This is a genomic window from Ramlibacter sp. P4_H7, assembly GCF_056400765.1.
In genome coordinates, this window is record NZ_JBFUKP010000029.1 from 1 (window position 1) to 44,016 (window position 44,016).

Annotated in this window: 40 protein-coding genes; 32 read left to right on the plus strand and 8 right to left on the minus strand. The window is 68.8% G+C overall.

Features of this window, described 5'->3' with window-relative positions; all coding sequences use genetic code 11:
* Window position 1: 1 nt before the first annotated feature.
* Window positions 2-520 (minus strand): phasin family protein, encoded by a 519-nt coding sequence (locus AC1DSA_RS24695; RefSeq protein WP_477893640.1) that lies wholly within the window; start codon window positions 518-520, stop codon window positions 2-4.
* Between the two features lie 130 nt (window positions 521-650).
* Between AC1DSA_RS24695 and AC1DSA_RS24700 the strand changes: the two genes are divergently transcribed.
* The 25 genes from AC1DSA_RS24700 (at window position 651) to AC1DSA_RS24820 (ending at window position 27,934) form a co-directional block, all read left to right on the plus strand.
* Window positions 651-2,636, plus strand: a complete 1,986-nt coding sequence (locus AC1DSA_RS24700) for an SDR family oxidoreductase (RefSeq protein WP_477893642.1) — start codon at window positions 651-653, stop codon at window positions 2,634-2,636.
* A 336-nt stretch (window positions 2,637-2,972) separates the two neighbouring features.
* On the plus strand, window positions 2,973-3,596 hold the full coding sequence (locus tag AC1DSA_RS24705) for an FkbM family methyltransferase (RefSeq protein WP_477893644.1): 624 nt from the start codon (window positions 2,973-2,975) through the stop codon (window positions 3,594-3,596).
* A gap of 106 nt (window positions 3,597-3,702) precedes the next feature.
* A complete protein-coding gene (gene rfbB, locus AC1DSA_RS24710) occupies window positions 3,703-4,767 on the plus strand; it encodes a dTDP-glucose 4,6-dehydratase (RefSeq protein ID WP_477893646.1) in 1,065 nt (354 codons plus the stop codon).
* 7 nt (window positions 4,768-4,774) lie between these two features.
* On the plus strand, window positions 4,775-5,668 hold the full coding sequence (gene rfbD / locus AC1DSA_RS24715) for a dTDP-4-dehydrorhamnose reductase (protein ID WP_477893648.1): 894 nt from the start codon (window positions 4,775-4,777) through the stop codon (window positions 5,666-5,668).
* A gap of 5 nt (window positions 5,669-5,673) precedes the next feature.
* Window positions 5,674-6,564 (plus strand): glucose-1-phosphate thymidylyltransferase RfbA, encoded by an 891-nt coding sequence (gene rfbA / locus AC1DSA_RS24720; RefSeq protein WP_477893650.1) that lies wholly within the window; start codon window positions 5,674-5,676, stop codon window positions 6,562-6,564.
* Entirely contained in the window at window positions 6,561-7,118 is a 558-nt protein-coding gene (rfbC, locus tag AC1DSA_RS24725; RefSeq protein WP_477893652.1) for a dTDP-4-dehydrorhamnose 3,5-epimerase, read from the plus strand. The genes rfbA and rfbC overlap by 4 nt, the downstream gene beginning before the upstream one ends.
* 575 nt (window positions 7,119-7,693) lie before the next feature.
* Window positions 7,694-8,527 carry an ABC transporter permease gene (locus AC1DSA_RS24730; RefSeq protein WP_477893654.1) on the plus strand — a complete coding sequence of 278 codons (834 nt, stop codon included), beginning with the start codon at window positions 7,694-7,696 and terminating at the stop codon, window positions 8,525-8,527.
* Between the two features lie 7 nt (window positions 8,528-8,534).
* Entirely contained in the window at window positions 8,535-9,917 is a 1,383-nt protein-coding gene (locus tag AC1DSA_RS24735; RefSeq protein WP_477893656.1) for an ABC transporter ATP-binding protein, read from the plus strand.
* Window positions 9,914-10,762 carry a hypothetical protein gene (locus AC1DSA_RS24740; protein ID WP_477893658.1) on the plus strand — a complete coding sequence of 283 codons (849 nt, stop codon included), beginning with the start codon at window positions 9,914-9,916 and terminating at the stop codon, window positions 10,760-10,762. Before AC1DSA_RS24735 ends, AC1DSA_RS24740 begins: the two co-directional genes overlap by 4 nt.
* Before the next feature lie 14 nt (window positions 10,763-10,776).
* The gene (locus AC1DSA_RS24745; protein ID WP_477893660.1) at window positions 10,777-11,874 is read left to right on the plus strand and encodes a hypothetical protein; all 1,098 of its coding nucleotides are present in this window, start codon (window positions 10,777-10,779) and stop codon (window positions 11,872-11,874) included.
* Window positions 11,875-11,950: 76 nt separating this feature from the next.
* Window positions 11,951-12,838 (plus strand): alpha-1,2-fucosyltransferase, encoded by an 888-nt coding sequence (locus tag AC1DSA_RS24750; RefSeq protein WP_477893662.1) that lies wholly within the window; start codon window positions 11,951-11,953, stop codon window positions 12,836-12,838.
* 15 nt (window positions 12,839-12,853) lie between these two features.
* Complete coding sequence (locus AC1DSA_RS24755) at window positions 12,854-14,830, plus strand: glycosyltransferase family 2 protein (RefSeq protein WP_477893664.1); 1,977 nt, start codon at window positions 12,854-12,856, stop codon at window positions 14,828-14,830.
* 2 nt (window positions 14,831-14,832) lie between these two features.
* Window positions 14,833-16,449, plus strand: coding sequence for a glycosyltransferase family 4 protein (locus AC1DSA_RS24760; protein WP_477893666.1), 1,617 nt, complete (start codon window positions 14,833-14,835; stop codon window positions 16,447-16,449).
* The gene (locus AC1DSA_RS24765) at window positions 16,446-17,384 is read left to right on the plus strand and encodes an NAD-dependent epimerase/dehydratase family protein (RefSeq protein ID WP_477893668.1); all 939 of its coding nucleotides are present in this window, start codon (window positions 16,446-16,448) and stop codon (window positions 17,382-17,384) included. Before AC1DSA_RS24760 ends, AC1DSA_RS24765 begins: the two co-directional genes overlap by 4 nt.
* A complete protein-coding gene (locus AC1DSA_RS24770; protein ID WP_477893670.1) occupies window positions 17,385-18,251 on the plus strand; it encodes a glycosyltransferase family 2 protein in 867 nt (288 codons plus the stop codon).
* 136 nt (window positions 18,252-18,387) lie between these two features.
* Window positions 18,388-19,365, plus strand: coding sequence for a GDP-L-fucose synthase (gene fcl / locus AC1DSA_RS24775; protein ID WP_477893672.1), 978 nt, complete (start codon window positions 18,388-18,390; stop codon window positions 19,363-19,365).
* The gene (gene gmd / locus AC1DSA_RS24780) at window positions 19,362-20,492 is read left to right on the plus strand and encodes a GDP-mannose 4,6-dehydratase (RefSeq protein ID WP_477893674.1); all 1,131 of its coding nucleotides are present in this window, start codon (window positions 19,362-19,364) and stop codon (window positions 20,490-20,492) included. The genes fcl and gmd overlap by 4 nt, the downstream gene beginning before the upstream one ends.
* 63 nt (window positions 20,493-20,555) lie before the next feature.
* Window positions 20,556-21,737 (plus strand): glycosyltransferase family 4 protein, encoded by a 1,182-nt coding sequence (locus AC1DSA_RS24785; RefSeq protein ID WP_477893676.1) that lies wholly within the window; start codon window positions 20,556-20,558, stop codon window positions 21,735-21,737.
* Complete coding sequence (locus AC1DSA_RS24790; protein WP_477893678.1) at window positions 21,734-22,849, plus strand: glycosyltransferase family 4 protein; 1,116 nt, start codon at window positions 21,734-21,736, stop codon at window positions 22,847-22,849. Before AC1DSA_RS24785 ends, AC1DSA_RS24790 begins: the two co-directional genes overlap by 4 nt.
* 53 nt (window positions 22,850-22,902) lie before the next feature.
* Window positions 22,903-23,793 (plus strand): acetylglutamate kinase, encoded by an 891-nt coding sequence (gene argB, locus AC1DSA_RS24795; RefSeq protein WP_477893680.1) that lies wholly within the window; start codon window positions 22,903-22,905, stop codon window positions 23,791-23,793.
* A 7-nt stretch (window positions 23,794-23,800) separates the two neighbouring features.
* Window positions 23,801-24,502 carry a response regulator gene (locus AC1DSA_RS24800; protein WP_477893682.1) on the plus strand — a complete coding sequence of 234 codons (702 nt, stop codon included), beginning with the start codon at window positions 23,801-23,803 and terminating at the stop codon, window positions 24,500-24,502.
* A gap of 2 nt (window positions 24,503-24,504) precedes the next feature.
* Entirely contained in the window at window positions 24,505-25,923 is a 1,419-nt protein-coding gene (locus AC1DSA_RS24805; RefSeq protein ID WP_477893716.1) for an ATP-binding protein, read from the plus strand.
* Between the two features lie 96 nt (window positions 25,924-26,019).
* Window positions 26,020-26,652: a nucleoid occlusion factor SlmA gene (gene slmA / locus AC1DSA_RS24810; RefSeq protein WP_477893684.1), complete on the plus strand. Its 633-nt coding sequence runs from the start codon at window positions 26,020-26,022 to the stop codon at window positions 26,650-26,652.
* Between the two features lie 115 nt (window positions 26,653-26,767).
* Window positions 26,768-27,454, plus strand: a complete 687-nt coding sequence (gene pdeM, locus AC1DSA_RS24815) for a ligase-associated DNA damage response endonuclease PdeM (protein ID WP_477893686.1) — start codon at window positions 26,768-26,770, stop codon at window positions 27,452-27,454.
* A gap of 105 nt (window positions 27,455-27,559) precedes the next feature.
* The gene (locus tag AC1DSA_RS24820; protein ID WP_477893688.1) at window positions 27,560-27,934 is read left to right on the plus strand and encodes a hypothetical protein; all 375 of its coding nucleotides are present in this window, start codon (window positions 27,560-27,562) and stop codon (window positions 27,932-27,934) included.
* On the opposite strand, the gene AC1DSA_RS24825 is transcribed toward AC1DSA_RS24820, so the two are convergent.
* The 6 genes from AC1DSA_RS24825 to AC1DSA_RS24850 form a co-directional block, all read right to left on the minus strand.
* Window positions 27,935-28,993 carry a malate/lactate/ureidoglycolate dehydrogenase gene (locus AC1DSA_RS24825; protein ID WP_477893690.1) on the minus strand — a complete coding sequence of 353 codons (1,059 nt, stop codon included), beginning with the start codon at window positions 28,991-28,993 and terminating at the stop codon, window positions 27,935-27,937. It lies immediately after the preceding gene.
* A gap of 190 nt (window positions 28,994-29,183) precedes the next feature.
* Window positions 29,184-30,710 (minus strand): UxaA family hydrolase, encoded by a 1,527-nt coding sequence (locus AC1DSA_RS24830; protein WP_477893692.1) that lies wholly within the window; start codon window positions 30,708-30,710, stop codon window positions 29,184-29,186.
* A gap of 105 nt (window positions 30,711-30,815) precedes the next feature.
* The gene (locus AC1DSA_RS24835) at window positions 30,816-32,210 is read right to left on the minus strand and encodes a TRAP transporter large permease (protein ID WP_477893694.1); all 1,395 of its coding nucleotides are present in this window, start codon (window positions 32,208-32,210) and stop codon (window positions 30,816-30,818) included.
* Between the two features lie 10 nt (window positions 32,211-32,220).
* On the minus strand, window positions 32,221-32,769 hold the full coding sequence (locus AC1DSA_RS24840; RefSeq protein ID WP_477893718.1) for a TRAP transporter small permease: 549 nt from the start codon (window positions 32,767-32,769) through the stop codon (window positions 32,221-32,223).
* An 83-nt stretch (window positions 32,770-32,852) separates the two neighbouring features.
* The gene (locus tag AC1DSA_RS24845; RefSeq protein WP_477893696.1) at window positions 32,853-33,830 is read right to left on the minus strand and encodes a sialic acid TRAP transporter substrate-binding protein SiaP; all 978 of its coding nucleotides are present in this window, start codon (window positions 33,828-33,830) and stop codon (window positions 32,853-32,855) included.
* A gap of 33 nt (window positions 33,831-33,863) precedes the next feature.
* Window positions 33,864-34,589, minus strand: coding sequence for a FadR/GntR family transcriptional regulator (locus AC1DSA_RS24850; protein WP_477893698.1), 726 nt, complete (start codon window positions 34,587-34,589; stop codon window positions 33,864-33,866).
* A 132-nt stretch (window positions 34,590-34,721) separates the two neighbouring features.
* Here AC1DSA_RS24850 and AC1DSA_RS24855 point away from each other — a divergent pair, with 132 nt between their 5' ends.
* From AC1DSA_RS24855 to AC1DSA_RS24870, 4 genes are read left to right on the plus strand one after another with little or no spacing between them, the layout of a single operon-like run.
* On the plus strand, window positions 34,722-35,468 hold the full coding sequence (locus AC1DSA_RS24855; RefSeq protein ID WP_477893700.1) for an SDR family oxidoreductase: 747 nt from the start codon (window positions 34,722-34,724) through the stop codon (window positions 35,466-35,468).
* A complete protein-coding gene (locus tag AC1DSA_RS24860; protein ID WP_477893702.1) occupies window positions 35,465-36,211 on the plus strand; it encodes an SDR family NAD(P)-dependent oxidoreductase in 747 nt (248 codons plus the stop codon). Before AC1DSA_RS24855 ends, AC1DSA_RS24860 begins: the two co-directional genes overlap by 4 nt.
* Before the next feature lie 25 nt (window positions 36,212-36,236).
* Window positions 36,237-37,085, plus strand: a complete 849-nt coding sequence (locus AC1DSA_RS24865) for a fumarylacetoacetate hydrolase family protein (protein WP_477893704.1) — start codon at window positions 36,237-36,239, stop codon at window positions 37,083-37,085.
* A 41-nt stretch (window positions 37,086-37,126) separates the two neighbouring features.
* Entirely contained in the window at window positions 37,127-39,481 is a 2,355-nt protein-coding gene (locus tag AC1DSA_RS24870; protein ID WP_477893706.1) for a hybrid sensor histidine kinase/response regulator, read from the plus strand.
* A 59-nt stretch (window positions 39,482-39,540) separates the two neighbouring features.
* On the opposite strand, the gene AC1DSA_RS24875 is transcribed toward AC1DSA_RS24870, so the two are convergent.
* Complete coding sequence (locus AC1DSA_RS24875) at window positions 39,541-40,602, minus strand: cyclase family protein (RefSeq protein ID WP_477893708.1); 1,062 nt, start codon at window positions 40,600-40,602, stop codon at window positions 39,541-39,543.
* 210 nt (window positions 40,603-40,812) lie between these two features.
* Here AC1DSA_RS24875 and AC1DSA_RS24880 point away from each other — a divergent pair, with 210 nt between their 5' ends.
* Genes AC1DSA_RS24880 through AC1DSA_RS24890 form a run of 3 tightly spaced genes read left to right on the plus strand, consistent with a single transcriptional unit; the run spans window position 40,813 to window position 43,900 of the window.
* Entirely contained in the window at window positions 40,813-41,994 is a 1,182-nt protein-coding gene (locus tag AC1DSA_RS24880; RefSeq protein ID WP_477893710.1) for an ABC transporter substrate-binding protein, read from the plus strand.
* A 24-nt stretch (window positions 41,995-42,018) separates the two neighbouring features.
* Window positions 42,019-42,879 carry a branched-chain amino acid ABC transporter permease gene (locus AC1DSA_RS24885; RefSeq protein WP_477893712.1) on the plus strand — a complete coding sequence of 287 codons (861 nt, stop codon included), beginning with the start codon at window positions 42,019-42,021 and terminating at the stop codon, window positions 42,877-42,879.
* 13 nt (window positions 42,880-42,892) lie between these two features.
* Complete coding sequence (locus AC1DSA_RS24890) at window positions 42,893-43,900, plus strand: branched-chain amino acid ABC transporter permease (RefSeq protein WP_477893714.1); 1,008 nt, start codon at window positions 42,893-42,895, stop codon at window positions 43,898-43,900.
* Window positions 43,901-44,016: the final 116 nt, after the last annotated feature.

A 44,016-nucleotide genomic window follows, 5' to 3' on the forward strand; every position in this document is an offset into this window, starting at 1 on the left:
CTCACCCGGCAGCCTTGCGCGCCGGTGCGCGCCGGCGGACGCCGGCCTTCGCGGCGGCCGACTTCGCCGCCGGACGCTTGGCCGCAGTCGGCTTGCGGGCGGTGCCGCCCTGCAGGCTGGCCACAGTCCGCTGGAGTTCCTCGATGCGGTCGACCAGCGCGTCGATGTCGCGCGATGACGGCACGCCGAGCTTCTTCATCGCGCGGGAGACGCGGTCCTCGAAGATGCCTTCCAGCTTGTCCCACTGCCCCGAAGCCTTGTTGGACAGGTCGGTGGCCATCGACGCCATGCGGGTGGTGGCTTCGGAGAGCCTTTCCTCGGCGACGTTCTGGGTGCGCTTCTGCAGCGTCTGGCCTTCCCTGACGAGCGCATCGAACACCTTGCTGCCTTCCTCCTGCGCCTTGGAGAAGGCGCCCAGGCCCGCGAGCCAGATCTGCTGCGCCGATTCCTTCACCGTGCTGGCCAGCTGCGCGGTCGAGGCCTTGCCGTCGCCGCCGGTCTTCTTGAGTTTCGTCACCATCGTGCTTCTCCTGTTGGAACGGAATTCCGCGCCCTGCACGGGGAATGTAGCGCGTGCGCGGGGGATGTGTAGGTGGGTCTTCCTAATGCAGAATGCCCGCGAGCGGCCCGAGCGGGCTTGAGGAGGATCAATGCACTACTTCGTCACCGGCGCCACCGGCTTCATCGGCAAGAGGCTCGTGAAGAAACTGCTGGCGCGCAAGGGCGCCACCGTGTCCTTCCTGATCCGCCCCGGCAGCGAAGGCAAGGTGCCGCAACTGCGCGAGTACTGGGGGGTGGGCGCCGCGCGCGCCATGCCGGTGGTCGGGGACCTCACCCGCAAGAAGCTCGGCGTCTCCGCCGAGGACGTGAAGAAGCTGAAGGGGCAGATCGACCACCTGTTCCACCTGGCCGCCGTCTACGACCTGTCCGCCGACGAGGAAAGCCAGGTGGAAGTGAACGTGGCGGGCACGCAGCACGCGGTGGAATTCGCCCGCGCGATCGACGCCGGCCACTTCCACCACGTGTCCTCCATCGCCGCAGCCGGCCTGTACGAGGGCGTCTTCCGCGAGGACATGTTCGCGGAGGCCGAGAACTTCGAGCACCCCTACTTCCTCACCAAGCACGAGAGCGAGAAGATCGTGCGCGAGGAATGCAAGGGCCCCTGGACGGTGTACCGCCCCGCGATGGTGGTGGGCGACAGCCAGACCGGGGAGATGGACAAGATCGACGGCCCCTACTATTTCTTCAAGCTGATCCAGCGCATGCGGCAGCTGCTGCCGCCCTGGATGCCGGCGGTGGGGCTGGAGGGCGGGCGCATCAACATCGTGCCGGTCGACTACGTGGTGGATGCGCTGGACCACATCAGCCACCAGCCCGAGATCGCCAAGCGCTGCTTCCACCTGGTGGACCCGGTGGGCTACCGGGTGGGCGACGTGCTGGACATCTTCAGCCGGGCGGCTCATGCGCCGCGCATGAACGTGTTCGTCAATGCGGCGCTGCTCGGATTCATTCCCCGCAGCGTCAAGAAGGGGCTGCTGGCGATCGCGCCCATCCGCCGCGTGCGCAACGCGGTGATGAAGGACCTCGGGCTGCCGGAGGACATCCTGCAGTTCGTGAACTACCCGACGCGCTTCGACAGCCGCGAGGCACAGGCGCTGCTCAAGGGGACGGGCATCGCCTGCCCCAACCTGAAGGACTATGCGTGGCGCCTGTGGGACTATTGGGAGCGGCACCTGGACCCGGACCTGCACATCGACCGGTCGCTGCGCGGCACAGTCGGAGGCAAGGTGGTGCTGGTCACGGGCGGCTCCTCCGGCATCGGCCTGGCGAGCGCGCACAAGTTCGCCGAGGCCGGCGCCACCACCATCATCTGCGGGCGCGACCAGGACAAGCTGGACGAGGCCTGCGCGGAGGCCCGGGCGCGCGGCTACGAATTCGTCGCCTACCCGGCGGACCTGGCCGACATGGCGGACATCGACCGCTTCGTGCAGCTGCTGATCGAAAAGCACGGCGGCGTCGACTTCCTGATCAACAACGCCGGCCGCTCCATCCGGCGCGCCATCGAGGCCAGCTACGACCGCTTCCACGACTTCGAGCGGACGATGCAGCTGAACTACTTCGGCGCACTGCGCGTCACGATGGGCCTGCTGCCCTCGATGGTGGCCAAGCGGCACGGGCACGTGGTGAACATCAGCTCGATCGGCGTGCTCACCAACGCGCCGCGCTTCTCGGCCTACGTCGCCTCCAAGGCGGCGCTGGACTCCTGGACGCGCTGCGCTTCCAGCGAATTCCAGGACCAGGGCATCACCTTCACCACCATCAACATGCCGCTGGTGCGCACGCCCATGATCGCGCCGACCAAGATCTACAACAACGTGCCGACGCTGGCGCCCGAGGAGGCGGCGGACCTGGTGGCTGAAGCGTGCGTGGCCAAGCCGGTGCGCATCGCCACGCGGCTGGGCATTGCGGGCCAGGTGCTGCATGCCCTGACGCCGCGCGTGGCCCAGATCGCCATGAACACCAGCTTCCGCATGTTCCCGGACTCGGGGGCGGCCAAGGGCGACAAGGGGGCGAAACCGCAGTTGTCGGCGGAAGCGATGGCGCTGCAGCAGATGATGCGGGGGATCCACTTCTGAGGCGTGTTGCCCATGCGCGCCGCGGTGGCGTCCGCTTTTGCCGCAGAAAGGGCGGGGGCCTAGGGATCCCCTGAGGGGAAGCACCGCTCTGCCGGGAGGCGGACCGTACAATCGTCCAAAGATTGAACGGATGTACTTGGAATGCTGCAGAGGTTTTGGCGAAAACTCGGTCGGAATGCGCCTGTCCAGGCTCCAGCGTCGACCGATCCAGGCGCGCCTGCGGCGCCGGCTCAGGACGCTCCTGCCCCGCCAGCCGTTACGCGGGATGCCTACATCCAGTCACCGCTGCCCATCGCCGGCGAATTGCGCACTCTCTTCGATTCCCAGGATGCACTGGTGATCTTCGACATCGGGGCGTGCGAAGGCGAGGACTCCATCCGCTATGCCCGCGAGTTTCCGAATGCGCGCATCTATGCGTTCGAGCCGCTGCCGTCCAACATGAGCACCTTGCACCGGCAGGTCGCCGCCTATGGTGCGACCCAGGTCGAGGCCTTCCCGATTGCGTTGTCCGACGAGCGCGGAACGGCGACGTTCCATGTTTCTTCCGGTTCTCCCGAGAATCTGCCGAGCACGGCGGACTGGGAGTACGGTAACAAGTCCAGTTCGCTGTTGCCGCCGGGTGAGCTTCGCGAACACTATCCCTGGCTCCGATTCGAGCAGTCCATCGAAGTGGCGACGGACACGCTGGCGAGCTTCTGCGCCGAGCGAGGCATCGAGCGCATCGATTTCATCCACATGGATGTGCAGGGCGCCGAACTCAAGGTGCTGCAAGGCGCCGGCGACCTGCTAAGTTGCGTGCGGGCGATCTGGCTGGAAGTGGAGAGGGTGCCCCTTTACGCGGGCCAGCCATTGGCGGAGCAGATCCAGGGCTTCATGGTCGCGAACGGCTTCGTCAAGCTCAAGGATACGGTCGGCGAAGTCACCGGGGATCACCTGTACGTCCGGCAGGAGCTTTCATGACTTCGCTGCAGCACCCAACCGGCCGTTCCGGGCGGGTGACTTTGGCTCGGATAGGATAAATTCGCACGGGCTCGGCTTCCCTGGCCGACATTTTGGAGCATTCCTCGTGATTCTCGTGACCGGAGGGGCCGGCTTCATCGGCTCCAACTTCGTGCTGGACTGGATCGCCGAGACGGGTGAGCCGGTCCTGAACCTGGACAAACTGACTTACGCAGGCAACCGGGAGAACCTGCGCTCGCTGGACGGCGACGCCCGGCACGTGTTCGTGCAGGGCGACATCGGCGATCGCAAGCTGGTGGACGAACTGCTCGCCAGGCACCGGCCCCGCGCGGTCGTGAATTTCGCGGCGGAATCGCACGTGGACCGGTCGATCCATTCCCCGGGCACTTTCATCGAGACCAACGTGGTCGGCACCTTCCACCTGCTGGAAGCGGTTCGGGGCTACTGGGAGGCCCTGCAGGGCGCGAACAAGGAGTCGTTCCGCTTCCTGCACGTGTCGACGGACGAGGTCTATGGTTCGCTGGCCGCCACGGATCCCGCCTTCAGCGAACAGAACCGCTACGAGCCCAACAGCCCCTACTCTGCGAGCAAGGCCGCGAGCGACCACCTGGTGCGCGCTTACCACCACACCTACGGGCTGCCGGTGCTGACCACCAACTGCTCGAACAACTACGGCCCCTACCATTTTCCCGAGAAGCTGATCCCGCTGATGATCGTCAACGCCCTCGCGGGCAAGCCGCTGCCGGTGTACGGCGACGGCCGCCAGATCCGCGACTGGCTCTACGTCGGCGACCACTGCAGCGCGATCCGGCGGGTGTTGCAGGGCGGGCGCCTGGGGGAGACCTACAACGTGGGCGGCTGGAACGAGAAGCCCAACATCGAGATCGTGCACACCGTGTGCGCCTTGCTCGACGAACTGCGGCCCAAGGCCGGCGGCGCGAGCTACCGGGAGCAGATCACCTACGTGAAGGACCGCCCCGGCCACGATCGCCGCTACGCGATCGACGCCCGCAAGATCGAGCGCGAACTGGGATGGAAGCCGGCGGAGACCTTCGATACCGGCATTCGCAAGACGGTGGCGTGGTACCTGGCGAACGGCGAATGGGTGCAGCGTGTCCAGAGCGGTGCCTACCGCGAATGGATCGCCACGCAGTACGCCGCGGCGGCCTGAGCGTCCCGTGAAGATCCTGCTGTTCGGGCGCAATGGGCAGGTGGGTTGGGAACTCCAGCGCAGCCTGGCGCCGCTGGGCGAACTCGTCGCGCTCGATCGCGCCGGGGACCAAGCGCTGTGCGGCGACCTGGCCGACGCCCAAGGTGTGGCGCAAACGGTGCGCACCGTCCGCCCGGACGTGATCGTCAATGCCGCGGCCTACACCGCGGTCGACAAGGCCGAGTCGGATGCGCAGGCTGCCCGCGCGGTCAATGCGCTGGCCCCCGCGGCCCTGGCCCAGGCGGCGCGCGAAGTGGATGCGCTCCTGGTCCACTATTCCACCGACTATGTCTTCGATGGCAGCGGCACGCGCCCCTGGACCGAGACCGATCCGACCGGTCCCCTGGGGGTGTACGGGCGCACCAAGCTCGAAGGCGAGCAGGGCATTGCCGCGGTGCTGCCGCGGCACCTGGTGTTGCGTACCAGCTGGGTGTACGGCGCCCGCGGCGGCAACTTCGCCAAGACCATGCTGCGGCTGGCGCGCGAGCGCGACGAGCTGAAGGTGGTGGCCGACCAGGTGGGCGCGCCGACCGGCGCGGACCTGCTGGCGGACGTGACGGCCCACGCGGTGCGCTCCTTGCTGGCCGGACAGGGCGCACCCGGGATCTACCACGTGGCGGCGGCCGGCGAGACCAGCTGGCATGGCTACGCACGCTTCGTCGTGACGCACGCGCAACGGGCCGGGCAAGCATTGAAGGCCGGGCCCGACCGGGTGCTGCCCATTCCCAGCAGCGCGTTCCCCACGCCCGCGCAGCGGCCCCATAATTCCCGGCTGGACACCCACCGGTTCCGCACCACGTTCGGCCTCGCGCTGCCTTCGTGGGAACACGGCGTCACGCGCATGCTGCAGGAAATCCTCTGACACCCATGACCCGACGCAAAGGCATCATCCTCGCCGGCGGCTCCGGCACGCGGCTGCACCCGGCGACGCTGGCCATCAGCAAGCAGCTGCTGCCGGTGTACGACAAGCCGATGATCTACTACCCGCTCAGCACGCTGTTGCTGGGAGGCATGCGGGACATCCTCGTCATCAGCACGCCGCAGGACACTCCACGCTTCGAGCAGCTGCTGGGCGACGGCTCGCAGTGGGGGCTGAACATCCAGTACGCCGTGCAGCCCAGCCCGGACGGCCTGGCGCAGGCCTTCATCATCGGCGAGAAGTTCGTGGGCAACGCGCCGAGCGCCCTGGTCCTGGGCGACAACATCTTCTACGGGCACGACTTCCAGCCCATGCTGCAGGCCGCCGACCGCCAGCAGGAAGGCGCGACGGTGTTCGCCTACCACGTGCAGGACCCGGAACGCTACGGCGTGGTCGCGTTCGACGCCGCCGGCAAGGCCAGCAGCATCGAGGAAAAGCCGGCCCAGCCCAAGAGCCAGTTCGCGGTGACGGGCCTGTACTTCTACGACCAGCAGGTGGTGGACATCGCGAAAGCGGTCAAACCCAGCGCGCGCGGCGAATTGGAGATCACGGCGGTGAACGACGCCTACCTGCAGAAGCAGCAGCTGAGCGTGCAGATCATGCGGCGCGGCTACGCCTGGCTGGACACCGGCACGCACGAGAGCCTGCTGGAGGCGGGCCAGTTCATCGCCACGCTGGAAAACCGGCAGGGCCTGAAGATCGCCTGCCCCGAGGAGATCGCCTGGCGCAGCGGCTTCATCGACGACGCGCAGCTGGAAAAGCTCGCCGAGCCGCTGAAGAAGAACGGGTATGGCAAGTACCTGCTGCACATCCTGCGCGAAAGGAGCAGCACCCAATGAACGTCACCCGGACCGCGATCCCGGACGTGCTGGTGATGGAGCCGAAGGTTTTCGGCGACGCCCGCGGCTTCTTCTTCGAGAGCTTCAACGAACGGGCCTTCCGGGACGCCACCGGGCTGGATACGCACTTCGTGCAGGACAACCACTCGCGCTCGGCCAAGGGCGTGCTGCGCGGCCTGCATTACCAACTCCAGCAGCCGCAAGGCAAGCTGGTGCGGGTGGCGCGCGGCGCCGTGTTCGACGTGGCCGTCGACATCCGGCGCTCCTCTCCCACCTTCGGCAAGTGGGTGGGCACCGAGCTGTCCGAGGAAAACCACCGGCAACTGTGGGTGCCGCCGGGTTTCGCGCACGGATTCCTGGTGCTCAGCGAGTTCGCGGATTTCCTTTACAAGACGACGGACTACTACGCGCCCCAGCACGAGCGCTGCATCGCCTGGAACGATCCGCGCCTGGGCGTGGGCTGGCCGCTGGCGCAGGCCGGCATAGCGCAGCCCGTGATGTCGGCCAAGGACCAGGCCGGCGTCGCCCTGGACGCGGCGGACCTGTTCGACTGAGCCTGCAGGGGCGCGCAGCCCGTGGGCGTGGGCGACGGCCCTGTGAGAATCGTAAGGGGATGTCCGGGCAATGGGGTCCGCGGCGTACCGTTCGGTCCCGCCCCGGTTGGGCCAACGGATCGGACCCGTGCGTGGGGCGCACATGCAACTTTTTCATTCGCGCCCGTGCCGCCTTTGTAAGCGGGGCCGATTCCCCGTGGAGCGATCTGCCGCCATTGGCGGCGGGACCGCGCGCGCGATGAGATAATCCCATCCTGGTGGGCCAGGTGCCTGCCACCACGGCCTTGCGCCGCGTGTCCGCTTTGCGGGCCGGGCGCCGAGGCGGGATGCCGTATCGAAGGAAGGGAGCGGGCGGGCCAACGGGGCACCGGAACCTGGCATGCCTCTTCGATGGGCAGTCCAGGGACGACCAATCGCAATGAACGAGTTCGGGTGCGCGCCGCCGATGCGCGGCTGACGGCAGAGCAATGCCGGAATGCGCACCCGCTGAAACCAAAGGGATGCGGACAACGTGATTTGCATTTTGCCGGCACGGGAGACCCGGCGCGCCATTCGCCCTTGCATGAAAGCCCCGGATGCGTGAGGCCCTCCAGAACGAGGTGGTGATCCGCCAGGGCATCGGCGAACGCCACTACTGGCGCGATCTCTGGGCCAAGCGGGAGTTGATCTACTTCCTCGCGTGGCGCGACGTCATCGTCAAGTACAAGCAGACGATGGTCGGCATCCTGTGGGTGCTGATCCGGCCGATCTTCACCCTGATGGTGTTCACCCTGGTGTTCGGCAGGATCGCGGCGCTGCCTTCGAGCAACGTTCCGTACCCCCTGCTGGTGTTTTCGGGCCTGATGCCCTGGCTCTTCTTCGCGGCTGCGGTCACCGAGGTGAGCAGCAGCGTGCAGTCGAACGCGGCGCTGGTCGGCAAGATCTACTTCCCCCGCCTCATCATCACGATCTCGGTGCTGATGGTCTGCCTCGTGGACTATGCGGTCTCCTGCCTGCTGATCGTGGTGGTGGCCCTGTGGACGGGGTACCCGCCGGACTGGCGCATCCTGTACCTGCCGGTGCTCACCCTGTGGGTGGCGGCGCTGGCGTACGGGCTGGGCTTGTGCGGCGCCGCGCTGAACGTGCGCTACCGCGACTTCCGCCACCTGATCCCGTTCGCGCTGCAGCTGGGCGTGTACGTGTCGCCGGTGGGTTACAGCGCCAACCTGGTTCCGGGCAAGTGGCGCTGGGTCTACTCCCTCAATCCCATGACCGGCATCATCGACGGGTTCCGCTGGGCCATCCTGGGGGAGCGCTTCGACGTCTACATCCCCGGGATGATCTTCTCGATCGTGGCAACGGTCGTGGTCCTCATCGTCGGGCTGTACTGGTTCCGCCACGTCGAACGGCAGTTCGTGGATTTCCTCTGAGCAACGCATGAAGGTCGTCGTCAAGGCGGAGAACCTGGGCAAGGTCTACGCCATCAATCACGAAGCCAACGTTTCGCGCTCGCTGGGCGCGACGCTGGAAAGCGGGCTGCGCAAGCTGGTCTCGCTCGGGCGGGCCGGCCACGGCCGGGAGCGCGCGCCCGAGGCGCTGGAGCAGCGCCGCACCGTCGAACAGTTCCGTGCGCTGGACGACATCTCCTTCGAGATCCGGCAGGGCGACCGCGTGGGCGTGCTGGGCCGCAACGGCGCCGGCAAGTCCACGCTGCTCAAGATCATCAGCCGCGTGGTGGAGCCGACCTCCGGCAGCCTGACGCTGCGGGGCCGGATCGCCAGCCTGCTGGAGGTGGGCACGGGTTTCCATCCGGAACTCACCGGGCGCGAGAACGTCTTCCTCAACGGCGCCATCCTGGGCATGAGCCGCGGCGAGATCGCCCGCAAGTTCGACGAGATCGTCGACTTCGCCGAGATCGAACGCTTCATCGACACGCCGGTGAAGTTCTATTCGAGCGGCATGTACGTGCGGCTGGCCTTCTCCGTGTCGGCGCACCTGGAGCCCGACATCCTGATCCTGGACGAGGTGCTGGCCGTGGGCGACATGCGCTTCCAGCGCAAGTGCATCGACAAGATGCAGTTGGCGGGGCGCGAGGGTCGCACGCTCATGTTCGTCAGCCACAGCACGCAGGCGATCATCCAGACCTGCAAGACCGCCCTGTACCTGAAGGACGGACGGCTGCACACCTACGGGATGGTCGATGCAGCGGTCAGTGCCTACACGCTGGACAACGTGGCCGCCGTCCCGCCGCCACCGGCGCCGGCAGCCGACGCACCGGCCGTGGAGGAGGATGACGAAGAGGAGGAACGCGACGAGTTCCTGCAGGGCGAGTACACGTACCGCGAAGGCGACGAACTGTACCGGGAGGTCGGCGATTTCGCCGAATTCATCGGTGCCCGGCTGCTCGATGCGTCGGGTGGCGTGTCGGCCCGCTTGCCGATCCACCAGCCGATCCGCTGCGTGCTGCGCTACCGGATGCGGCGCGACGTCCCCTTCCGGATGGTTCCGAACTTCCACTTCTACCTTGAAGACGGCCGGCGCTTCTTCATCGCGTTTCCGGAGCATGTCGCCCCTTCCAAGGCCGGCGAGTACGAGGCCACCTGCATCGTGCCGCCTTTCCTGATCAACACGGGCCGCTACACGATCACCCTGGGCCTCAGCAGCTATGAGCTGCCCAACCCCGTCCACTTTGCCGCCGACCGGGCGCTGCGCTTCGAGGTGTTCGAGCCGCAGGACAGCGACCCGCGCCGCCATGGCTGGACGGGCAGCCTGCCCGGCGTGAACCGGCCCCACCTGGACTGGGAGATCAGCAAGTTATGAATTTGAAGCTCATGCCCGGAATTCCGGCGCCTGCCTATGCCGGGCGCCTGCGCAACGTGCACTCGCAGTACGGCGAGGACGGCCTCCTCGAATACGTGCTGGAACGCCTGCCCGACTGCCCCCGCTACTTCGTCGAATTCGGCGCCTGGGACGGACTTCACCTGTCCAACTCCGCGCACCTTGCGGAGCAGGGCTGGGCCGGCTGCTTCATCGAAGGCGAACCGGACCGCGCGAAGGATGCCGTGCGCAACTACGCGAACGTGCCCGGCATCACCGTCAAGACGGGGTACGTCATGCCGACCGGGGAGCATTCGCTCGACCGCATGCTGCGCGACACCGCCTGCCCCCGGGAGTTCGGCGTGCTGTCCATCGACATCGACGGCAACGACTTCCATATCTGGGAGCACCTGAGCGACTACCGGCCGCTCGTGTGCATCGTCGAATTCAATCCGACGATCCCGGTGCAGGTCGACTTCGTCCAGGCCATGGATCCCCAGGTCCACCAGGGCTGCTCGCTGACGGCGCTGCACCGCCTGGGCGCCGCGAAGGGCTATGTGCTGGCGGGCGCGACCGACATCAATGCCGTGTTCGTGCGCGCGGACGCGGCCGCGGCCGCCCGGCTGCCCCATTACGCGCCCATCCAGGTGAAGACCGTCGATCTCGAAACGCAGGTGTTCCACGGTTATGACGGCAGCGTGCACGTGGCCGGTTATCCGGAACTGGTGTGGCATGGCGTCAAGATCGATCCCGAGGCCTGGCAACTGCTGCCCCCGGAACTGCGGCGCTTCCCCGTGGGCCAAAGCGACCAGTACTACTGGGCGCTGTCGAAACTGAAGGGCCAATGATGTCGACTACCGGCATGGACCTGCCCCTGTCGCTGGTGAAGGACGCCTCCGGGGCGCTGGACAGCGCATGGGTCGGCCGGCTCGCGCAGGTGTTCGGGCTGCGCGGCTTCATCGAGACCGGCACCTACCTGGGCCAAAGCCTGGAGAACGTCTGCGGTTCGTTCGAGCGCGCGGTGTCGATCGAACTTTCCACCGAGTTGCATGAGGCCGCGCTCCAGAAATTCGCGGACCGGCCCAATGTCACCCTGCTGCAGGGCGATTCGGCGCGCCGGATCGTCGATGCCGCCGCACTGTGCGCCGGCCTGCCCACGCTGTACTGGCTGGATGCGCACTGGAGCGCCGGCAACACCGCGCGGGGCGACGAGAACACGCCGATCCTCACGGAACTGGCGCTGATCGCGCAGCGGGTGTCGCCCGACGACGTGGTGCTCATCGACGACATGCGCCAGTTCATCTCGGTTCCCGAGGGCTTCGCCAAGCACGATGCCCACGCCGGTTATCCGCTGATCGACGAGGTGCTGCAGGTGCTGGCAGGGTTTCCGGCGGGCGGCTTCGATGCCGTCCTGTCGGGGGACATCCTCGTCTGCATGTCCCGCCAGCGCATGAACATGCTGCATGTGAGCCCGGTGGTCCGGGCGATCACGGCACTGAGGACGGATCCGCGCATGTCGGCGCAGCAGCGGCGGCTGTGCGAACGGGAGATCGGGCGCGCGCGCGGAGCGGAGCGCGACGTGCTCCTGGGCCTGCCGAAGCACTACGAGCACGCGCAGCAGTTCGGCATCGGCGGCGATTTCTGCTATTGGCGCGCCCTGGTGAAGGAGTCGGAGTGGGACTTCGATGCCGCCCGCGCCGACCTGGAGATGGCGCGCCGTTGCAACGTGCACGTGCCGGCCCGGTCCTGGGAGGGAAACAGCTTGCGGTCCCGGCTCCAGCGGTCCGTTGGCGGGCTGGTCGTGTCGGCCCGTGCCGCCCGCGAGCGGAGGCGGGAAGCTGCTGCCTTGGCGGCGGCGCCCAAGCCAGGCGCTCCCGGTGGCGAGGCCTCGCCATCCCCCCCGCAGGACGCGAGCGACGGTGCACCGCATGCAGGCGGCTCTTCGGGAGCGGCAAGGTGAGGACATCCGCAAGACGACGACGGATGACGCAGCCGTGCGAACAGCTGCCTTGCGCTCGGCCAAAGGAGGTGGCCGCGTGAACGCCGTCACCACCAGGCTCCTGGGCGGCCTCGGGAACCAGATGTTCCAGTACGCCGCCGCCCGGGCACTTGCCGACCGTTCCGGCAGCGAACTCCTGCTGGACGTCAGCGAGTTCGCGACCTACCACCTGCGTCGCTACGAGCTCGACACGCTGCGCGTGCGCGCCCGCGTGCTGCCGTCTGCGTCCGAGCAGACCGCGACGCTCGCGACGCCGCTGGTGCGCAAGGGCAGGGCGGTCTGGCGCAAGCTGTTCCCCGCGCGCGTCGAACAGGGCGTGCCGGTGTACCGCGAAAGATCCTTCGCCTTCGATCGCGGCCTGCTCGAACAGCGGCCGCCGGTGCTGCTGGAAGGCTACTGGCAGAGCGAGAAGTACTTCCTCGACGCCGCCGCCGCGATCCGCCGCGATTTCAGCGTGATCGACGAGCCGGACGCGGCCAACCGCGCGGTGCTGCAGCGCATGCAGGGCACCACCGCGGTGTCGCTGCACGTGCGCCGCGGCGACTACGTCAGCAATCCCACCGCCGCGGCCTACCACGGCACCTGCTCCCCCGAGTACTACCGGCAGGCGGTGGACCACATCGCGCAGCGTTGCGGGCCGCTGACGCTGTTCGTCTTCTCGGACGACCAGGACTGGGTGCGCGCGCACATGCCGTTCGCCCATCCCACGGTGCACGTCGACGCGAATTCGCCGGACCGCGGCGTGTGGGACATGCACCTGATGAAGCAGTGCCGGCACCACATCGTCGCCAACAGCTCGTTCAGCTGGTGGGGCGCCTGGCTCAATCCCGCGCCGGACAAGATCGTGGCCGCGCCGCGGCGCTGGTTCACCGATCCGGCCATCGACACTTCCGACCTGATTCCCGCTGCCTGGGTCAGGTTCTGAACCTCACCGTCGCCCATGTCATCCCCACCCCTGCTCACCGTGCTGATGCCCGTGTACAACGGCGCGGATTACCTGGCGGAGTCGATCGAGACGATTCTCGGCCAGACGCTGCAGTCCTTCGAGTTCCTGATCCTCAACGACGGATCGAAGGACGGCTCGCAGGCGATCCTGGACGACTACGCCGCCCGTGACCCGCGCATCCGCGTGGTGCAGCAGGCGAACATGGGACTGGCGGCCACCCTCAACAAGGGCATGGCGATGGCGCAGGGCGAATTCATCGCGCGCCAGGACCAGGACGACCTGTCCGCACCCGAGCGCCTGGAAAAGCAGCTGGCCTACATGCAGGCGCACCCGAAGTGCGCGCTGCTCGGCACCCGCGCGAGCATCTGGGCCGACCGCACGCCGACCGATCGCGCCCATGACCACCCGGTGTTGAACACCGTGCTCAAGCTCGACTTGCTGTTCAACAACCCTTTCGTGCACAGCTCCGTGATGCTGCGCCGCCAGGCGGTGCTGGACCTGGGTGGCTACACCACGGACCGCGAACGCCAGCCGCCGGAGGACTACGAGCTGTGGGCCCGCATCGGCCGTGCGGCGCGCGTGGCGAACCTGCCGGAGCGGCTGCTCGTCTACCGCGAAGCGCCGCAGAGCATGTCGCGCACCGGCGAGAACCCGTTCCAGTCCAAGCTGGTGCTGCTGTCGGCCGAAAACGTCGCGCTGACGTCAGGGCTCGCTGAACCGGACCAGCACTGCCGCAACATTGCGGCGCTGATGCACCGGTCCACGGAGGGGCGCTCCCGCCGGCAGGACCTCGCGGCGATGGAGGCGGTCCTGCAGCGCTGCTTCGACCGCATAGGCGCGGAGGTGGACTCCGAAGACGAACGGCGCCAGTTCCAGGCGCGCTGCGCCTACTGGCTCGACAACCTGCGCCACCACCAGGCCACGCAGCCCGAGGCACCGTTAGGCCCCGAGCCGACGCTCACGGTGCTGATGCCGGTCTACAACGGCGAAGACCACGTGGCGGAAGCGATCGAAAGCGTCATGGCGCAGAGCGTGCACAACTTCGAGTTCCTGATCGTCAACGACGGTTCGACCGACCGCAGCCAGTCCATCCTCGAAAACTATGCGGCGCGCGACTCGCGCATCCGCATCATCCAGCAGCCAAACATGGGACTGGCGGCGGCGCTCAACGTCGGGCTGCGCGCGGCCACGGGAGAACTGGTGGCGCGACAGGATCACGATGATCTCTCGTCGCCCGACCGCCTGGAAAAGCAGCTGGCGTACATGCGGGCGCATCCGGAATGCGTGCTGCTCGGCACGCGTGCCACCATCTGGTCCGCCGGCGTGCCGACGGACCGCGCCCATGACCACCCGGAGTGGAACGCGGAGCTCAAGCTGGACCTGCTGTTCGACAACCCGTTCGTGCACAGCTCCGTCGTGATGCGCCGCCGCGAAGTGCTGGACCTGGGCGGCTATTGCACGGATGCGCGCCGGCAGCCCCCCGAGGACTACGAACTCTGGTGCCGCCTTGCGCGTACCGGCCGCGTGGCCAACCTGCCGGAGCGCCTCCTGGCCTACCGCGAAGTGCCGAGCAGCCTGTCGCGCACGGGCCCCCACCCGTTCCAGGCGAAGCTGGTGCTCCTGTCGGCTGAGAACCTGGCGCTGACGGCCGGACTGCCGGAAGGCGACCCGCACTGCCGCGACATCGCGGCGCTGGTGCACCGCTGGGCGCAGGCGCGCAACGCGAGGCCGGATGTGGCGGCGATGAGGGCGGTGCTCGAGCGCTGTTTCGAGCGCATCGCCACCGAAGTGGAGTCCCCGCAGGAGCGCCGTGCCTTCCAGGCGCGCTGCGCCTACTGGAGGCGCAACCTGCGCAGCCACTACCTGCGCCAGGTCGTGCAGCCTGCATGGGCCCGGCCGATCACCGACACGGTGGGCCGCGGCGCCCGTACCGTCCTCCGAAAACTTTCCTCCTTCGTCCGGGGAGCCTGACGATGCGCCTGTTGTTCGCCTGCGAGTTCTACTCTCCCAGTGTCGGGGGCGTGCAGGAAGTGATGAAGCAGCTGGCCGAGCGCATGGTGCAGCGCGGCCACCAGGTGACGGTGGCCACCACCCGGCTGGGCGAGCGGGACTTCAGTTCCCTCAACGGCGTGGAGATCGTCGGCTTCGACATCGTCGGCAACCTGGTGCGCGGAATGAGCGGGGAGATCGAGCGCTACCGCGAGTTCGTGCGCACCTTCCCCTGCGATGCGCTGATGGTGAAGGCCGCGCAGCAATGGACTTTCGACGCGCTGTGGCCGGTGCTGGATGACCTCACCTGCCGCAAGGTGTTCATCCCCTGCGGCTTCTCCGGCCTGTACGAGCCGACGTACCAGGAGTACTTCCAGCAGCTCCCCGACGTCATGCGCAAGTGGGACCACCTGATCTTCTACGCGGAGCAGTACCGCGACGTCGATTTCGCGCGCGCGCACGGGCTCGATCGCTTCACCATCCTGCCCAACGGCGCCAGCGAGGCCGAGTTCGACGTCCAGCCCGATCCCGCGTTCCGCAGGCGGCACGGCATCCCCGAGGACAGCTTCGTGCTGCTCACCGTCGGCAGCATGACCGGCGTGAAGGGCCACCGCGAAGTCGCCGAAGCGTTCGCGCGGCTGAAGCTGCGGATCGGCCGCCACGCGACCTTGCTGCTCAATGGCAACGAGCCGCCCAGGCCGCCCATCGCTCCGCCGCCGGCGCCGTCCGCCCAGCCACCGCAACCCGCTCCGGCGACCGCGCTCACGCCGCTCTCCTGTTCCTCGCCGGAGCTGCTGTCTCCGGTCGCGCAGGCCGCCGCGGCGCCCGCCCTCTCGCCCCCGCCGGGCGTGCTGGCGCGGGCGACGCGCGTCTATCGCAACGAGGGCCTGGAGGGCGTGGCCAACCGGGTGTCCCTCTACCTGCAGCGGCCGCTGCGCGTGGTCGCGCGGACCGCACGCGGCCCGATCAAGGTGATGCGGGTCTCGATGCAGATCGCGAACTCCCTGCGGCGCGACGGCCTGGCGGTCACCACCGAGAAGGTGCACCGCGGGGTCTACGACCGAACGCGCCACCGCGCGATCTGGAAGGTGCTGCCGGACCGCTGGAAACCCGGCCACGTGTATGGCGTGGCGCAGTGGCTGGCGGCCGCCAACCGCAGCCCGCTGGGCACCAAGCTCGCGCTGCACACCAACTTCCCGCGCGACGAACTGGTGCAGGCCTACATGGCGGCCGACCTGTTCGTCTTCGCCTCCAACATCGAATACTCGCCGCTGGTCCTGTACGAGGCCGCCGCTGCGGGAACGCCCTTCCTCACCGTCCCCGTGGGCAACGCGGAGGAGATCGCACGCTGGACCGGCGCAGGCGTGCTGTGCCCGGCAGCCAAGGACGAGCGCGGCTACACCCGGGCCGACCCGGCGGTGCTCGCCAGCGCCATCGCGGAGCTGGCGGCGGACCCGGCGCGGCTGCGCGCCCTGGGCCGCACCGGCCGCCAGCGCTGGCAGGCCAATTTCACCTGGCAGGTGATCGCCGGGCGCTACGAAGCGATCCTGGCCGGCCAGGCGCAGCCCTGCGGGACCATGGTGCTCAAGGAGACGTCATGACGTGCTGCCTGGTAGGAGGCGCCGGTTTCATCGGCAGGTCGCTGGCGCGCCAGCTGGCCGACAGCGGGCGCGAGCTCGTGGTGCTGGGTCGCTCGCCGCAGCCGGCCGTGCCGCTGGATCCGCGGGTGCGCTACGTGCCCTGCGACGCGCGCGACGGCGCCGCGCTGGGGCTCGCATTGGCCGGCGCCACCGAGATCGTCGACCTGTCGTACGCGTCGGCGGCACGGGCCACCTTCTCCGATCCGCTGGCCGAACTGCTGGTCAACGTGCCGGTGTCGCTGGCGGTGATGCAGGCCGCGCTGGCGCTGGGCCTGCGCCGCTACGTCTACGTGTCTTCCGGCGGCACGGTGTACGGTGAACAGCCGGTGCAGCCGATCACCGAGGACGCGGTGCCCGCGCCCGTCTCGCCCTACGGCATCACCAAGCTGACCATCGAGCGCTACGCCTTGCTGGAGCAACACCACCACCGCCTGCCGGCCGTGCTGCTGCGACCGGGCAATGCCTACGGGCCGGGGCAGAAGCCGTTCACCGGCCAGGGCTTCGTCGCCACGGCGGTGGGCTCGGTGCTGGCGCGCAAGCCGATCACGGTGTTCGGGGCCCGCGGCACGGTGCGCGACTACATCCATGTCGAGGACGTCGCCGGCGCCATCGTCGCCGCGCTGGACCACGGCGTGCCCGGCAGCGTCTACAACGTGGGCACCGGCATCGGCCTGGACAACATGGACATCCTGGACCTGATCCGCCATGAAGCGGAGCCGGCCGGCTTCCCGGTGCGCTGCGAGTTCGCGCCCGCGCGGCCGGCGGACGTCTCGGCCAACGTGCTGGACGCGTCGGCCCTGCAGCGGGTGTCCGGCTGGCGCCCGCGCATCGCCTGCCCCGACGGCATCGCCGAGGTCTGGCGCGCCCAGCGCGCATTGCTGGAGGCCGGGGCCTGAATGGCCGATCCGCTGGTGTCCGTGCTGCTGCCGGTGCACAACGGCGCCCGCACGCTGCCGGCGGCGCTGGCATCGCTGCGCGGCCAGACCTTCGCGGACTTCGAGGTGCTGCTGCTCGACGACGGCTCCGACGACGGCTCGCCCGCGCTGGCGAGCGCCCTGGGCGACCCGCGCATCCGCGTGCTGTCGGACGGCGTGCGGCGTGGGCTCGCGGCCCGGCTGAACGAAGGCGTCCGCCACGCCCGCGGCAGCTTGGTCGCGCGCATGGACGCGGATGATCTGTGCTTCCCCGAACGGTTCGAACGCCAGGTGCGCTTCCTGCAGCTGCACCCGGAGGTCGACCTCGCAGGCTGCCGCGCGGTCGTGTTCCGGGACGGCGATGGCGGGCTGATCGGCCTGCTGCAGCCCCCGGCCAGCCACGAGGCACTGACGCGCCGACCCTGGAACAGCATCCCGCTGCCGCATCCTTCGTGGATGGGCCGCCGGTCCTGGTTCGAACGCAACCCCTACCGCCACCCCGAGGTCCTGCGGGCCGAGGACCAGGAACTGCTGCTGCGCGCCCTGCCGTCCAGCCGTTACGCGTGCCTGCCGGACGTGCTGCTGGGCTATCGCCAAGGCCCATTCCAGCTCGGTCGCACCCTGCGGGCGCGCCGGTCGCTGCTGACGGCGCAGGTTGGCCAGTTCGCGCGCCGGCGCCAGTGGGCCTGGCTGGGACTCGCCGCCGCGGTCACCCTGGCCAAGGTTGCGGTCGACCTGGTGGCGGCGCTGCCGGGGGCGCAGCAGGCCTTCTTCCTGCGCATGCGCGGCGATGTGCCCGCGGAGGTGGAGCGCCAACTGCGGGCCGGCCTCGCGGGTGGACCGGCGTGAGCCCGTGCATGGGCGCCCCGTCGTGCTCTCATCTCTGCGGTGCCGTGGCCCCTGGAAACTCCCTCGCCCGCGCGGCCCGGCCGCGCGAGGTGCTCTGCGATAATCGCGCGCCTGCAGCGCGACGCTGCATCCAGCCATGAACACCACTCCCAAGATCTACGTCGCCGGCCACCGAGGCATGGTGGGTTCGGCCATCGTCCGCCGGCTGCTGGCCGATGGCGTGTCCCGTGACGCCCTGGTCACCCGCACGCACGCCGAACTCGACCTGACCGACCAGGCCGCGGTGCGAGCGTTCTTCGATCGCGAGCAGCCGGACCAGGTGTACCTGGCCGCCGCGCGCGTGGGCGGCATCCACGCCAACAACACTTATCCCGCGGACTTCATCTACGACAACCTGATGATGGAGGCCAACGTCATCGACGCGGCCTTCCGCCACGGCGTGCGCAAGCTGCTGTTCCTGGGCTCCAGCTGCATCTATCCGAAACTCGCCGCGCAACCGATGGCCGAGGACGCGCTGCTGACCGGGGTGCTCGAGTCCACCAACGAGCCCTATGCGGTCGCCAAGATCGCCGGCATCAAGCTGTGCGAGAGCTACAACCGCCAGCACGGCGCCAGCCAGGGCGTGGACTACCGCAGCGTGATGCCCACCAACCTGTACGGCCCGGGCGACAACTACCATCCCGAGAACTCGCACGTGATCCCGGCGCTCCTGCGCCGCTTCCACGAAGCGAAGCAACAGGCTGCGGCCCGCGTGGTGATCTGGGGATCGGGCACGCCCCGGCGCGAATTCCTCTATGTCGACGACATGGCGGCGGCGAGCGTCCACGTGATGAACCTCGACGCGGCCGAATACCAGCGGCACACGCAGCCGATGCTCAGCCACATCAACGTGGGCTACGGCGACGACCTCACCATCCTGGAGCTCGCGCAGCAGGTCGCGCGCACGGTCGGCTATGCCGGCCGGATCGAGCTCGATCCCACCAAACCCGACGGCACGCCGCGCAAGCTGATGGACAGCACGCGCCTGCGATCCCTGGGCTGGCAGCCGCGCGTCGACCTGGCGCAAGGCCTGCGGCTGGCCTACGACGATTTCATGAAGGCAGAACGCAAGTGAGCGACAGCAAGCAAAAAACAGCCCTGATCACCGGCGTCACCGGCCAGGACGGTTCCTACCTGGCCGAGTTCCTGCTGGCCAAGGGCTATGTGGTCCACGGCATCAAGCGGCGCGCGAGCCTGTTCAACACGGCGCGAGTGGACCACATCTACCAGGACCCACACCTGAGCCACCGCAACTTCGTGCTGCACTACGGCGACCTGACCGACAGCACGAACCTGATCCGCATCGTCCAGCAGACCCAGCCCGACGAGGTCTACAACCTCGGCGCGCAGAGCCACGTGGCGGTGAGCTTCGAGTCCCCGGAGTACACCGCGGACGTCGATGCGATGGGAACGCTGCGGCTGCTGGAGGCGATCCGCATCCTGGGGCTGGAGAAGAAGACGCGCTTCTACCAGGCCTCGACATCCGAGCTGTACGGCCTGGTGCAGGAGACGCCGCAGAAGGAGACGACGCCTTTCTATCCGCGCAGCCCCTATGCGGTGGCGAAGATGTACGCGTACTGGATCACGGTGAACTACCGCGAGGCCTACGGCATGTACGCCTGCAACGGCATCCTGTTCAACCACGAGAGCCCGCGCCGCGGCGAAACCTTCGTCACCCGCAAGGTGACCCGCGGCCTCGCCAACATCGCGCAGGGACTGGACAACTGCCTGTACATGGGCAACATCGATTCGCTGCGCGACTGGGGCCATGCGCACGACTACGTGCGCATGCAGTGGATGATGCTGCAGCAGGACCGGCCCGAGGACTTCGTCATCGCCACCGGCGTGCAGGTCAGCGTGCGCGAGTTCATCACCATGAGCGCCGCGCGCCTGGGGATCACGCTGCGCTTCGAAGGCCACGGGGTGGACGAGACCGGAACCGTCGCCGCCGTCACCGGCGACGCGGCACCGGCGGTCAAGCCCGGCGACGTGATCGTGCGCATCGACCCGCGCTACTTCCGGCCCGCGGAGGTCGAGACCCTGCTGGGCGATCCGACCAAGGCCAAGGAGAAGCTGGGCTGGACCCCGCAGATCACGCTGGCGCAGATGATCGACGAGATGGTGGCGAGCGACCTGGAGGCCGCCCGGCAGCACGCGCTGCTCAAGCAGCATGGCTTCAAGGTGGCGGTCAGCCAGGAGTGATTCGCTTGGCGCTCCGCGGACCGGCGGCGTGCCGGGTGGCTTGCCCGGCAGGAGGGCACTGACGTGCGCGTCTGCTTCGTGGCGGCCAATTCGTTCGCGCTGAATGCCTTCCTCGCGACGCCGATCGAGGCGCTCGTGGCAGCCGGGTGGAAGGTCACCGTGGCGCTCAACACGCAGGACGGCGAGGTGAGCGAGGCGGTGCGCCGGCACGCGCAGGTGATGCCCCTGCCGCTCAACCGGAACATCTCGCCCCTGGCCGACCTGCCCGTCCTGCGCGAACTCGTGCGCCTGTGCCGGCGCGAACGCTTCGACGTGATCCACAGCATCACGCCCAAGGCCGGCGTGCTGGCGATGACGGCGGGCCTGCTCGCCGGTGTGCCGGTGCGCATGCACACCTTCACGGGCCAGGTCTGGGCCACGCGGCGCGGCGCCCTGCGCCTGTTCCTGAAGCTCATGGAGCGGTACGTTGCGCGCTGCGCCACCCACGTGCTGGCCGACAGCCGCTCGCAGGCCGACTTCATGGTTGCGCACGGCACCGCTTCGGCGCAACGCATGGAAGTATTGGGCGCGGGCTCGATCTGCGGCGTGGACACGCAGCGCTTCCGGCCGCGGCCGGAAGCGATCGCCGCCGTGCGCGGCCGCCTCGGCATTCCGCTGGACGCCACGGTGGTGCTCTTCGTCGGCCGGCTCCATCCCGACAAGGGCCTCGCGGAACTCGGTCGCGCCTTCGAGGACGTGGCCTCGCGCCGGCCCGGCGTGCACCTGGTGCTGGTCGGCCCGGACGAGGGCGGGCTTGCGCGCCTGCACGAAGGCGTCATGCAAGCGCGCGACCGCTTGCACGCCGTCGGCCGCAGCGCGGAGCCGGAGCTGTACATGGCCGCGGCGGACCTGCTGTGCCTGCCCAGCTACCGCGAAGGCTTCGGCCTGTCGCTGCTGGAAGCCTCGGCCGCCGGCCTGCCGGTGCTCGCGTCGCGCATCTACGGCATCGTCGATGCGGTGGAGGACCAGCAGACCGGCCTGCTGGTTCCCGCACGCGACAGCGCCGCGCTGGCGCAGGCCCTGGACCGGCTGGTGGGCGACCCGGCGCTGCGCACGCGCCTCGGCCGGGCCGGCCGCGAGCGCGCCGAGCGCGTGTTCTCCAAGGAAGTGATGCAGGACGCCTGGCGCGGCCTCTATGAGCGGCAGCTGCGGCAGGTGCCGGCCGGCAAGAGGAACGCCGGCAAGGCGGAGGCCGGAACCCGATGATGGCGCTCCTGGTCCTCTGCGCGTTCATCTCCTTCGTGAGCTGCGCGCTGCTGCTGCGCCTCGGCCAGGAAAGCGCACGCCGCTACGGCTGGTCGGTGCCGCAGCGCTTCCACCTCGGCGACGTGCCGCGGCTGGGCGGCGCCGCCATGTTCGTGGCCTGCAGCATCGGCTGGGCGACCATGGCGTTCGCCCCGCGGATGCTCGGCCTGGACTACGCGATCCCCTTCGACGGCAAGCAGGCGCTGACCTGGTGGGTGGTCACGCTGGCGGCGGTGGTCTCCGGGGTGATCGAGGACGTGACGCACCGCCTGCGAGCGCGCTGGCGCTTCCTCAGCACCGGCTGCGCCGCCGTGCTGGCCGTCGCCCTGTTCGGCCTGACTGTGCCCCGTACCGGCGTGCCCCCGGTGGACATGGTCTGGGCCATGACGCCCTGGTTCGGCATCGCGCTGGCGGTGTTCGCGCTGGCGGGCCTGCCGCACGCGTTCAACATCATCGACGGCTACAACGGGCTGGCCGGCATCGTCAGCCTGATCTGCTGCCTGGCGATCGCCTCGGTCGCGCTGCGGCTGGGCGACCGGCAACTGGCGGCGCTGATGATCGTGCTCGCGGGCGCGACCGCGGGCTTCCTGCTCTGGAACTTCCCGCACGGACTGATCTTCGCCGGCGACGGCGGCGCCTACCTGTGGGGCGTGGTCATCGCCATCTGCGGGACGCAGCTGGTGCAGCGGCATCCCCAGGTGTCGCCCTGGTTCCCCGTGCTGCTGCTGATCTACCCGGTGTGGGAGACGCTGTTCTCGATGTACCGCAAGCGGGTACGGGGGCTCTCGCCCAGCGTCGCGGACGCGCTGCACTTCCACCAGCTGATCTTCCGCCGCATCGTGCGCCAGGTGTTCCACGACGACGAGAAGCGGCGCATGCTGATCCGCAACAACCGCACCTCGCCCTACCTGTGGGGGTTCACGCTGCTCACCGTGATTCCGGCCGCGCTGTTCTGGAACAACACACCGGTGCTGATCGTCTTCACCCTGCTGTTCATCGTCAGCTACGTGTGGTGTTACACCAGTATCGTGCGCTTCAGGGCGCAACGCTGGATGCGCCGGTTCCGCCGCTGAGGAAGCCCCGGGTCCGCTTGCGGCACAATTTGCAGGATCCCCTCCCGCCCGCCATGAACGACGTCACCCACATCGCCCCCCGCGACAAGGCCGAGATCCTCGCCCAGGCGCTGCCCTACATCCGCCGCTTCCATGGCAAGACCATGGTGATCAAGTACGGCGGCAACGCGATGACCGATCCCGAGCTGCAGGCCGACTTCGCCGAGGACGTCGTGCTGCTCAAGCTGGTGGGCATCAACCCGGTGGTGGTGCACGGCGGCGGCCCGCAGATCGAGCAGGCGCTCAACCGACTGGGCAAGAAGGGCGAGTTCATCCAGGGCATGCGCGTCACCGATGCCGAGACCATGGAAGTGGTCGAATGGGTGCTGGCCGGCGAGGTGCAGCAGGACATCGTGGGCTTCATCCACAAGGCCGGCGGCCAGGCCGTGGGCCTCACCGGCCGCGACGGCGGCATGATCCGCGCCCGCAAGCTCAAGATGATCGACGCCAAGGACCCGAACAAGGAACACGACGTGGGCCAGGTGGGCGACATCGTCGAGATCAATCCCGGCGTGGTGCGGGCGCTGCTGGAGGACAACTTCATCCCGGTGATCAGCCCGATCGGATTCGGCGACGAGAACGAGAGCTACAACATCAACGCCGACGTGGTGGCGAGCAAGCTGGCCGAGGTGCTGAAGGCCGAGAAGCTGGTGCTGCTGACCAACACGCCGGGCGTGCTGGACAAGCAGGGCAAGCTGCTCACCGACCTCACGGCCCAGGCGATCGACGGCCTGTTCGCCGACGGCACGATCTCCGGCGGCATGCTGCCCAAGATCAGCGGCGCGCTCGATGCCGCCAAGGCCGGCGTCAATGCCGTGCACATCATCGACGGCCGGGTGCCCCATGCGATGCTGCTGGAAATCCTCACGGACCAGGCCTACGGGACCATGATCCGTTCCCACTGAGCTCACCATGCGCCTGCTGCTGGTCGAAGACGACGTGATGGTGGCCAGCGGCATCAAGCTGGGGCTGGCCAATGCCGGCTACGCGGTCGACTGGGTCGGCACCGGCGAGCGGGCGGAAGAGGTGCTGCGCACCGAGGTGTTCGACGCCGCGATCATCGACATCGGCCTGCCCAACATGGACGGCCTGGAGCTCACCCGCCGCCTGCGCCGCCCCGAGATGGCGAGCCAGAACATGCCGGTGCTGATCCTCACCGCGCGCGACGCGCTGCACGACCGCGTGCAGGGCCTGGACCTCGGCGCGGACGACTACATGATCAAGCCCTTCGAGCTGCCCGAACTGCTGGCACGCCTGCGCGCGCTGCTGCGCCGTTCGCAGGCGGCCACGTCGGCGGTGCTCAGCTTCGGGCCGATCGAACTCGATACCGCCAACCGGCGCGCCAGTGCCCAGCGCAACGGCACGGCCGTGCCGATCGAGCTGGGCCCGCGCGAGTGGACGGTGATGGAGTACCTGCTGATCAACGCGCCCAAGCCGGCCAGCAAGGACAAGCTGCTGCAGGCGCTGACCGGCTGGGACAAGGAGATCACGCCCAACGCGGTCGAGGTCTACATCTCCCGCCTGCGCAGCAAGCTGGAACCCTACGGTGTCGCGCTGCGGTCGATCCGCGGCTTCGGTTACCGGCTCGAACTGCGCCCGGTCGAGGGCGAGTGAAGCTGTCCTTCCTGCCCGGCTCGCGGGGGCAGGACTCGCCCCGGGTGCGAGGCGTCACCTCGGGACTGCGGCGCCGCCTGCTGGTGACGCTGATCGTGCCCCTGGTGCTGCTGGCGCTGGCCAACGCCTGGCTCGAATTCCGCTCCGCCGACGACGTGGCCGCGCAGCAGGACCGGCGCCTGCTCGCGCTGGTGCCCCTGGTCGCGGACTCCGTGATCGGCGAAGTGGGTGACCGGCCGCTGATCATGCTGGCGCCGCCGGTGGAGGAGTTCCTCAAGGAGCGCGCGGGGTCCGCCACCTATGCCATCCTGGACGTCGACGGCAAGGTGCTGCAGGGTGAAGCCTGGCTGGCCGGCCTGCCGCCGTCCGACCAGGCGCCGGAGGTGCACAGCGAGGAACACGGCGGCGCCACCTGGCGCATCGTGCGCCAGCGCCAGCCCACCGTGCAGGGCGAGCTGGTGGTCGCGGTGGCCGATGGCTCCGATCCGCGCCAGCAGTGGGCGCGCTCCATCCTGTTCCGCGTGCTGCTGCCCAACCTCGTGCTGATCGCCGCCGCCGCCTTCGCCGTGCGCTGGGCGGTGCAGCAGGCGCTGCGGCCGCTGCTGGAGCTGAAGGAGGCGGTGGAGCACCGATCACCGCGCGACCTGAGCGCCATCGACGACACCACCTCGCCCGAGGAAGTCCGGCCGCTGGTGGACTCGCTCAACCGGTTGTTCGGCCTGGTCAACGCGCAGGCCGAGGGCCAGCGCCGGTTCGTGGCCGACGCCGCCCACCAGCTGCGCACCCCCATCGCCGGCCTGCAGGCCCAGGTCGAGGCCTGGGCGCAGGCGGCCAGCGCCAAGCCGGCCCAGGGCATGCTGGCGCTGCCCACCGAGCAGGTCTACAAGCTGCGCAGCGCCACCCGCCGCACCTCGCAGCTGGCCAACCAGCTGCTGGCGCTGTCGCGGGCCGATGCCCGCGCCATGCACGCGCAGCCGCAGCAGCGGGTCGACTTGAAGGCGCTGTGCGAGGACGCGCTGGAGATGCACCTGGACGCCGCCACCGTCCGCGGCATGGACCTGGGCCTTGACGCGCAGCCGGTGCAGGCGATGGGGCACGAGTGGCTGCTGCGCGAGCTGCTGTCCAACCTGGTGGACAACGCGGTGAAGTACAGCCACGAGGGCGGCACCGTCACCATCCGCTGCGGCCGGCGCGGCAGCGAAGCCTTCCTGGAGGTCGAGGACGACGGACCCGGCGTCGCGCAGGCCGAGCTGCCGCGGATCCGGGAGCGCTTCTACCGGGTGCAGGGCACGCAGGGCGAGGGCAACGGCCTGGGCCTGGCCATCGCCGACGAGATCGCGCGGCTGCACCACAGCCAGCTGCAATTGCAAGCGGGCGCAGGCGGCCGTGGCTTGAAAGTCACACTGGCTTTCCCGGCCTGAGAACCTGCTGGCGGACGGCGGTTCCGATGGATGGGCTGGGGGGAAAAGCCATGGTTGGGTATGCGAGAATGAATTGGAAACGCAGACCCAGACCCCATGTCCCACGCCGAGCTCGATGCACCCGAACCCACCCCTGGCGGCGAGGCCCCGGTCCCGGTGCGCAAGCGTCCGAAGCCGGGCGAGCGGCGGGTGCAGATCCTGCAGGCCCTGGCCACGATGCTGGAGCAGCCCGGCGCCGAGCGAATCACCACGGCGGCCCTGGCGGCGCGGCTGGAAGTGAGCGAGGCGGCCCTGTACCGCCACTTCGCCAGCAAGGCGCAGATGTTCGAAGGCCTGATCGAATTCATCGAGCAGAGCGTCTTCACCCTGGTCAACCAGATCACCGACCGCGAGCCCGCCGGGCAGGCGCAGGCCGGCCGCATCGTCACCATGCTCATCCAGTTCGCCGAGAAGAACCCGGGCATGACCCGGGTGATGGTCGGCGACGCGCTGGTGTTCGAGAACGAACGCCTGCAGCAGCGCATGAACCAGTTCTTCGACAAGATCGAGTCGTCGCTGAAGCAGTGCATGCGCGGCAACGGCGACGCCGCCACCCCGACGGTCGACGCGCAGGTGCGCGCCTCCGTGCTCACCGCCTTCATCGTCGGCCGCCTGCAGCGCTTCGCCCGCTCGGGCTTCAAGCGCCAGCCCTCGGAGCACCTGGACGCCGCGCTCGCGCGCATCCTGTAGGCTGGGGTGACGCCGGGAACCCCAGCGATGCGCGAAGCGCTGGGGTTCGCCTTCGGTCTCACCGCCAGCCTACGCATACGGTTCACCGCCTCCTCCGAAATCCGTCCCCAGTCCCGTGCTGAGAATCCGCCTGGCCGGCCAGGATGCGCTGCTGCATCCCAGCGGCTCCCTCTACCTCACCGCGCAGCGCGCGCTGCTGGTCGCCGACGCGCACTTCGGCAAGGCCGTGAGCTTCCGAAAGCTGGGGGTGCCCGTTCCCAGCGGCACCACCAGCGACAACCTGGCGCGGCTCGATGCGGCGGTCGCGGACACGCAGGCGCGGCACGTGGTGTTCCTGGGCGACTTCCTCCATTCCGCGCGCTCGCATGCGCCGGGCACGCTGCGGGTGCTGCAGGACTGGCGCGACGCCCATGCGGACCTCGCGCTAACCCTGATCCGCGGCAACCATGACGACCGCGCCGGCGATCCGCCCGCCAGCCTGAACTTCACGGTGGTCGACGAGCCGCTGGCGATGGGCCCGTTCGCCCTGTGCCACCACCCGCGGCCGGTGGCGGGCGCGTACGTGCTGGCGGGGCACTGGCACCCCTGCATCAGCGTGGCGGGCCGGGCCTTCGAACGGCTGAGGCTGCCCTGCTTCTGGCTGGGCGACGACAGCGGCCAGTTGCCGCAGCAGGCGGTGGGCGTGCTGCCGGCCTTCGGAGGGTTCACCGGCATGCACCGCATCGAGCCGCGCGCGGGCGACCGCATCTTCCCGGTTGCCGGAGAGGTGGTGCGGGCGCTGCCGCCGCTGCCTGTGCCGTAAAGGCGGCGTCGGTGCACGGCTGACACAGGTCATCAACGGGGACTGTCGCCCCGGCTCGGCGGCTGCGCGTGCAATGGCACGACGCAACCTGCAAAAGGAGTCTCCATGAAGCGCATCGCCCTCATCGCCGCCGCCGTCCTGGCCGCGCCCGCCGTCTTCGCCCAGTCCTACGGCAGCACCACCACGACCACCACCACGACCGCACCCGCCGGCGCGGTGACTTCGTCCACCGGCGCCGGCGTCAGCTCCGGAACCGGCGGCGTCGTGGCGCCGGCCTCTGCCAACACCTCCGTGGCGACCGTCCCGATGCGCAGCCCGCACCTGTTGCCCGGCGGCTCGATGGTGCAGCACTCGTCCAACACGACCACGATGGGATCGGGCCCCGGCTCGACGCAGACCGTCACGACCACCTACTGGGCCAACGTGCCGTCCGGCGTCGAGCGCCGGCACGACTTCCAGCGCTGGATGTCGCTGAAGTGATCAGCCCACGCGGGCGCCGACCTTGGCGCCCGCGCTGACGACCTCGGCCCAGGTCTGGTCGTCCAGCACGATGCCGTCGACTTCGCGTTGGCGGCGCGCCTTGCGCTCCGGCTCGCCCGCCAGCAGCACACCGTCGCTGCCCGGCGCCGGTGGGCTTTGCCGCAGCCAATCCACGAAGGCGAGTGCCTCGCGCGCGAAGCCTTCCTGCGTGCCCAATTTGCGCGGGTCGACCACGATGGTGAACATGCCGTTGATCACGGCCCGCAAGTTGTCGGCGGGACGGTGCCAAGTGCCGCTGCCGGTGAGCGCGCCGCCCAGCAGTTCGCAGGCCACGGCCATGCCGTAGCCCTTGTGCTCGCCGAAAGCGAGCAGGGCGCCGAACATGCCGCCCGGCTGCGGCACCACCACGACACCCGGGTCGGTCGTGGGCCGGCCCTGTTCGTCGATCAGGTAACCCGGCTCGACCCGGCGGCCTTCGTTGTGCGCGACGCGCATCTTGCCCTGCGCCACCCGGCTGGTCGCGAAGTCGAGGACGAAGGGCGGCTGGCCCGCCAGCGGAATGCCGACGCAGAACGGGTTGGTCCCGTAGCGCCCATCGCCGCCGCCGAACGGGGCCACGACGGGTCGCGACTGCACGTTGACGAAGTGGATGGACACGAGGCCCTGCGCTACCGCCATCTCCGCGAAGTGGCCGATACGTCCCAGGTGGTGCGCGTTGGCCAGCGCCATCACGCAGCTGCCGGTGTCCTGCGCGCGCTGCATCGCCAGCGCCATCGCCTGCTCGCCCACCACCTGCCCGTAGCCGCGCTGTCCATCCAGCGCCAGCAGGCTGCCGCCATCGAGCTTCACGGCCACGCCGGTGTTGGGCTTCAGCCCGCCTTCCAGCACCGCCTCGATGTAGCGCGGCACCATGCCCACGCCATGCGAATCGTGCCCGCTCAGGTTGGCCAGCACCAGGTTGTCGGCAACGGTCTTCGCCTCCTGCGGCGAACTGCCGGCCGCCGCGATGATGGCCGAGACGGTGGTGCGCAGTTGCGCGGCTTGAAAGGTCTTGCTCATGTCTTTTGAAGGAAGGATCGATCAACGAAGTGCGGCCGTGTGCGACGGTTCCCTTTCCGCACCGAGGCCCGTGGAGCGCGCGCAATAGCATGCAGCGCGCTCTCCCTTGTGAAGGAGATCCGGCTTTGCCGGGCTCCTTCACACCGATCAGGCCACTTGGAAAAGTCGCGCAGCGACTTTTCCAAGTGAATCACATTACGGCCCCCACCTGCCACGGCACGAACTCGTTCTGCCCGTAGCCGTGCTGCTCGCTCTTGCTGTGCTCGCCCGAAGCGGTCGCCAGCACCAGCCGGAAGATGCGCTCGCCCATCTCCTGGATCGAGGCCTTGCCGTCGATGATCTCGCCGCAGTTGATGTCCATGTCCTCTTCCTGCCGCTGCCACAGCGCCGTGTTGGTGGCGATCTTCAGCGAAGGCGAGGGCGCGCAGCCGTAGGCCGAGCCGCGGCCGGTGGTGAAGCAGATCATGTTGGCGCCGCCGGCCACCTGGCCCGTGGCGCTCACCGGGTCGTAGCCGGGGGTGTCCATGTAGACGAAGCCGTGCGCCGACACCGGCTGGGCGTACTCGTAGACCGCCTGCAGGTTGGTGGTGCCGCCCTTGGCCACCGCGCCCAGCGACTTCTCCAGGATGGTGGTGAGGCCGCCGGCCTTGTTGCCCGGCGAGGGGTTGTTGTTCATCTCGCCCTCGTTGACCTCGGTGTAGTGCTCCCACCAGTGGATGCGCTCGATCAGCTTGTCGCCCACCTCGCGCTTGACGGCGCGGCGCGTGAGCAGGTGCTCGGCGCCGTAGATCTCGGGTGTCTCCGACAGGATCGCCGTGCCGCCATGGGCCACCAGCAGGTCCACCGCCGCGCCCAGCGCCGGGTTGGCGCTGATGCCGGAGTAGCCGTCCGAGCCGCCGCACTGCAGGCCGATGGTGATGTGCGCGGCGCTGCAGGGTTCACGCTTCACGCGGTTGGCCGCCGGCAGCATCTGCTGGACCAGCGACACGCCTTTCTCCACGGTCTTGCGCGTGCCGCCGGTGTCCTGGATGTTGAACACCTGCAGCGTCTCGCCTTCGCGCAGGCTGCTGTGCGCGAGCCAGGCGTTGATCTGGTTGGCCTCGCAACCCAGGCCGACGACGATCACGGCGGCGAAGTTCGCGTGCGTCGCGTAGCCGGCCAGCGTGCGTTCCAGGATCTGCATGCCCAGGCCTTCGGTGTCCATGCCGCAGCCCGTGCCGTGCGTGAGCGCCACCACGCCGTCGACGTTGGGGTAGGGCTCCAGCGCCTTCGGGTTGGACTGGCGCGAGAAGTGGTCCGCGATCGCGCGCGCCGCCGTCGCCGAGCAGTTCACGCTGGACAGCACGCCGATGTAGTTGCGCGTCGCCACGCGGCCATCGGGCCGCTTGATGCCCATGAAGGTGGCCTCGCGCCGGGCGGGTTCCGGCTTCACGTCGGCACCGAAGGCGTAGTCGCGCGCGAACGCGCCGTGCTCGGGGCCCATGTCGAGGTTGTGCGTGTGCACGTGCTCGCCGGCCGCGATCGGCTTGCTGGCGAAGCCGATGATCTGGTTGTAGCGCCGCACCGGCTGGCCGGCCGCGATGTCGCGCGCGGCGACCTTGTGGCCCGGTGGAATCAATCCCTTGGCCGTGACGTTCTCGACGCTCGTGCCGCCCACGAGCTGGGCGCGCGCGATCAGGACGTCGTCGGCGGGGTGGAGGCGGATGAAGGGGGTCATGGTGGGGTCCATTTGCTGGGGTTCGCTTTGCTCGCCGCCAGCCTACGAAACGTGCCGTAGGCTGGTGGTGAGGCAGCGCCGAACCCCAGCTTGCATGTCAATCGATCAATAAAACATCTTGGGCAGCCACATGACTGCCTTGGGCACATAGGTGATGAAGATCAGCGAGGCCAGCAGCGGCACCAGCCAGGGCAGGATGGCGACGGTCGTCCGCTCCACCGAGAGCTTGGCGACGCGGGCCAGCACGAACAGCACCATGCCCATCGGCGGGTGGAGCAGGCCGATCATGAGGTTCAGCACCATCACCAGACCGAAGTGCACGAGGTCGATGCCCAGCTGCTGGCAGATCGGCACCAGGATGGGCACCAGGATCGTGATCGCCGCGGTCGGTTCCAGGAAGCAGCCCACGAACAGCATCAGCACGTTGGCCAGCAGCAGGAAGACCCAGGGCTCCTTGGTGAAGGCCAGCACCCAGGAAGAGATCGCCGCGGTCACGCCGGTGGCCGTCAGCATCCAGCCGAAGATGCTGGCCGCCGCGACGATGAACAGCACCGTCGAGGTCGTCTCGACGGTGTCGAGGCAGACCTTCACGAACATCTTCCAGGACAGCGTGCGATACCACGCGAAGCCCAGCAGCATCGCCCACAGGCAGGCGGCGATGGCGCCTTCTGTGGGCGTGAACACGCCCGTGGTCATGCCGCCGATCAGCAGCACCGGCGTCATGATGGGCAGCACCGCCTGGAAGCGGAAGATGCGGTCGGCGGCGAACAGCACGATGCCGCACAGCAGCACCGTGAGCTGCGCGTTCATCCCGAACTTCACCACCAGCAGCCACACGGCCACGGGCCAGCCGATCACGATGGCCGTCTCGATGATGGCCTTGGAGACGCGGTGCCACTCGAACTTGACGTCGCCGCCCCAGCCGTTCTTGTGGGCGAAGTAGGCCACCGTGAGCATCATCAGCACCGCCATGATCGCGCCCGGCAGGATGCCGGCGAGGAACAGCGAGCCGACGCTGACGTTGGCCATCATTCCGTAGATCACGAAGGGCAGGCTGGGCGGGATGATCGGGCCCAGCGTCGCGGAGGCTGCGGTCACGCCGACGGCGAACTCGGTCTCGTAGCCGTGGTCCTTCATCGCCTTGATCTCGATCGTGCCCAGGCCCGCGGCATCGGCGATCGCCGTGCCGCTCATGCCGGCGAACACCACCGAGCCCACCACGTTGACGTGGCCCAGGCCGCCTTTGAGCCAGCCCACCAGCGCCAGTGCGTAGTTGTAGATGCGGTTGGTGATCCCGGCGTTGTTCATCAGGTTGCCGGCCAGGATGAAGAAGGGCACGGCCAGCAGCGGGAAGCTGTCGATGCCGCTCACCATCCGGTGGATCACCACGAAGGGCGGCAGGTTGCCGGTGGCCAGGATGTAGATCAGAGAGGAACCCGCCATCGCGACTGCGACGGGGATGCCGCCGCTCATGAGCAGCAGGAAGAGGACCTTGAGCATGGTGTGGGTTCTAGTTGTCCGTCAGTTCGGTCATCGGGCGCTCCAGCACGCTGTAGCCGCGCTGCCAGTGGCGGCGCGCGACCATCACGGAGCGCAGGGTCATCAGCGCGAAGCCCAGGGCGCAGACGCCGTACACGTAGTTCATGGGGAGGTCCACCATCGTCATGCGCGAGTTGCCCAGCTTCATCATCATCAGGATGGTCAGCACCACGGCCGCCGCGAAGAAGGCGGTGCGCACCACGTCGACGACGATGGCCATCACGCGCGCCATGCGCGCCGGCATGAATCGGTAGAAGAAGTCCACCTGGATGTGGTTGTTCTTGGTGACGCCGATGGTGGCGCCGGTGAACACCACCGCGATCAGCAGGTAGCGGGCGATCTCCTCGGTCCAGGCGGCCGAGTCGTTCATCACGTAGCGCGTGAAGAACTGGTAGAAGACCACCGCCCCCAGGATCCAGAAGATGCCGAGCGCGAGCCAGGCCTCGGGCGTGGTGCCGGAGAGATCCACTTCCTCGTCCTGGGCGTGGAACTCCCCGTCCTCGCCCATGACGTGGGGCATCTCGTCGATGATCGAGCGCTCGGACGGGGGCGGGACCAGGCCCGCCCCGCCGCCCGGGACCTCGTCGGTGCGGGCGGCGTGCATCACTTCAGGTTGACCACGCGGTCCCAGTCCTTCTTGTCCAGCTTCATGGACTCGAAGGAGATCGCCTTCAGCACGTGCTGGCGGAAGTCGTCGCGGTTGACGGTCACCACGTTGACGCCCTTCTTCTTGAACTCCTCGACCAGCTCGCCTTCGCGCTTGCGGATGTCGTTGGTCGCCTTCTCGGCGGCTTCCTGCGTCACGTCGGACAGGATCTTCTGTTCGGCCGGCGTCAGCTTGCCCATCAGGCTGGGGGACACCACGGTCAGCAGCGAGTCGGAGATGTGGCCGGTCAGGATGATGTTCTTCTGCACTTCGTAGAACTTCTTGGCCTCGATGGTGGGCAGCGGGTTCTCCTGCGCGTCCACGGTGCCGTTCTGCAGCGCCAGGTAGACCTCGGCGAAGGCGATCGGCGTCGGGTTGGCGCCGCAGGCGCGCGGCAGTGCGGTGTAGGCCGGCGCGTCGGGCACGCGCATCTTCAGGCCCTTCATCTGCTCGCAGGTGGTGAACAGCTTGTTGCTGGTGGCGTGGCGCGCGCCGTAGTAGGTCAGGGCGGTGACGGTGTTGCCGGTGGCCTTCTTGTAGCCCTCGGTCAGCTCCTTGAACACGTCGCTCTTGCTGTACAGGATGACGTGGTCGGCGTCGCGGAAGGTGAAGGGGTAGTAGCTGACGGCCAGGCGCGGGTAGGAGTTGGCCGCGAACGAGGCGCCGGTCAGGATGATGTCCACCGTGCCCAGCTGCAGGCCCTGGTTGATGTCGCTTTCCTTGCCCAGGCTGGAGGCGGGGAACACCTGGATCTCGTACTTGCCGTTGGTGCGCTTCTTGAATTCGTCGGCCGCCCACACCGACCACTTGTGGTACGGCTCGGAGGTCTCGTACACGTGCGCCCACTTCAGCTTGGTCTGCGCGAAGGCCGGCGCCGCCACGGCGGTGGCCAGCGCGCAGGCCGCGATCAGTTGCAGGGTGAGTCGTTTGCTCATGCTCTTTGTCTCCTAGGGTGGTTTCTTCTGGCGTCAGGAATGGTTGGCGCGGCGCCAGCTCGCGCTGTATCGACCGGTGGCCTTCTTCAGGTGCTGCTGCATGGCCTCGCGCGCCGCCTGGGCGTCCCGCGCGCGGATCGCCTCCAGCACGGCGGCGTGCTCGACCAGCGCGGCGCTCCAGGAGGCCGGGTTCTCGAAGTAGTCGCCCAGCCGGCTGAACAGCGGGCCGTGGCGCGCGCTCCAGTAGCTGCGCACCGTGTCCGACAGCACCTCGTTGCCGCACGCTTCGGCGATCGCGGTGTGGAAGGCCTCGTCGCCGGCGCGCGGCTCGACGCCGGCGGCGGCGTCCTCGCGCATCTGCTGCAGCGCGCCGGCCATGGCGGCGATGTTCGCCTTGCGCGCATTGCGCGCGGCGAGCGCGGCCACCTCGGATTCGACCAGTTCGCGCGCCTGCATCACCTTCAACGGGCCCCATTCGGCGCCGGCGTCGTGGCCGTTCTTGCCGGCGCGCGCGCCATGGCGCTGGCGCGGCGGCTGCACGTAGATGCCCGAGCCCGTGCGCACCTCGACCCAGCCTTCCACCTCCAGCGCGATCAGCGCCTCGCGCACCGAGGGACGGCTCACGCCCAGCTGCTTGGCGAGGTCGCGCTCGGCCGGCAGGCGCGTGCCCGCCTCGAATTCGCCGCCGGTGATCAGCCCACGCAGCTGCTCCGCGATCTGGCGGTACAGGCGGCTGGATTCGACGGCTTGCAGGGGCATGGAGGGAGCGCGAAACGCTGCTTAGGGTTGGTGCTGACTGGCCAAGTGGTCAGGCCAATTAATATCGGCGTCACCCCGGCCCCCGCGCATCCGGCAAAACCCGGACGGCTGCCGGAAAAGGAGAACCAGGACATGCGACTCAAGGGCAAGACGGCGCTCGTCACCGCCGCGGGGCAGGGCATCGGCCGCGCCAGCGCCATGGCGCTCGCCGCCGAAGGCGCGCAGGTGTGGGCCACCGACGTGAACCCCAAGGTGCTCGACAGCTACGAAGGCGTGTCGGGCATCCGCTGCGTGCAGCTGGACGTGCTGGACAAGGATGCGATCACGAAGGTCGTGAACGCCATGCCGGCCATCGACGTGCTGTTCAACTGCGCCGGCTTCGTGCACAGCGGCACGGTGCTGCAGGCGAGCGACGAGGAGTGGAATTTCGCGCTGAACCTCAATGTGCGCGCGCAGTTCTGGGCGATCCAGGCGGCGCTGCCGCGCATGCTCCAGAACGATGGCGGCCAGGGCAAGGGCAGCATCATCAACATGGCCAGCGTCTGCAGCAGCATCAAGGGCCTGCCCAACCGCTTCATCTACGGCACCACCAAGGCGGCCGTGATCGGCCTGACCAAGAGCGTCGCGGCCGACTACGTGGCCAACGGCATCCGCTGCAATGCGATCTGCCCCGGCACGGTGGATACTCCGTCGCTGCAGGACCGCATCAACGCCAACGCCGATCCCGTGGCCGCGCGCAAGGCCTTCGTCGCGCGCCAGCCCATGGGCCGGCTCGCCACCGCGGAGGAGATCGCGCCGCTGGTGGTGTACCTGGCCAGCGAAGAGGCGGTGTTCGTCACCGGCCAGGCCTACGCGGTCGATGGAGGCATCACGCTATGAACCAGCTCGACTTCCAGGGACGGCATGCCGTCGTCACCGGCGGCGCCGCCGGCCTCGGCTTCGCCATCGCCCAGCGCCTGCTCGCCTCCGGCGGCACCGTGAGCCTGTGGGACCGCGACCTGGCCCAGGGGCGGCAGGCCGCCGAGAAGCTGGGCGCGGGCAGCACCTTCGTGCAGGTGGACGTGACCGACGTCACCTCGGTGCGCGAGGCGTTGCAGTCCACCGTACGCCGCGCATCCCGCATCGACGCGCTGGTCAACAGCGCCGGCATCACGGGGCCGAACACCAAGGTGTGGGAGTACCCGGTCGACGACTGGAAGCAGGTGATCGACGTCAACTTGAATGGCCTGTTCCTGTGCTGCCGTGAAGTGGTGCCCGTGATGCGGCAGGCGAACTACGGCCGCATCGTCAACATCGCGTCGGTCGCCGGCAAAGACGGCAACCCCAACGCCAGCGCCTACAGCGCCAGCAAGGCGGCGGTGATCGCGCTGACCAAGTCGCTCGGCAAGGAACTCGCCGACGGCGGCGTGCGCGTCAACTGCGTGACTCCGGCCGCGGTGAAGACGGCGATCTTCGACCAGATGACCGAGGCGCACATCCAGTTCATGCTCTCCAAGATTCCGATGGGCCGCTTCGGCACGCCCGAGGAGATCGCGGCGATGGTGGGCTGGCTGTGCACCGAGGACTGCTCGTTCTCCACCGGCGCGGTGTTCGACCTCTCTGGCGGCCGCTCCACCTACTGACAACAACAACCAAGGAAACCCTCGAATGAAACTCGTGCGCTATGGCAACCCCGGCAAGGAAAAGCCCGGACTGATCGATGCCGACGGCAAGCTGCGCGACCTGAGCGGCGTGGTGCCGGACATCGGCCCCGAGCAGCTGGGTCAGGTCGGCCTGGCCCGCATCCGCAAGGCCAATCCCGCCAAGCTGCCGGCGGTGCGCGGCAACCCGCGTTTCGGCTGCCCGGTGGCGCACGTGCCCAAGTTCATCGCCATCGGCCTGAACTACTCGGACCACGCCGCGGAATCGAACATGCCGATCCCGGCCGAACCCATCGTCTTCATGAAGGCGACCAGCTGCATCCAGGGCGCCAACGATCCCGTGATGCTGCCGCGCGGCTCGGTCAAGACCGACTGGGAAGTGGAGCTGGGCATCGTGATCGGCACCCGCGCGCGCTACGTGCCGATGAGCAAGGCGCTGTCGTATGTGGCCGGCTACAGCATCGTCAACGACGTGAGCGAGCGGGAGTACCAACTCGAGCGCGGTTCGCAGTGGGACAAGGGCAAGGGCTGCGACACCTTCGGCCCGATCGGCCCCTGGCTGGTCACCACGGACGAGATCGACAACGTGCAGCGCCTGGGCATGTGGCTGGACGTGAACGGCAAGCGCATGCAGACCGGCAACACGCGCACCATGATCTTCAACTGCGCCAAGCTGGTCAGTTACTGCAGCCACTTCATGACGCTGGAGCCGGGCGACGTCATCACCACCGGCACGCCGCCCGGGGTCGGGCTGGGCATGAAGCCGCCGTTGTACCTGAAGAAGGGCGACGTGATGACGCTGGGCATCGATGGGCTGGGCGAGCAGCGCCAGCTGGTCGTTCCTTTCAAGAGCTGACCGGGCCCGCGCGGAGCACCGCGCTTCTCTACACTCGCGGCATGCCCACCGAGCCGCAGCCCGCCTTCCTGGCGGGCGACTCCAGGATGGCGCGCCTGATGCGCGCCCACGACTGGTCGCGCAGCGAAGTCGGCCCGCCGCAAGGCTGGCCGCAGTCGCTGCGTTCGGTCGTGAACCTGATGCTGGGCTCGGGCTTCCCGATGTTCGTGGCCTGGGGCCCGAACCTGGAGATGCTCTACAACGACGCCTACGCGGAGATCCTGGGGCGCAAGCACCCGGCGAGCCTCGGCACGGCTTTCCGCACGGTCTGGTACGACATCCTCGACGACATCATGCCGTTCGTGAACCGGGCGCTGGCGGGCGAGACCTTCTTCATGGAGAACCTGCCGCTGCGCATGCAGCGCAAGGGCGAGGAAGAGGACACCTGGTTCACCTTCTCCTATTCGCCGGTGATCGACGAGCAGGGCCGCACGGCCGGCTTCTACTGCGCCTGCGCGGAGACAACCGCGACCGTCCTGGCCGAGCAGCGCCACCGCCTGCAGCAGGAGCGGCTGCAGGCCCTGTTCGAACAGGCCCCGGGCTTCCTCGCGGTGGTGCGCGGGCCCGACCACGTGTTCGAGGTCGTGAATCCCGGCTACCTCCAGCTCGTCGGCCGGCGGCAGGTCGTCGGCCGCGCCGTGCGCGACGCGCTGCCCGAGGTCGTGGCCCAGGGCTACATCGACCTGCTGGACCGCGTGTACCGCACCGGCCAGGCCTACGTGGCAAGCAGTGCGCAGGCGACACTGGACCGCGAGGCCGGCGGTCCGCCCTCGGAGGTTATCCTGGACTTCGTGTACCAGCCGCTGCTGGACCCGGCCGGCAAGGTCGACGGCATCTTCGTCTACGGCCACGAGGTCACCGAGCAGCACCGCGCGCAGCAGGCCTTGCTGGCGTTTTCCAACAGCATCCCCGCCATCGCCTGGGAAGCGTCGCCCGCCGGCAAGCTGGAACGCTTCAATTCGCAGTGGGAGGCCTACACCGGGCAAGCGGAGGCACGGGCCCTGGTGCACGGCTGGGTCGAGGCGCTGCATCCGCAGGACGCGCAGGGCCTGTGGGACACGTGGAGGGCAGCGAAGGCCGCGGGCACCGAATGGCACGCCGAGCACCGGCTGCGCAGCGCCGGCGGCGAGTGGCGCTGGTTCCTCACCCGCGCCGTGCCGCAGCGCGACAGCACCGGCCGCGTGCTGCGCTGGTTCGGCACCACCAGCGACATCGAGGAAGCGCGCCGCACTTCGCTGGCGCTGCAGGCCGCGGACCGGCAGAAGGACGAGTTCCTCGCCACGCTGGCGCACGAGCTGCGCAATCCCCTGGCCCCGATCCGCACCGCCGTGCACCTGCTGTCGCTGCCGACGGCGCCCGACACGGTGCGCGCGCGCGCCGTGGAGATCGTGGGCCGGCAGGTGTCGCACATGTCGCGGCTGCTCGACGACCTGATCGACATCGCCCGCATCACCCAGCGCCGGCTGGTGCTCAAGCCGGAATGGGTTTCGGTGCAGCAGCTGGTCGACACCGCGATGGAAGCCGCGGCGCCGATGGCGGAGGCCAAGCGCCACGCGCTCACGGCGCAGGTGGAAGAGCCGCAGCGCCGTGTCCACGCGGACCCGGTCCGGCTGGCACAGGTGCTCTCCAACCTGCTGAACAACGCCGTGAAGTACACCGACCCGGGCGGGCGCATCGCGTTGGACGTGCGCCACCAGGGTCCGTGGCTGGTCTTCTCCGTGACGGACACCGGCATCGGCATGTCCGCCGCGGCGCTGGGCAACGTGTTCGCGATGTTCGCGCAGGAGCAGTCCGCCATCGATCGTTCCGAGGGCGGGCTGGGCATCGGCCTGGCGCTGGCCAAGGGGCTGGTCGAACTGCATGGCGGCACCATCCACGCGTACAGCGCGGGGCCCGGCGCGGGCAGCCGCTTCGAAGTGCGCCTGCCCGACGAGAAGCGGCCCGAGGGCGGGCCACCGGTGGAGTCCGGCCAGGCGCAGCCGGCCGCCGGCGCGCAACGGGTGATCGTGCTGGCCGACGACAACGCCGATGCGGCCGAGGTGCTGGCCGAACTCCTGGGCATCGAGGGCCACCAGGTGCGCGTGGCGCACGACGGCCAGGCCGCCGCGGACCTGGCCATGCGGCTGCGCCCGGACGTGCTGGTGCTGGACATCGGCATGCCGGGGCTCAATGGCTACGAGGTGGCGCGCCAGGTGCGCGCGCAGGACTGGGGCGCGCGCACGCTGCTCATCGCCGCGACCGGCTGGGGCCAGGAAGAGGACCGGCGCAAGGCCATGGCCGCGGGCTTCGACCTGCACTTCACCAAGCCGTTCGCGCCCGAGCAGCTGCTGGCGGCGATCGCTTCGCTGAAGCGCTGAGCCGCTGCCGCCGCGGCACGGTGCGCAGGGCCGGAAAGGGAATCCCTAGAGCCCGCGGCTCAGACCGTGGCCACCGGCGTCGCCGGTGAACCGACCGCCCCCGGCAGGCGCAGCGGCGGTGCCGTCAGCAGGAAGCGGTTGCGCCCATGCGCTCGCAGCCAGTCGGCCAGCGGCGTCAGGTGCCAGATCTCGCCGAGGTGCACGCCCAGCTTGAACAGGCAGTGCTCGTGCAGCGGCAGGGCCGCGCAGGTGTCGGGATGGCTGGATGCCGGGTGCGCCTCCACGGCGTAGTTGTCCGCGATGAGGGCCGCCAGACCGCTGTCGGTGATCCACTGCAGCAGGCGCGGGTCGCGGCCTTCCAGCACCGCGCAGCTGTGCTCCAGCTGGTGTCCATCGGGCTTGCGGTCCATCTCCAGGATCATCTGCGCGAAGCCGGTGTGCAGGCACACCATGTCGCCGGCCTCCACGGTGACCTGGTCCTTCTTCAGGATGTCCTGCAGCCGGTCGTGGTCCACCAGCACGCGCTCGCGGCCGACGTGGGCATGCAGGTCGATCATCACCGCGCGTCCCTGCACGCAGCGTTCGGACATGTTCTCGATGCCCAGCTTCCTCGCGCCCGAGGTCGACTCGCGCGGGACCTTGGCGAAGTCGAAGATGCCGGCGCCCGCCGCCGACTCCGGCCCCACCACGTCCTCGCCGGCGCGAAAGCCGTTGTAGTACAGCGCCTGCGGCTCGCCCGTGCCCTGCGCGTCGAACATCGATCCCACGTGCGCAAGGCTGTCCCACTGGGTGCTGTACTGCAGGTGCATCACCACCAGGTCGTCGCTGATCACGTCGGTGCACGCGGGGTTGTCGCAGCGCAGCTGGTAGTTCATGTTGGCCTTGCCGTTGCGCAAGGTGGGCCGCAGCACCGGCGGCATGCGCCGCGGATTGAGCACGTTGCCGCCGGGGAAATCGAGCGGCAGGCTCAGGTTGAAGGTGAGCCCTTCGCGAACTTCGCGCATGCCCTGCATCACCTTCTGCGGCGTCAGCAGGTTCATCCGGCCGCACTGGTCGTCCGGCCCGAAGTCGCCCCAGGTGGACCCGGCGGGGCGCTGCTTCCAGCGGGGGGATTGCGTCATCGAAGCTCCTCGTTCGTGGGTTGGCGGTCGCAATCATCCGACTTCCGATGGACAAAAGATTCTGTGCAACGAAATAAATGGAATTGTCGAGATGCGCGCCTAGGGATAACACCGAGCAATCGGGCGCGGCTCCTCCTATTCGGGAAAAACGAAGACGCCTAGCATGGCTGCCTCTTTGCCGCAAAAGATCACTGACCAGGAGATCACGGAATGTTTTGTTTAACGAAACTGATTGCCAGACTTTCCGCCGCTGCCGTCCTCGGCGCCGCCGCCCTGTCGGCCCACGCCGCGGACCCGATCAAGGTGGGCTGGCTCTCCTCGCTGACCGGGCCGCTGTCGTCGGCCGCGCTGGCCGAGAACGAAGGCGTGAAGTTCGCGGTCGACGAGATCAACAAGGCCGGTGGCATCAACGGCCGGCCGATCGAACTGCTCACCCGCGACACCGCGGGCGACCCGACCAAGGCGGTGAACTTCGCGCAGCAGCTCGCGTTCAGCGAGAAGGTGCACTTCATCATCGGCCCGGTGAACTCGGGTGAAGGCCTGGCCGCCGCGCCCATCATCGCCCGCGCCGGCATCCCCAACCTGGTGATCGGCGCGATCGACGAACTGATCGATCCCGTCAAGTACCCGCGCGCCTTCCGGGTGATCAACACCAACAAGCAGTGGATCTCCACCGCCAACGACTACGCGCTCAACGCCCTCAAGAAGCGCAAGGTGGCGGTGATCGGCGACACCTCCGGCTACGGCACCTCCAGCGCGAAGACCGCCACCGAGCTGCTGAAGGCCGCCGGCATCGAGCCGGTCTACTCGGTGCTGATCGACCCGAACAAGACGGACCTGAGCGACGAGATGAGCAAGGCCCGCGCGGCCGGCGCGGAGGTCGTGATGCCCTGGTCCGCGGCCACCGGCCTGCTCGGGCGCCTGCTCAATGCGCGCGGCGACATGGGCTGGAAGGTGCCGGTGGTCGGCCACCCCGCGCTGATGGCCTCGCAGATCCGCAAGCTGCTGAACAAGCCGGAGTACTGGGAGGAGACCTATGCGGCGGGCTACCAGAGCACCACGTTCCGCCCGGACGGCAAGCTGCCCGACCAGACCCAGGCGCTGGTGGACAAGATCCGTCCCAAGCTCGGCAGCGGTGAACTCGACATCCTGTTCTGGTGGGTGGCCATGGGCTACGACACGGTCAAGCTGGTCGAGCACGCCGTGAAGACCGCCGGCGGCACCGATCCCGCGAAGATCCAGAAGGCGCTGGAGGACACCCGCGAGTTCCGCGGCGTCTATGCCACCTACACGTGGAGCGCGAAGGAGCACAACGGCTTCCCGGACAGCAACATGGCCGTGAACGCCGCCAACACCTTCAAGGACGGCAGCTTCAAGCTCGCGCCGCGCTGACCGGCATCCCAGGGCCACCGCTCCATGCTCACCGTCATCGTCTCCGGACTGGCCATCGGCATGGTCTATGCCGCCGTCGCGCTGGTCTACAACGTGATGTTCTCGACCTCCAAGGTCCTGTCCGTCACCACGGGCCACATCGCCATGCTGGGCGGCGTGTTCGGCGCCTACATCATCACGGCGCTGGGCATGCACTGGTCGGTGGGGCTGGCAGGTGCGGTGCTGGTGGGCGCGGCCTTCGGCTGGCTCACCGAGGTGCTGGCGATCCGGCGCGTGCTGGCGCGCAGCGACGAGCACCTGTGGCTGCTCAGCACGCTGGCGCTGGCCACCATCGTGCAGCATGCGGTGGCGCTGTGGTGGGGCACGGAGCCCAAGCCCTTCCCGCGGCTGATCCCGCAGCAGTTCGGGGTCGGCGCGCTGGACCAGAAGTTCTGGTTGCCGGTGGGCTGCGCGGTGGTGATGGCCCTGGGCCTGGAGCTGTTCTACCGCCGCACCATGTACGGCAAGGTGTTCATCGCCATGTCCGAGGACGCCTTCGCGGCGCGCGCGCGCGGCATCTCCACCGACCGCATCCGGCTGCTGTCGTACATCCTGTCCGGCGCGCTCGGCGGGGTGGCGGGCTTCGCGGCCGGCCAGCTGACGTTCGCGTTTTTCGCGCTGGGCCACGCGCTCACCTTGAGCGGCTTCATCGCGCTGGCGGTGGGCGGCCTGGGCAGCAACGTGGGCGCGTTGATCGGCGGCGCGGCGTTGGGCCTGCTGAGCGCCTTCGCGAGCTACTGGTTCGGCGGCGAGTACCAGCAGACGGTGGCGGTCGGCCTGCTGATGGTGATCCTGCTGCTCAAGCCAGAGGGCCTGCTCGGCGCGCGCAACGTAAGGCCGGTGTGAGGGAGCTTGCCCAATGAGCCCGAAGACGCATCCCACGAAGATCGCCGGCCTCGTGTTCGGCGCGCTGCTGCTCGCGACCTTGCCCTTCTGGGCGGGCGACCAGTACCAGCTGCACCTGGCGGCGCTGGTCGCCGTCTACTGGATCCTGATCGCCGGACTCAACCTGGTGGTGGGATTCACCGGCCAGCTGTCCATCGGCCACGTGGGGCTGCTGTCCATCGGCGCCTACGGCTTCGCCATCCTCGCCGGCAAGGCGGGCTGGAACCCCTATGCCGCCATGCTGGTGTCGGGGGCCGTCGGCGGCCTGTGCGGACTGCTGCTGGGACTGCCCTCGCTGCGGCTGCCGGGTTTCTACTTCGCGATGGCCACCATGGCCTTCGCGATGATCGTCAACGAGATCGTGATGGCCAATCCCGGCCTCACGGGCGGCGGCGTCGGCCTGCCGGGGCCGATGTTCCCCGCGCCTTTCGACACGCCCACCGGCTTCTATTACCTGGTCGCCGGGCTCGCCGCGTTCGTGACCTGGCTCACCTGGAACGTCGCGCGCCGCATGTGGGGCCGCGCTTTCATCTCGATCCGCGACAACCCGGTGGCGGCGCAGGCGGTCGGCGTGCCGGTGCTGCGCGCCAAGCTCGCCGCCTTCGTCTTCAGCGGCGTCACCGCCGGCGTCGCGGGCGCCGTGTTCGCGAGCCTGCAAAGCTACATCACGCCGGACACCTTCGTGTTCGAGCTGAGCCTGTTCTTCTTCGTGTGCATCATCATCGGCGGCCGCGGCAGCCTGATCGGCCCCTTCATCGGCACCGCGGCGCTCACCGCGCTGCCGGAGCTGGTGGCGCCGCTGGCCAAGCTGGGCAACCTGTTCTACGGCGTGATGCTGCTGGTGGTGGTGCTGGTGGTGCCGGAAGGAATCGGCCGCATGTTCGAGATCATCGGCGAGCGCATCCGGCCGCGCGAAGTGCACCGGGAACCGGTCCAGCCCGACCTGCCGCGCCTGGCCCGCGCCCTGCGGGAGCCGGCATGAGCGCCGCACGCAGCGTGGGGGAGGCGACCAGGTGAACGCGAACACGGACGCGCAGGCTTTCCACGCCGGCGGCTAYGCCAGCCCGGCGAACCCGCCGCTCGCCGAGGCGCCGGCGG

Coding starts and splice junctions, on each gene's coding strand:
- AC1DSA_RS24695 (WP_477893640.1), bottom strand. CDS start 520: ATGGTGACGAAACTCAAGAAGACCGGCGGCGACGGCAAGGCCTCGACC.
- AC1DSA_RS24700 (WP_477893642.1), top strand. CDS start 651: ATGCACTACTTCGTCACCGGCGCCACCGGCTTCATCGGCAAGAGGCTC.
- rfbA (WP_477893650.1), top strand. CDS start 5,674: ATGACCCGACGCAAAGGCATCATCCTCGCCGGCGGCTCCGGCACGCGG.
- rfbC (WP_477893652.1), top strand. CDS start 6,561: ATGAACGTCACCCGGACCGCGATCCCGGACGTGCTGGTGATGGAGCCG.
- AC1DSA_RS24730 (WP_477893654.1), top strand. CDS start 7,694: ATGCGTGAGGCCCTCCAGAACGAGGTGGTGATCCGCCAGGGCATCGGC.
- AC1DSA_RS24735 (WP_477893656.1), top strand. CDS start 8,535: ATGAAGGTCGTCGTCAAGGCGGAGAACCTGGGCAAGGTCTACGCCATC.
- AC1DSA_RS24740 (WP_477893658.1), top strand. CDS start 9,914: ATGAATTTGAAGCTCATGCCCGGAATTCCGGCGCCTGCCTATGCCGGG.
- AC1DSA_RS24745 (WP_477893660.1), top strand. CDS start 10,777: ATGGACCTGCCCCTGTCGCTGGTGAAGGACGCCTCCGGGGCGCTGGAC.
- AC1DSA_RS24755 (WP_477893664.1), top strand. CDS start 12,854: ATGTCATCCCCACCCCTGCTCACCGTGCTGATGCCCGTGTACAACGGC.
- AC1DSA_RS24760 (WP_477893666.1), top strand. CDS start 14,833: ATGCGCCTGTTGTTCGCCTGCGAGTTCTACTCTCCCAGTGTCGGGGGC.
- AC1DSA_RS24765 (WP_477893668.1), top strand. CDS start 16,446: ATGACGTGCTGCCTGGTAGGAGGCGCCGGTTTCATCGGCAGGTCGCTG.
- AC1DSA_RS24770 (WP_477893670.1), top strand. CDS start 17,385: ATGGCCGATCCGCTGGTGTCCGTGCTGCTGCCGGTGCACAACGGCGCC.
- fcl (WP_477893672.1), top strand. CDS start 18,388: ATGAACACCACTCCCAAGATCTACGTCGCCGGCCACCGAGGCATGGTG.
- AC1DSA_RS24790 (WP_477893678.1), top strand. CDS start 21,734: ATGATGGCGCTCCTGGTCCTCTGCGCGTTCATCTCCTTCGTGAGCTGC.
- argB (WP_477893680.1), top strand. CDS start 22,903: ATGAACGACGTCACCCACATCGCCCCCCGCGACAAGGCCGAGATCCTC.
- AC1DSA_RS24800 (WP_477893682.1), top strand. CDS start 23,801: ATGCGCCTGCTGCTGGTCGAAGACGACGTGATGGTGGCCAGCGGCATC.
- slmA (WP_477893684.1), top strand. CDS start 26,020: ATGTCCCACGCCGAGCTCGATGCACCCGAACCCACCCCTGGCGGCGAG.
- AC1DSA_RS24820 (WP_477893688.1), top strand. CDS start 27,560: ATGAAGCGCATCGCCCTCATCGCCGCCGCCGTCCTGGCCGCGCCCGCC.
- AC1DSA_RS24825 (WP_477893690.1), bottom strand. CDS start 28,993: ATGAGCAAGACCTTTCAAGCCGCGCAACTGCGCACCACCGTCTCGGCC.
- AC1DSA_RS24830 (WP_477893692.1), bottom strand. CDS start 30,710: ATGACCCCCTTCATCCGCCTCCACCCCGCCGACGACGTCCTGATCGCG.
- AC1DSA_RS24835 (WP_477893694.1), bottom strand. CDS start 32,210: ATGCTCAAGGTCCTCTTCCTGCTGCTCATGAGCGGCGGCATCCCCGTC.
- AC1DSA_RS24840 (WP_477893718.1), bottom strand. CDS start 32,769: ATGCCCCACGTCATGGGCGAGGACGGGGAGTTCCACGCCCAGGACGAG.
- AC1DSA_RS24845 (WP_477893696.1), bottom strand. CDS start 33,830: ATGAGCAAACGACTCACCCTGCAACTGATCGCGGCCTGCGCGCTGGCC.
- AC1DSA_RS24850 (WP_477893698.1), bottom strand. CDS start 34,589: ATGCCCCTGCAAGCCGTCGAATCCAGCCGCCTGTACCGCCAGATCGCG.
- AC1DSA_RS24855 (WP_477893700.1), top strand. CDS start 34,722: ATGCGACTCAAGGGCAAGACGGCGCTCGTCACCGCCGCGGGGCAGGGC.
- AC1DSA_RS24860 (WP_477893702.1), top strand. CDS start 35,465: ATGAACCAGCTCGACTTCCAGGGACGGCATGCCGTCGTCACCGGCGGC.
- AC1DSA_RS24865 (WP_477893704.1), top strand. CDS start 36,237: ATGAAACTCGTGCGCTATGGCAACCCCGGCAAGGAAAAGCCCGGACTG.
- AC1DSA_RS24870 (WP_477893706.1), top strand. CDS start 37,127: ATGCCCACCGAGCCGCAGCCCGCCTTCCTGGCGGGCGACTCCAGGATG.
- AC1DSA_RS24875 (WP_477893708.1), bottom strand. CDS start 40,602: ATGACGCAATCCCCCCGCTGGAAGCAGCGCCCCGCCGGGTCCACCTGG.
- AC1DSA_RS24880 (WP_477893710.1), top strand. CDS start 40,813: ATGTTTTGTTTAACGAAACTGATTGCCAGACTTTCCGCCGCTGCCGTC.
- AC1DSA_RS24885 (WP_477893712.1), top strand. CDS start 42,019: ATGCTCACCGTCATCGTCTCCGGACTGGCCATCGGCATGGTCTATGCC.
- AC1DSA_RS24890 (WP_477893714.1), top strand. CDS start 42,893: ATGAGCCCGAAGACGCATCCCACGAAGATCGCCGGCCTCGTGTTCGGC.